Raw genomic sequence first — 49238 nt, forward strand, 5'->3', positions numbered from 1 at the left:
TCCTGCCCGGCTCAACGTCGAGTGATATCGCCTCTCGCGGCGATTACGATCCGCAAAAGCATGCGGTCATGACCTTTGACGAGCTGGAGCGGTGGTTGACCCTCGAGATTGTCGGACGCTATCACGCCGATATTCACCGTGCGCTGAAGATTCCGCCTCGTCTGGCTTGGGAGGATGCCGTTCTCGCACGGCATGAACGTTTGCGGCTCCCCTACGACGAACACCGTTTCGTCCTCGATTTCCTTCCCTTCGAGGAGCGCGCCATCCGCCGAGACGGATTGCATCTTTTCGGCCTTAAATATTGGGACGATGTCCTGAGCCCCTGGGCTGGTGCGCCGGACAAAATGCGGGTTCGCTACGATCCCCGGGATATTTCATGCGTGTTCGTCGATGGGCCGGACGGCGAAAGCTGGCCGGTTCGGTTTGCAAACCTCGGCCGACCACGGATCACGCTCGGGGAGCATCGACAGGCAGTTGCCGCCTTGAGAGCACGTGGACTTCAATCGGTCGATGAACACCTGATTTTCGAGACCATCGAAGCCCAGAGGCAGATCGTTGAAATGGCCGGCCGCCAGACACGCAGTATGCGTCGAGGAGTGGAGAGGCAGGCGCGAGCGTTGGCCGCCACCGAGCGACATACGATCGGAACGACGAATGATGACTATGAGAGCGAATTCCTCAATCTGTCCCCGCTGTCGGTAGAGGAGTGGTCATGACGGAATACCGCCATCTGCAGCCGATGTATCAACAGTATGCTGACATGGGGATCGAAGAACGGGTCGCCTGGATCCGGGCAGATCGTTGGTTGGAAACGGCCGATGCGAGGGCAGCGTTGGCGCGGCTTGAGGATTTGCTCTCCTATCCGCCGCGAGACCGAATGCCATGTCTGCTCCTCTACGGCGATACCGGGATGGGAAAGACCAAGATCATCCGAAAGTTTCTTCGCGATCACCAACCCACTTTCGATCGCGGGACGGGGGTGACGACCATGCCGGTCGTGGCAATGCAGATGCCTGCCGAACCTGTTGAGCGCGACGTCTATGGCGAGCTTCTCAATGCGATGAGCGCGCCTGGTCCGGGAGGAGATGCAACGTTCCGTCTGAAGAACACTTGCCGCACCTTGATGCGCAAGATGGGGGTGCGGATGCTGATCATCGATGAAATCCACGCCATGCTGACTGGGACCTATCGGCAGCAACGGATCTTCCTCAACGTCATCCGCTTTCTGGCAAATGACCTGAAAGTTCCGCTGATTTGCGCTGGCACGGATCTGGCCCGCCAGGCGTTGTTGACGGATCCGCAGCTTGCGGAGCGGTTCGAGGCCTTTCACCTCAAGCGCTGGTCCAATACGCAGCAGCTTGCTCAACTGCTCGCAAGCCTTGGGAGCATCCTCCCTTTGCGCGAGCCATCACAGCTTGGGACCGTAGCGGTGCGGCGCAAGGTGCTGGACATAACCGACGGCGTCACAGTCCGGATTTTTAGGCTTATCGAGACCGTTGCAGTTGAAGCGGTCCGGACTGGGGCGGAGGCAATCACAATAGACAGTTTCGACGGTGACAACCTCGTGCTGCCACTGGTCGCCATGGCACGGCGATCGGAACGCCGCCTACAGCGGCAGGCAAGCTGATGAGGCAGGTGCGGCTCCTTGCCGTCGCACCTCGTCCCTGTGACGACGAACTCCTCAGTTGTTGGCACTGGCGGGTCGCAAGCCACTATTCCACCTCGCCCTCACAAGTTGAAAGCTGGATATCCGGGTCGCCTCGTGGCCAAAACCAAGACTTCTTCGGCCGCGACTTCCATCCCAATCAAGCTGCAATTCGGCTTTGGGCACGCGCCTGTCGCATCCGTGAAGGCGATCTGGACCGACTTTCACTACGAGGCGCCCGCCGGCCCAAGACTTCTTTCGTGAGCGACCCAATGGACAGAGGCGTTTGTCCTTTGTGCCTTGATGAGGATGCCGAAGAGGGGAGGGACCACTATTGCCGGCGATGGTGGGCAGGCGTCGAAGCAGTGGTCTGTCCTCGACACGGAATCGGCCTCGAGAATAACTGTGCTCGGTGTTTTCGCAGCGGTTTGTTTCAGTTTCGGCAGAAACCCGCCGGTGTTGTCAGGCTGTTTTGCCGTTATTGTGGGGCAGTCGTCTCGGCGCGGGGTTTTCAGCGACGCGATCAAGCTGAGATAGCCAAGGTAGGTGAGGTGATCCGCGACGCTATCGCCAAAGGCGGACCGGAGCTTGATCTTGTCACCAAGGCAAGTCGCTTCTTCTGGGCGCGGACTTCTGACGGAGCCCCCTACATCACCGCGCTGGGTCTGCCGCTACCCTATGGCCGACGTCCGTCGGCATCCATAGGCATTGCGCCGCTGATGAGCCTCTCACCAGCATGGCGGGCAGTGACGATTGCGGCGATCACAGAACTGCTCTTCGGGCTAGTCGATGAAAGGCCACGACTTCCGTCTTCCGCTTGCAACGCCTTTGGACAATTCGAGCGCGGGCATACCGCCCCAGATCTCCAAGCCCCTCCACAAATGCAGATGACTTCAGCCGTGAAACTCCGCTCCGAAACCGAATACCGACAGCTCGCCCGCGGTATTGTCGAAAGCCAAGGCTGGAGTTCTCTGCCGCCGAAATCAGGCAGGGCGAGAAATCGCGCAATCGGGAAATTGATGCTACGTGCCCTCAATGACGGATGAGGCCGAACCGATGCGCCTCATCCAGCAAGTTGCGAACGGATGATGGCTGCCATTTGCGTCCCCCGCGCGCCGGTCGCTCTCCCATCTGATCAAGCTGGCTGGCAATGTCGCGCAGCGACAGGCCGGGATCGGCAATGGCAATCGCTGCGACAAGCTTCATGAGGTGATCTTCTGGCGCGCGGCGTGGAGAGCGGACCAGTAGCTCAGGCTCGGCCAACTTTTCGCGGACCATGCGATGCACGGCCCGACGTAGCCTTTCCACCGTCCAGTCATGGCCTCGGCGATTGAGGACCCGCACGACGTTGTCCCAGCTATGCTTTGGGCGAAGTTGCCGAACGGTCGGGAGCCAAGTCTGGGCAGTGGAAATCAGTTCGTCGAGATAGAGTTTTTCCCGGGCCTTCGACACCGCCTTGATGGCTTCCGGCCGCCGCTCACGAAGTCCAGGGTTCCCCGGTAGCTTGCCGCGGGCTTTGCCGCCTTGATGCCTGCCTTGGTTCGCTCGGCGATCAGCGCACGTTCGAGCTGCGCGACGGCACCAAGGACCTGCAGGGAAAACATGCCCTGTGGCGTGGACGTATCGATCGGATCGCGGATTGACCGAAAATGGACACCACGCTCTTCGAGATCTTCGATCACTTGCAGAAGGTGGCTCACAGACCGGGCAAGGCGATCCAGCCGGACGACGACCAGCACGTCGCCGGCGGTGAGGTCTCCGAGCAACCTTGTCAGAACTGGTCGCGCCCGCGATGCGCCGGATCCTTGCTCCTGAAAAATCCGCTCGCAGCCGGCTGCACGCAGCTCGTCCATCTGTGCGTCATGGACCTGATCGTCGGTCGAGACACGCGCATAGCCGATAAGACGTTTTGGGGCCAGCGGTGGATTGGCGACTTGCCGTTTTGCCATGGTTTTCTCGCGCGCTTTTCGAGTGCTTTGTACAAATAAGGAATGGGTAAGAAAATGAACAGTTGCAAGCGTGTTTTAAGGGCCAAATGCAGCCCCACCAGACTCAAAGAGCGACGTCGAACGGGCATCGGGTCGTAACCAGCGTCCAGCGCGCTCTGGTGGCCATCTGCGGCGGAGATGCCTGAAAACAAGGAGATCGGAGGAGGGGAGGGCCATCCAAGTTGGTTCACGCATAAAGACAATGGAGAATTCTGCGCTCATCGGCACGGGAGGGCTGCTGCGAGTGGCCTTCAGAGCAGCGACCGTTCCGCCGAACCGGGCCGAAATCTGCTCGAAAGGCCGGAAAACCAAGCGTTTCCGGTCATCCAAGGCGACCGACAGGCTGATTTGCGGCTTCAGATCAACAACCATCGATAAGGGTTACTTATCGATGGTAGACAATCCGTCTCGCAAACATACCCGGTGAGGAACTGTAACTTATAGATAGAGTTCCTTTAGCAAATCATTTACCATGATTTCAATGTCTTATGATTTTACGAAGTTGCCTCTGAACAGCTTGATGGGACCGGCTTTTGAAGCCGGCATCGCCCTGGCGCGCCTCGACGAGCGGATCTGTGGCTTTTGACTCCCGATTTCAATTGAAGCGCCAAGCTAAAAAACCGATTGCGTGGATTTCACCTAAGCAGTTCAAGAAGGCACTCAATTTGAAGGGAGCGATGAGCTACTCGGAGGGAGGTCGGCAGCATTGTCGGCAAGCGGATGCGCTTCAAGATCTGCGATCAGCGACTTCATTTCACCGATCTCCCGGACCTGAGCTTCGATGATCCCGTCAGCCAGTTTGCGGACCCGCGGATCTCTGATGTGCGCACGTTCGCTGGTCATGATGGCGATCGAATGATGGGGGATCATCGCCTTCATGTAGCTGACATCGTAGACGGTTTCCTGGCTGCGCACGAGCCAAAGGGATCCGGCAAAGACCAAAACGCTGACCGCGACAATGATAGCATTGGCGGTCTTGTTCTTATACATTGACCACATAAAGCCGATCATGATGATCGCCATGACCGCGCCCATCACGAGCGCCATCCACGCTCTCGTCTGACTGTAGGTGACGTGATCGAGGGCGTAGGTATTCAAGTACATTAGACCGAACATAATCACCGTCGAGGTGACGATCATCGCGGCAAAACGTCCATAGGACATGGCTGTTGTCGTTTGGCACTTGAAAGTAAGAATGCGGCCGTTTCTTTCTTGGTTGGCATTTAATCTGAGATTCCGTGGGCTGAGAATCTCAGATTAAGTGCAACTGCGAAGACCTCCGCGACTGGCGCCCGCAGTCCACCATCTCTTCTATAGCGTTGCCGAAGCGGGCTTTATTCTCACCCATCATATGGCCACGCAGCATGGAAAGCATCTCCGGCCCGGCTCGCTGGACGATGGCCACACCCGCTAAAAGAGCTGGCCGCAGGTGCAGCGGCAAAATCGGACTCGCTGGGGTCGGTAGTTCCCTAGTTTCCAACTTTAGAACGTCATCGAGATCAGGAATGATGACGCCGAGCACTCTGTAGCTTGACGGTTCGTAGCGATCGGGGAACGACTTTGGAACGCGCCGCATCAGCAGGAGGCGGGCAATCTCACTTGGCGATAACCAGTTTTGGATGCCGTGCTCGGCCTCGTCGTTAAGCATCCCTTCGCCTATCAGTGCAGCTTTGTGGTAGCCGCTGAAAGGAGAGGGGCGATCACTCCCGCCAATGGTTTGAACGCGACCTCCGCAAAGCGGGCAGGTGATCCGCCAGCCGAGAAATTGGCTTCGAAGAATGATGTTGGCCCCATCGACAATTCGGAGACAGCTGCTGCATGATTGCCGAGGCTCGCCGGCAATCAGCCGCCGCGACGATTGCGGAACATTCGTGAAAGTCATGCGGCGGACCGTGGCCGGATCGATCGAGAACATAGAGGCTATGCGGTCGACCTGATCTTCGGTGAGATCTAAATCGGCCGTGCGCAACGACAGCATCTCGGGAAGGCAATGCCGAAGCATGGCCAAGGGAGAGATGGCGTAAAATGCGGCGTGCCGAATGATCCACGACGACAGGAGTTCATCGGTGCAGGGAGCGAACCTTACCGGCAATTGCCGTGCGTATATCCCCGTCATGCGAAGGCTGCTTCGGCGTCAAATTCCGGTTCCCAGCTTTCAATGGCATCATCAGCAATGTGCTCTTTTCCGCTTTCGATTGCCTCGATAGCCAGGGAGTTGATCATGTGAAAGATGTTGGCGGTGATGCCCTCGGTGATCTGCAGTATCCGTCGCAGTGATTTTGCGCTTAACACAGATGGGTAACGCAATGGCGTGTTGCGCAGCATCAAGGCGACTAAGATTTCGAACTGCTCGTTTGCAGCCCAGCGGCTCAGCGTGAACTGTTCGAAGCGGCGCGCCAGTTGTACATCGCCACCAATGGCCTCACGGGCGTCATTGACCCCGAAGCAAACCAGCGAGATCTGAAGGCGGTTACTCAGGAAACGCAGCGTATTGAGCACGATGCGTTGCTCGCGATATGTTCCAGCGAGGATGTTATGCACCTCGTCGATCACCAGGACTTGCACGCCGATCGCTTCCATGATGCGCAGCGCAGCTTGTTCCATCTGTGCGATATCGGCACGCGGCCGCTGTGGTGCGCCGAGGAGGGTCAGAAGTTCGGCATAGAACCGTCTTTCGCCGGGCCGACTGGTCATTTCCATCGCGAGAACAGGCGTCGTCAGCCTGCCGGTGAGCGAATTGAAGCTTGGCGGATGCTGGTCACGGAAACGCTTCATGATCATTGTTTTGCCCATTCCGCTGTCGCCGTATATGGCGATGGAAGGCATTCGCGTCCCTCGCGGATGGTCTACCAAGACGTTGAGGCGATCGAGTACCTGCTTGGCACGCGGATAGACGAGCCAACGACGTGATCTTATCGCGCGGACGCGTTGCTTGTCCGCTTCACCGAGCAGTGTCGCGGCGTTTGCAGTCAGGTGGGAGGTTCCTGTGTTCATTCCCGCTCACTCCATGTCCTCATCAAAAGCCACAGGTTTGCTGGAGTCGACCCCACGAAGCGAGCCCCATCCGCCGTCATCCACCCTCGTTTTTGCGCTGCTTGGACGGCCGCGTCGCGCAGCCGCCGTCTTCTTGACGGCTGCGTCCACCAGTTTGCGCTGCTCGATCGCAGTGGCAACAATGGTGCGGGTGCTGACTTCCTGTCGTCCTTTCGCCAGCAGCGTACGGCGCGCCGCCAATGCTTCGTGCAGTGTCACCGAAGGCAAGGTAAGATCGGCATAGCGGGCTTCCACGAAGTTGCCCGACGGCCGCCGGACGAAGATACGAGACATATCCCTTGGGTCGTATTTGACGAGCAGTCGGCGCTTCGTCCCTCCGACGTCAGCAGTTAGGGCCGCCGACCAATAGCGCAGTCCAAAGAGATGAATTCCGGTTGGCCGCAGCGTGCGCTCCTGCTCGGGTAGGAACGTCAACCAGAAACGCATTCGATCTTGTGGTAGTCGAAGCGGAATCTGGTCCTCATGCTCGCGCCACACGGCAATTGGCGGACGGCCCAAGCTGCTGTGGATCGACTGATGGTAGGTGCCGACAATGTCGAGGGCGATGTATCGCTCAAGTTCCCGCAAAGTCAAAGCAGAATGCCGCTTCGAGTCGTACTCGCCAAGCTCCTGCGGATTGCTGAAAGTCGTGCCCGGCAGCAAGTGGAGTTTTCCCATCTGGGTGCCGATCAACCGTTCGATATGGCCACCGAAGCGCGGCTCTGCCGGCGGGCGCCATTCGATCGCGATGCCAGCATCCTCGCACCCTCGCTTGAATGCCCGGCTTCTAAAGTCGGCGCCGTTGTCGACATGCAAGGTCTCTGGTAGGCCGGCGACAGGCCATGGTTCGCCGATCTCGCGCTCCCGCAGCCATGCCGATTTGTCGAAGACGGAGTGCAGCAAACAGAGGCTGGTTGACAGCCGGGAGGGTGCATCCATCGTTAGGTAGAAGCCCGTCACCATACGACTGCAGACATCCATCGCCAGCGTCAGCCAGGGTCGGCCGATCGGTAGCCGGGTTTCCTCGTCAACGACGAAGACATCCGCCTTCGTATGGTCAACCTGAACTATCTGCAAGGGCCGGGAGGCGGCAAACACTCCCGGAACGGCTTTAGTGTCCTTCACGACGTCGCTTTCGCCCCGGCGTTTGGCACGCTTCTGCAGGTCGATGTCTTCGAGTCGAGCTTGGATTGTTCGGCGATGGGGCGGCCGGAGACCGGCTGACAGGCAGCTCGTTTGCACATCCCGGACCAGCTGCGAAACGCTTGGTCGGTTTCGTGTCAGATAGTATCGGCTGATCGTGTTGCGGATGATCTCTTCCCGCTTGTCGTCAAGAACCCGGTGCCCATCTGGTCGACCACGCCTGCGGTCCACCAGCGATATGACCGTCCCGCCAGCCCGAAACAGCTTGATCAGGCGGTACGCGGTTGCGCGGCTGATATCGAGCTCGTTCGCAAGCAGGGCCACATCTGCTGCCGTCATTTTGCCAGTCCGGTGTTTCAGGAATTCCCGAACCGCTTCTGCACGCCGGCAAGCTTCATCCCAAAGCGCTTCATCGACCTCGTCAGGAAATGGGGCACTCATTGCAGAAACACCGTCGATTATCTCGACTGCATGGTTCTCACATTAACTGCCAAATTCCAAGCGACATTCTCAAATTAAGTGCCCGTTCTCAAATTAAGTGCCGAAGCAACTTATTGAAATCGTTGCGACGCGAGTCTCATGTTTAAGTGCAAAACGACAACGCATTCGACAGTTGCGCGAGAACAGCCGATCCCGAGACGGCAGGCCTATCTGTCCGGGGACCGAATACCAGGTTCTGCATTTCGCCCATATGCACGATCGTTCCGTCCCGGTCGAGCGTCGTCGAAATCATGCAAGCGCCGCCAAAGACTCTTTCCCTGCCGAACGCAGCGTCCAGCAGATCCAGGTGCCGCATCCCGTTCAGAAGCGGAAGGATCACCGTGCCGGGGCCGACGGCAGGGGAGAAGGACGAGATCGCGCCTTCCAGGTCATAGGCCTTGCAGCTGAGGATCACCAGATCATACTGGCCATCGATCTCTGACGCGAGCATGAGTTTTGGATGCTCGATATGCAGGTCGCCGGTCGCGCTGCGAATCTTCAGTCCACTTTGGCGTAGGGCGTTGGCGCGGGCCTCGCGAACCAGAAATGTCACATCTCGCCCTGCCTGATGCAGTCGGCCACCGAAGTACCCGCCTATGCTACCGGCTCCAATGACAAGAATTCGCATGGTCGATCTCCTTGGGGCAATTTTTGGCGTGGCAAAACCCGATGATGGTTTTGAGTGTGGTGGTCAGAGGGCGTCGATCGCGCCGACCGCAAGATTATCGTCCCGCAGCCGCGATGCCCGGTCGGGTCCCATCTTCGCTTCGAACGCCGCCTGGGCCTCAAGCCAAAGCGGCACGGCTTGATCGAGCCGCGCTTTACCTTCTGCCGTAAGACTAAACACATGCGCACGTTCGCCGTCTGACTTTGCGCTCATGACCCAGCCTTCCGTCTGCATCGGCTTCAGGTTGCGCAGCAGCGTCGTACGCTCCATCACCATGATGTCTCCAAGCTCGGCAACGCGGATCTCGGGGTGATTGTCGATCACGCTGAGGATCGAGAACTGCGAGATCGTCAGCCCGGCGGGAGCGAGGTGCGCGTCGTATAGACGCGTGAGTTGCCGCGTTCCCCGTCGGAGCGCGAGATTGTGGCACGTATTGTAACCGCTAACGTCGTTCATGGGAGATTTATAACTGTGTATTTACACACAGTCAAACTTCACGTAGTTATCTCTGCCGCAGCAGCGAGCGAAAAAGCGATAACTGTGCATATACACATAAGGAGGAAGCAATGAGCGAAGCAGCCAGCGAAAGGCGTCATCCCTTTCTGGACGATCTGGCAGACGATGTCGTGCTGATCAGCAATGTCCTGCAGGGCGAGGTGAGGGGCAGCGACTCGGTCCTGGCGACGATCAAGACCGGATCGCAGATCTACGCTAGCCCGCCAACCTACCACAATCGCCTAAACGACGGCCGAACCCTGATCGAATACGACGCGGAGCTGGTTGGCGGTCGCAAGGTGCACGCGGTCGTCGTTGTCGACTGGAACGGCGACAACAAGGCATCGAGGGTGAATATCGGTTTTGCTCCGTTGGGAGGCGCGCTCGCCTTCGCCACGCGTCTTGGCGAGCTTCTCGCCGCAACTGGGCACGAACAGACACTCTAAAAAACTTGGAGGGCAAAAATTTTTGCCTCCTTAAACACGTCCGGCGGGGTCTTTAGATGAGACCAGAACTCAAGAGAAGACCAGGGATCACGTGATGGAAACTGTATTTGGAGTGACCGGCGCGAGCGGAAAGCTCGCCCGGATCGTGACGTCCGAATTGCGGAAGGCGAGTGTAAATATGCTCGTTCTCGGGACGCGTAACCCCGCATCGATTGCATTGGAGGCGTCCAACGGGAGCGAGGTTCGTCTCGTCGACTTCGACAAACCAGAGACGCTAGGACCCGGCCTTGCTGACATCGATCGCCTGCTGATTATCTCGACGGATCATTTGTCCGTCGATGGCGCTCGGCGTGAGCAGCATCGGCGGGCGCTGGCCGCAGCAAAGGCGGCGGGAGTGCAGCATATCGCCTACACCTCAATGCCGAACCCCGATGCCGGCTCCCCCATTCCCTTCGCAGCCGACCACAGGGCGATGGAGGCAGATCTTGAGGCGAGCGGCATAGACCACACGGTTTTGCGTGTGAGCTGGTATTTCGAAAACCTTCTGCGTCTCCTGCCGCATGTCGTCGCAAGCGGCGTCTGGTATTCGGCATCTGGCACCGGCCGCATTTCCTATCTTGCTCGCAGCGACGCCGGACGGGCTGCGGCCAGAGCGCTCCTTGCGGCCAAAGGCGGCATTGTGGACTTCACCGGTGCGGCTTTCCAGACGACAAGCGACATCGCCGCCATCGTATCCGAAGTGACGGGCCGGGCGATCGAAGTCGTTCCGGTCAGTCAGCATGAGATTTTCGCGAAATGGGCGTCAGTCGGGCTTCCCAAAGACTACATCGCCACCCTTGCGATGACCGACGCCAACCAGCGTGAAGGCCGCTTCTCCCCAGTCAGCAATGCCGTGCCCGATCTCATAGGGGAGAAGGCGACCGACTGGCGCACCTTCCTCAACGCCAATCTCGACCAACTCCTCTCGCGCGCCGCCGCCTGAGACCAAAAATATCCCAAAAGGAAATCAGATGTCTATCGTTGCTTCCATGGAGTGGCGCTACGCCACCAAGAAATTCGCCGAAGAGCGGCTTACGGACGCTGAGGTCGACGACCTCCTGGAGGCCGTGCGGCTCGCACCCTCGTCCTACGGTCTACAGCCGTACAAATTTATCGTCATCAAGGATCCCGCGCTTCGTGAGACACTCCGCGCTGCGGCCTTCAACCAGCCGCAGGTCGCCGATGCCTCGCATCTCCTAGTCATCGCATCCGAGACGGACGTGAATGAGCAGACCGTCGCCCGCTTTATTGACAATGCCGCAAAGGCGCGCTCCGTTGATCGTACGGCGCTCAAGCCACGCGAAGACTTCATCAACAACTACCTCGCCCCGTTTACCAAGGACATGCGCAGCGAGTGGGCGCAGAAGCAGGCCTATCTTGCGCTCGGCGTGTTTGTTGCCGCTGCCGCCGAAGCGAAGATCGACATGTGTCCAATGGAAGGACTCGACCGTCCCCGGATCGACGAAATCCTCGACCTTTCTTCCAAGAACCTCACGACCGTCGCCTTCGTGACGCTCGGCAAGCGCTCGTCCGAAGACCCGGCTGCGGCATTCGCCAAGGTGCGCAAGACGACGGAAGAGCTTTTTCCCACCGTCTGATTCAATCCTGCGATCCTGTGGAGCACCTTATGAAGTCCATCAGCCTTTTGAAATACGGTGATGCCGTGGAGGGCACCTCCTTCCTGGAAGTTCCAGAGCCGGGTAACCCTGGACCGGGAGAAGTGCTGGTCCAGGTCGACTTCGCTCCCGTCAACTTCAACGACCTTATGGTTCCCTGGGGCATTTACCCTTGGAAGCCAACGCCTCCCGCGGTTCTTGGCACTGAAGGGGCAGGGACGATCATCGGACTTGGTGACGATGTCGAACGGCTTTCGGTCGGGACCCGCGTCGTCTTGCCATTCGGTTCGCAGACCTGGCGCGAGCGTCTAGTCGTTCGTGCTGACGATCTGGTCACCGTGCCCGCAGTCATCCCCTCGGAGCAGGCATCCGTCCTGACCATCAACGGCGCGACGGCCTGGATGCTTCTCCACGATTTCGTCACTCTGAAGCCCGGAGACGGCGTTGTCTTCAGTGCTGCCACCTCAGGGGTCGCGCGATGGCTGATCGCAATTGCCAGGCATCGGGGTCTTCGCACGGTGGGTCTCGTTCGCCGTGCAAGCGACATCGAGATCGTCAAGGGCGCCGGCTGCGACTTTGTCTTCGGCGTCGATGATGATCTGGCTGCCGCTAAGGCCTCCATTGGAGATTTCGACATTCGTCTTGGCCTCGACGTCGTCGGCGGAGCCGTGGCCGGAAAGGTTGCGTCCTTCATCGACTTCAGGGGTCATCTCGTCACCTACGGCGCCATCAGCAAGGCGCCCATGGAGGTTCCCGTCTGGAACTACACGTTCAAGGAATTGACGACGCGCGGCTTCTTCGAAGGCTCGGACGACAACCTGAAGAAAATCGTGCCAGCCCTTCGACAGCTTCTGAGGATCGACGGGATCGGCGATGTCGAGCAGCCCTTCGCCGGGATCTATCGCCCGGAGGACGCAAAAGCGGCGATCAAACAGGCGACGCTCGGCCGGCGCGTGCTTCTCGACTTCAGATCCTGACCTGAATTGGCCGTGTTGGAAAGGAATGATCGATGACCGACAATGATCCGGTGATAGCGAGCTTCAAGCGATGGGTAGCAATGCCCGTCGTGACGGCCAGGTGTCCGGTGCGTGACGTGCTCGATCGTCTTGGGGAGAAATGGACGACGCTAATGATCATGGCGCTTGCCGATGGTCCAAAGCGGTTCAGTGAGCTCAGGAGAGCAGTACCCGACATCTCCAAAAGGTCGCTGACCTTGGCCCTTCGGAACCTCGAAGAGGACGGGATCATCACCCGGCACGTGTTTCCGACGAACCCGCCCGCCGTCGAATACCGGCTAGCCCCGTTAGGCGCGACCATGCTCGAGCCATTGGCCGGAATGATCGCCTGGGCCGAGCGGCATCATCCCGAAATACAGGCGGCGCGAGACCGTCGCCGAAAGGAGTTGGCTGCCGAGGTCTAGGCTTGGGGTAACACAGGCAAATAGCGTTGACCATGTCCGGGCAGCGACTGCAGACAGCAAACCGTAACTAAGTGTGCATACACACAAATAAAGAGGATCATCATGACTGGAAATCTTGAAGGTAAAACAGCAGTCATCACCGGTGGCGGCACGGGCATTGGTCTCGCCACGGCCAAGAAGCTGGCATCCGTAGGCGCGTTCGTGTTCATCACCGGTCGCCGCAAAACCGAACTCGACGCTGCCGTGGCTGCGATCGGTCCGAATTCGTTCGCTGTCCAGGCAGACGTCTCCAAGAATGAAGACCTTGATCGTCTCTATGAGACGGTGGCGAGCCAACGCGGCAAAATTGACATTCTTTTTGCCAATGCCGCCGTCGCTGAAGGAGCGCCTCTTGGCGCGATTACCGAAGAGCATTTCGACAAGCACTTTAACATCAACGTTCGCGGCCTGCTGTTCACGGTGCAGAAGGCGCTCCCGCTTCTTGTCGACGGCGGCTCGATCGTTCTGACCTCGTCGGTCTCGGCGTTCACCGCTGACCCGGGTCTCAGCGTCTACAGTGCGACCAAGGCAGCCATTCGGAGCCTCGCTCGCTGCTGGATCCTCGATCTCAAGGATCGAAAGATCCGGGTCAACACGATCAGCCCTGGCTCGACCGAGACGCCCGGACTTGCTGGACTTGCCGGCCCAGATGGCGACACGAAAGGCCTCTTCGAGTTTCTTGGCAGCCGCATTCCGCTCGGTCGCCTCGGCAGGCCGGAAGAAATCGCAAATGCCGTCGCCTTTCTCGCGTCCGATGCTGCGAGCTTCATCAATGGCGCCGATCTTCAGGTCGATGGCGGTGCTGAACAGATTTGATGATCTATATGGGGCGTGGCGATTGCGGCGCTCCATTCGCGAAGGAATGGGTATGATCGACGAACTTACACTTATGGCTGATGCCGACCGCCGCGCTGCAGACTACATCGCTTCGGTGGATCGACGTCGGGTGTTCCCGGATCAGGCGGCACTCGATGCCCTGTCGAAATTCTCCGAGGAACTGCCGGATGAGGGACGGCCTGCGGAGGAGGGGCTAGCACTTCTCGACGAGGTTGGTTCCCCGGCAACCGTCACGAGCAACGGCCCACGGTACTTCGGCTTTGTCGTCGGCGCTTCGCTTCCGGCGGCGGCAGCAGCCGATCGCCTGCTCGGCGCCTGGGATCAGGGAGCGACCTTGTTTGCCACGTCTCCGGTCTCGGCCACGGTCGAGGAAGTCGCGGCAAAGTGGGTGCTCGACATACTTGACCTGCCAAGAGACAGCGCGGTCGGCTTCGGAACGTCGGCCACGGCATGCGGCATTACCTGTCTGGCAGCGGCACGCCGCTCTCTTCTGAAGAAGCATGGATGGGATCTTGATGAGGACGGCCTGATCGGCGGCCCGCCGATAAAAGTCGTCGTCTCAGCGAAAATCCACATCGTTGTGTTGAAGGCACTCAGGATCCTCGGGTTCGGAAAGAAAGACATCCTGCTTGCGCCGATCGACGACTTCGGTCGGGTCGACCCGGACAGACTTCCTCAGATCGACGACAGGACCATCGTCTGTCTGCAGGCGGGCGAGGTCAACACCGGTGAATTCGACCCGTTCACGCAGATCATTCCGATCGCCAAGGCGGCAGGAGCCTGGGTTCACGTGGACGGCGCGTTTGGTCTGTGGGCGAGGGCGTCCGAGAAGCATCGCTACCTGACGGGCGGTATTGAACTCGCCGATAGCTGGACGACGGATGGTCACAAGTGGCTGAACACGCCCTATGATTCTGCGATGGCGATCTGCCGAGATCCCGATGCGCTCGCGGAAGCCATGAACAGCGATGCCGTCTATGCCTCGGGCTCCAAAAAGGCGCAGAAGAACCTGACCTTGGAATTCTCCCGCAAGGCGCGCGGTGTTCTGATCTGGGCGGCATTGCGTTCGCTTGGACGTAAGGGCGTTGCTGAGCTTGTCGAACGGCATCTGTCTCAGGCCAAGCGCCTTGCGACAGAGCTGGAAGCGGCCGGCTTCACCATTCTCAATCGCGTTGTCCTCAACCAGGTCCTTGTCAGAGCCGACGATGACGAGACGACCGCCTGGATCAGGGCCGAAGTCGAAAAGTCGGGTGAGGCATGGTTCGGCGCATCGACATGGGATGGCAAGGCTGCCTTCCGGCTTAGCGTTTCGTCCTGGCGGACGACAGACGATGACATCACCCGGCTTATCGCGCTTCTGTCGAGGTTGCGTGAGGAGGCAAAGGCGAGATCTAGATGAGGAATATGGAAGTCGAAGTTGCTTACCCATCGTGGTAGGATCTGGTGCCTGAATCGCTGGACCATTGCTCGCTTCTCTGCACGCGACCTGGATTTCATCACCGTGCCCAGCAGTTGCTGGTGGTTGTGACCTGCACGTCAACGAGCTCTGCCTGGAAATCGACCCGCTTGTTGCCCGACGCAGTGACGAGCACCGCTCCACATACGTTGGATTGGATTTCAGAGCTTTGCCGCCAGTGTTTTCACCGCTTCTGCTTCCGCTTCCGTCAACTGAGACAAGTAGTTCTGCACGATCGCTACCTGTTTTGGTCGCGCCGAGGCGAGCAGAGCGCTCCCCGCTTCCCGAAGGACCACTTCGGCCTCCCTGCCGTTTCTCCGCCGCTCGATCAAACCGCGCTCCTGCATCCGTGTGAGCTGGTGCGATAGCCGGCTCTTGTCCCATCCGAGCGATTTCAACAGCTCGCTTTGGGACAATACCAGTCCTTGCTCACCCAGCTCTTCGATACGAGACAGAACAGAAAAATCAGCCCCACTGACGCCGGGTCCAATCTCGCCTCTCATCACGCTGGCTGTTGTCGCGGAGATCTTCTTCAGCGCCTGCCATAGCGCAAGTTCATCCTTATTCAGATGCGAACGCGGCTGATATTGCTCGTTCCTATCGATACCTTGGGACATCTGCTCGCTCTGCGCTTTGCCTGAATAAATCCGCATAGTGTTTTTCGGCAGCGACGAACGCTTCGGCTTCGGTGAACCCAAAACCGATCCTCTGCCGTCCGGCAACCAGTCCACTGAAGACCGTATCACAAAACGCATCAAGAGGAGCGCCATGCGGATCGGCGCCACCGAGATGCGTCTGTACGGCCGGCGGGATGATTTCCACGACTTGGCAGGACGTCTTGGCCAGCGCCTCCCGAAGAATCATCGTGTAACTGTGGATAGCGGCCTTGCACGCGCTGTAGGTAGGGGCGAAGACCTGGGGAACGAATGCGCCTCCCGAGCTGACATTCGCGATCATTGACGGCATGCGGTGGGAAAGAAGCCGGGGGATCAGCAAATGGTTGAGGTGGATCGGGCCTGCCAGCAATATATCGATCTCCGTTTGTCGCTCGGCCCAAGGCGCATCATCTGCAGCGAGGCCGACCCGCCTCTGAATGCCAGCGTTGTTTATGACGACATTCAAGTTCGGCAGGAGTTCCGAAACACGCGCTGCCAGTGCAATACGATCGATTTCGCTCCCTATGTCGCTGGCGACGACAGTAAGACGATCACTTGTAATACCCGGCCTGGAATGCTTACGGCCCGTTACCACGACCCGTGCTCCGGCGCCTAAGAACCGCTCTGCGAGGCCGAGGCCTATCCCGCTCGTCCCGCCGGTGATCAGAACTTCACTTTCCCGGAAATCGAATGACATCGAAAACCTCCAATGGTTGACATGTCAACCGTAGTGGAGCTAACGTTGATATGTCAACTGATTGAACAAAAGAGCTTTCCACGATGCTCCAGACAATGAGCTTATTTGTGATGTTGACGGCGCTCTACAGCATCTACGCTGGCGCGCGCTCCAACATCAGCGTCTGTCGGGCGAGCGATCTGGCACCTGCTCAGGCGATGATGGGCTCCGTCTTTGGTTGCATGGCCGTCTTCATCGGCGTGCTGCTTATCCTTTGCGCCCGCGACCTCCAGAACCGAGGATCGATAGTGATGTGGGAGGGCGTTCTGAGATTGGTTGCCGGAAGCATCATGATGTACTTCACGACGAGAGATACGTCAGGGACGATGTCTCGCTCGCGGCCGCTCTTCGACCTTATCGTAGGGCTGGTATACGTGGTCGCACTGCCGATAGCGCTCGAACGATCACCGCTTTATCTCCTTCTGGACCGGCTGAGGTAGTTTCCTCGGCGCACTCGCGTTGTAAAACCTGAGCTGCCCTTCCGAAAACAATCGCTACGACGACGCTGCTTTGTGTATGGGGGCCACAGCAGCTGCCTGTCGACACGACGTTACCCGAAATCATGGAAGGAGCCTCGCCTCGATGCCATCGGTCGTTAGCATCGGCTCGCGAATTGGTGACCGAACCATGCTCTGCCAAGAACGCCGAAGTGGTGACCAGTGCCACGAGGAGCTTTCCGATTCTCTCCAACCCGGCGCCAACCCGCACCTGTTTTGCTTTCTGACCGAAGGACTACATCGGTTATAGGCGCCCGATCTGGCGCACAAAGCCAGTTAGGCTGGGCCGTCTGCCGCTAGGAAGAAGTTAGTTTGTATGCCCGAACGTGCTCAATGAGCGCGCGCAGCTTGGGCGCCATATTCCGTCGGTTGGGGAAGTAAAGGAAGAACCCTGGAAATGGCGGCAGATACTCGTCCAACGCCGTGATCAACTCGCCGCGATCGATATATAAACGAAACGTCTCTTCCAGCGCGAACGTGATACCGCCGCCAGCGAGCGCGGTCCGGACCATCAGATGCAGATCGTTGGTGGTGATTTGTGGCTCGACGGCAACGTCAAAACCTATGCCATCCTCCTCGAACTCCCATCGATAAGGCGCGGCACTCGGAGACGGACGCCAGCCTATACAGCGATGATGCATGAGTTCCCGAGGATGGCGGGGCGTTCCATTTACCTCGAAATATTCTGGCGTCGCGACGACCACTTCTCTTTCTTCTTTGGTCAGGGGAACAGCGACCATGTCCTGCTCGATCACCTCACCGAGCCGGACCCCCGCATCGAATCCGGCTGCGACGATATCAAAGACATCGTCCGTCACCGTCACATCGATCGTGATGCCAGGATGGGTTTTTGCGAAGGACGCGATCAGTGGGCCAGACAGGAACTGCTCGGCGATTGATGTGACCGCGATCCGCAGCAAGCCACTCGGTCTGGTGTCACCCGCCACATTCTCAAACGCGGATCTGACCTCGGCCATTGGTTGGGACAGTGTTTCGCGGAAGCGGTCGCCTGCTTCGGTGAGCCGCACGCTACGGGTCGTGCGGCTGACGAGCGCGATGCCGCAGATATCCTCAAGCCGGCGTATTCCCTGGCTTACGGCGGAGCGTGTGACGCCCAGTCGTTCGGCCGCGGCCCTGAAATTGCCCTCTTCGGCGACAGCCAGAAACACCGGCACAAGGTTCAGGTCGATTGTCATTGTCGCCTCCTGCTAACCAATATCGTTAGCGAAAAGGGAATACAAGCGACAATCGGTTTTGTCTACCTTCTACCCGTGGCCGACAGTCGCATCCCGCACAGCACGGCAGGCAATAACAACGATCACCGAAGGAGATATCCAAATGACGAACATCAAGATCACGCTCGCAGCAGCATTGGCGCTCGGAATTTGCGCCCGACCTGTCGCTGCGCAGGATAGTGCGTGCCCCCGGGAAGGCGCCGAAGCTCCTCTCGCACTTCATGCTGACTGGATCATGAAGGGCTGGGAGCGTCATGAAGGGGATGGCAAATTCGTGTTCGCAGAAAAGCTGAACAAGTACTACGACCTGGAGGACACGAAAGGCGTTTTCTACGATAATTTCGCGCCTGGAAGCACACAGCTCTTTGACAACGCGGCTCGCTACGGGGCCAACTGGGAGGCGTTGCAGAATGCCGCCCGATCCGTCCGCCACGGATTGACCGGGGGCCATGACGCAATCGTCGGCGGCACAGTTGCTTCGACGACTCTTGGCTTCGTTGGCCGTATCGATCGCCTTGATGGCAAGGTGATCGCTTTTGACGGCCGCTCGCAGCTGGGCTGGGAATGCACTGGTGGCAAATGGAAGATCCGGCACGAATTGAACTACGCCTCGGTCGTCGAACCAGAGACCATTCAGTCTTTCCTGGGCAAGACGGAGGCGGCACAATGACCACCGCAACGCCTTCACACCCTTATGTCGGCATGTGGGAGACCGCAGACGGCCGCATCCGTCATCAGTTGCTTCCGAACGGCCGCTACGACGAGGCGCGTGGCCGACGCGAAAGTGCCTATCAAGGACGATACGAGGTGTCGGGAGATCACATCGAGTACTGGGACGACACCGGCTTTACTGCCGACGGCGATTTCGTCGATGGCGTCCTCTACCACGCGGGCATGGTTCTCTATCGCAAGCCGTAGTCTGGAACCACGCTGGAATACCCAATGCCGGCGTGGTCCAATTCTCTCGCTTGATAGGAATATCTGCGTCCGTGACAACCAGTTCAAAAGGAAGCGATGATCATGACCAATATCGAAGAGCAGCTCGACAATTTGGCTTCGCCAGACGACAGGCAAAAACACCGTCGTGGTCTTGCCATTCTCAAGCAGATCGGTGGCGAGAATTTCGGAGGGCCGGTAAGTCAGCTGGCGCGCTTTTCAGAGGATCTGGCGCGGTTCACCATTCAATACGCCTATAGCGATGTGCTATCGCGCGATGGCCTTGATCTGCGAACCCGACAGATTGTGACCGCCGCCACGTTACTGGCCCACGGATCGGCGCAGTCACAGCTTTCTTTTCACCTCAACGGATTACTGAACGCCGGTGGAACTGCCGAGGATATCGTTGACCTGCTATTTATTTCCGCGGGGCTGATCGGGTTTCCGACGGCGATCAACGCCGTTCCCATCGTCCGCGATATTCTCGTCGGCCGGGTCGAAACCAATAATGCCACCGAGGCTCAGTCACAACCTGTTGTCCCGCAGATATCCTCCGACCGTCTCGCTATCCTCGACCGAATTGCCCCCGACTTCTTGAAATGGCGCGAACAGGTCGTCGACCAAGAGATTTTCTGCTCTGTGCGTCTGGAGCCGAAGCTTGCCCATCTCGCGTCCGCTGCAATGCTTGCAGCGAGGGGGAAGGTGGGGACAAGCTTCGATGCCCATATCGTGTCAGCGCTTGCTGCAGGCGCAACCCACAGCGAAATAGTCGAAATGGTTATTCAACTGAGCGTCTATTCCGGGTTCCCCGCAGCCCTAAACGCTGCCGGCAGAGCAAGGGATATCTTCGCGGCTTCCGAACGACCACAATCGAATACTCGGAAAAGGGTTGATATCGTCAAAGATGACGACGAGCGCTTTACAAGAGGTGCGGCAACACTGGCCGCAACATCAGGAGGGTCCGGCGCTGGTGTGGTGGACAGTTTCAGGGATGTTGCCCCTGGTTTGGGAAGACTGATCGTTGCCCATTGCTACGGTGACGTCTTTTGCCGCGCGGCGCTTCACCCCAAGGGAAGAGAGCTCAGTGCCATCTCTGCTCTCGCCGCTCAAGGTACCATCGCGGCAGAGAAGCCGCTTAGCGTGCATATCGATGCCGCTCTGAATCTTGGGGCCGACCCAGAAGAGATTATCGAAACCCTGTTCAATATCATCCCCTATGCCGGCTATCCATTGATCGAAAAAGCGCTGTTGATTGCCCATCAGCGGATCTCTCTATTCAACGAAAAACGGGCTGCTGACAGCGCTTCATGATCATTGAGGATCGCTTAGGTGCTCCGTCCGAAAGATGCGGTCGACTTTATTCCCAGCCGTTTGGCGATGCGGCTACCCGGCCCGCAGATCTTGCCTCAGGCGCCAAACATTCGCTTGTGGAGGACCCTGCAATCTCGTTGGGGTGTCATGACACCGTTCTTCGATTGTCCCGGGCGACGCTTGCGCAAACAAACCAACTATGGAGTGGATCATGTTCAGCGGTGCAGCGGTCACGTTCATTCGAGCACTACGGGGGAAGGGCGCTACTTTGCGCCTGCTTCTTGAAAACAACGTTTCCACAGGCGTGGCGAATAGCAGGATAATCCCGGAAATACTGACATGTGCGGTAGACCCGGATTTCATCTGCCTCAAAGAGGCAGAAGAGACTGGTATTATTTGGCTGTCAGACGAAACAAAATGGTGCATTGCATCATTGATGGTGGTTGTGGGCGGAGATGTGAACCGAGACATGTTTCATTGACGCCTGAGGCAATTCACGCAGCTTTGTTCGTTTTGTAGAGAGGGCCCGCATTGGCAGACATTGAACCGGTCCATCAAAACACTTTACCCCCAATCCCGGCCGTAACCGGACAAACCATTTACCCATCGGCCCTCTTGCCTGAACTGGATGAGATTGCTGCAAAGCCCGAGCGAACGTCCCCGCTCGGGCTTGAACGGTACATAGCGGGTCGCACGCTTATCAGTGGCGACAGTCCGGCTTGGAATGACATGTTTGTGAAGGTCTATTCCCGTCTCAATAAGCAGGAGCCCTTCCTCGTTCCTGCCGTCGCCGAACCACTGATCGTCTGGGTGATGTCGGGCGAGGCAGTGGTTGAGGAGCGTGACCTTGATGGAGAATGGGTAGCCAACACTGTCACTGTCGGAGATTTCTTTCTGACCCGCTCCCCTACTCCCTACGAGATGCGCTGGCGCGCGATCGGAGAAGCCTCATTCCAGGTGATGCATCTTTATCTTTCCGTACCGCTTTTCGAACGCGTCGCCTACGACGTGCTGGGCTGCGCCGCCCCTCCTGTGCTACGCGACATTTCCGGAGGCAAGGACACGCAGCTGTCGCACCTTCTTGCATTGATCCATCAGGAACTGACGTCTGAAGGGAAGGGGAGCCAGCTGTTCGTCCAGGGTCTCGCCCAGAGCCTCGCCGTACATCTGATCCGGAACTACGCCGCGAGTGAAGCTCCCGACGATCGCCAGAATGCGCTTCCCGGCTTCAGGCTTCGCCGGGCAGTCGCATATCTTGAAGAAAATCTAGCCGAGCCGTTCAATCTCGCACAGCTTGCCGAAACGGTGGGTATGAGTGAATTCCATTTCAGTCGCTTGTTCAAGAAGGCGACAGGGCTCTCGCCCTCGCGCTATTTTATCCGTCAGCGCATAGCTAAGGCACAGCTCCTCCTGCAGGAGACCGATACGAGCATCATCGAGATCGGCATGTCGGTTGGCTATTCGAGCCCCAGCCACTTCGCCCAGGTTTTCCGACGCGAAACCGGTCTGCCGCCGAGCCACTATCGGCGAGGCTAAATTTTCTCGACCTGTCGTGATTTCGAGCAAGATCGCGACAGGTCGAGCAAGGGCCCAAGAGAAGGTCGGAGGCGGAAGGCATAATTTCATCCTTGTCAAAACGAAATGCCCACCGCGGTGGTGGGCTTCAGACAAGGAATGAAGACAATGACCAAACTCAACGGAAAGATCGCCCTGGTCACTGGCGCATCGAGCGGCATTGGCGCTGCGACCGCTGCAAAGCTTGCTGAAGCCGGCGCGAAGGTCGGTATCGCTGCACGCCGTACGGACAAACTCGAAGATCTCAAGAAGCAGATCGAAGCAAAAGGCGGCGAGGCTCTTGTCATCGAAATGGATGTCGTCGATACGGCTTCGGTTGAAGCGGGCGCCAAAAAGCTTATCGGCGCATACGGTTCGATCGACATCCTCGTCAACAATGCCGGCCTGATGCCGCTCTCCGATATCGACCAGTTCAAGGTCGACGAGTGGCAGCGGATGGTAGATGTGAACGTGAAGGGTCTGCTCAACACGACGGCCGCCGTTTTGCCCCAGATGATCAAGCAGCATTCGGGCCATGTCTTCAACATGTCCTCGATCGCTGGCCGCAAGGTCTTCAAAGGTCTGTCTGTCTACTGCGCGACGAAACACGCGGTAACGGCGTTCTCTGATGGCCTGCGTATGGAAGTCGGCCAGAAACACGGCATCCGCGTGACCTGCATCCAGCCGGGCGCCGTCGCCACCGAGCTCTACGACCACATCACCGATCCGGGCTACCGCAAGCAGATGGACGAGCTGGCGAGCCAGATGACCTTCCTCCAGGGCGAGGATATCGGCGACACCATCGTCTTCGCCGCCCAGGCCCCGGCTCATGTGGACGTCGCCGAGCTGTTCGTCCTGCCAGTAGAACAGGGTTGGTAACAGACCGACCCTGAAGGGTCCCTGCCTCGATGCAGGGACCTCTCAAGGGAGATTGTCATGAAGGAATTACCCGCATCTCAAGCTTATCGCGTTCTGGAACCTGGCCCGATCGTCATGGTCTCCACGAGCGATAACGGCAAGCCCAATGTGATGACAATGGGCTTCCATATGATGATCCAGCATGACCCGCCGCTGATCGGGTGTGTCATCGGGCCGTGGGATCACAGCTATCAGGCTCTCCGAAAAACCGGAGAATGTGTCATCGCTGTTCCCGGTCTTGATCTCGCCGAGACCGTTGTCGACGTCGGGAACTGCTCGGGCGATCGGGTAGATAAATTCCAGAGGTACGGCCTCAAGACGCGACCTGCCAAGGACGCGGCAGCACCGCTCTTGTCCGACTGCCTGGCGAACATAGAATGCCGGGTCGTCGATACAAGACTTTCGGATCCCTACAACCTCTTCATCCTTGAGGCGACGAGGATCTGGATCAACGAGGCCCGAAAAGAGCGTCGAATGATGCACCATCGCGGGGACGGCACGTTCACCGTCGATGGCGGCACACTCGATCTCAAAGACCGCATGGTCAAGTGGCGCCATCTCCCCTGACTGCGCCATGACCCCCAGAAGCTACGAACTCAACAGGAAAGGAAAAGACCTATGTCTGCTTATCTTATCGTCGATCTCGACATCCGCGACATGAAGTCCATCGAAGATTATCGGTCCAAGGCATTGCCGCTCGTCGCCAAAGCCGGGGGCAAGCTGATCGCAATCGATGAGAGCCCTCTCGAGTTGGAAGGCTGGACCGCCACCAACATGCTCATCATCGAATTTCCGGACAAGAATGCGATCCGCCAGCTCTTCGCATCCCCCGAATACGCGCCCTTGGCCGCACAGCGGCAGGCTGCGGCCGCATCGCGCATCATTGCGATCAACGGCGTCTGAAAAGAGCAAGATCACGACAGCTCCCGCAAAAGCACGGCAGATCTTTTCCAGGCATGCCGCCATTATGCGGGTGTTGCCCCAACCCAAGAGGAGACCTGAAATGGCCGATCTCACCAACGTGGCCTACTTCACTGCGAAGCCGGGCCGCTCAGAAGATCTGGGTAACGAACTGCTTCAGCTCGTCTCGCCGTCCCGAAACGAGGAAGGCTGCCTACGCTACGAGATCCACCAGTCCAATGACGTTCCCGACGTGTGGATGGTGCTCGAAGACTGGCGGCACACCTCCGACTTCAAACTGCATATGAGCACACCTTACGTCGAAGCCTTCATGGCAAAGGTCCCGGACCTGTGCGTCGAAGATGTGGAGATCTGGGGCTACCGGCAACGGTCCCCGCAGGCGTGAAACAGAAAGGAGTATATGAAATGAGCACGCAAAACCCTAAAGTCTGGCTCGTCACCGGATGCTCTACAGGCTTCGGTCGCTACATCGCGGAACATCTGCTGGAAGCCGGTGAAAAGGTCGTAGTGACGGCTCGCAAGACTGACAAAATTGCGGATCTTGAGCAGAAGGGCGATGCCCTGATCCTCCCGCTCGACGTCATCCATCGGAATCAGTGCAAAAAGGTTGTTGACGCTGCAGAAGCGCACTTCGGCCGGATCGACGTCTTGATCAACAATGCCGGGATCGGTTTCTTTGGCGCTATTGAGGAAACGGCCGAAGCCGACGCCCGTCGACTGTTCGATGTCAATTTCTTCGGTACTGCCAACACCATCCATTCGGTGCTTCCGCATATGCGAGCCCGCCGCAGTGGTACGGTAGTCAATCTGACATCAATCGGCGGCCTGGTTGGCTATACCGGCGTGGGCTACTACTGCGCGACTAAATTTGCCGTGGAAGGCCTGTCGGATACGCTCCGAAAAGAGGTCGCCCCACTCGGGATCAACGTCATGACCGTCGAGCCAAGCGCATTCCGCACGGAGTGGGCAGGCTCGTCGAACGAGGTCTCCGCGTCCATTGATGATTACGACGCGACAGCGGGCGAGGCACGTCGTGCTTACCACGCCTCGGTCGGAAAGCAGGCCGGTGACCCCGCGCGTGCGGCGAAGGCGATCCGGGAAGCCGTGCTGGCTGAACAGCCTCCGCACCATCTTCCGCTCGGCAATGATGCCGTGGACGCAGCCCTGAAGAAAGCTGACGATCTCAAAGCAAACGTCCTCGCCTGGGAAGCTTTGTCTCGTTCCGCCGACTTCCCGACAAACTGAACCAATCCAGTCAGACCCAACACGAAACCAACACTGCCGCGGCCTTCGCCACGGAGAATGAAGGAGTGTGTCATGTCAAAGCGATTTGATGGAAAAGTAGCAATCGTAACGGGCGGTGGTTCCGGTATCGGCGCCGCCATTGCCAACCGACTTCTTGAGGAAGGAGCGTCCGTGATGATCTCCGGCAGAACCGAGAAGCGGTTGTCGGACGTTGCCTCGAAGATGCCGGCCGACCGCAGTGGCATCTTTGTCGCAAATGTTTCATCCCGGCCGGACTGCGACGCCCTTGTGGCAGCGACGGTCGAACGGTTCGGCCGCATCGACACAGTCGTCAATGCCGCCGGCATGAATCTTGTCGGCACCATCGAGGAGACGAGCGATCAGGATTGGGACGAGTGCATTGCCTCGGACCTTTCCGGCGTCTTCTATATGAGCCGTGCCTCGGTTCCGCATCTGAAGGAGACTAAGGGTTCGATCGTGAACATCGGCTCCGTCTCATCCCTTGGTGGCGGCTGGAGCCATGCCGCCTATAATGCTGCAAAAGGTGGGGTTGCGAATTTGACCCGCTCAGCAGCCTGTGACCTCGGCAAGTTCGGTGTCAGAGCCAATACAGTAGCGCCCGGGCTGACTGTCACGGGGATGGTAGATGCTATCATGGATGACGACGCGCTTCTCGATAAGGCGTGGGACCGGATCCCGTTGCGACGGGCAGGCCAACCTGAAGAGATCGCCTCAGCGGTCGCATTTCTTGCCAGTGATGAAGCTGCCTGGATCACCGGAATTGTCTTGCCTGTCGATGGGGGCCAGACCTGCACCGATGGCGGCCCGGAATGGGGTAAGTAAGAACGCGAGAAGCCCGGACAATGGTCCGGGCTTTTCCTGTAATCGGGAGGTTCAATTAACGGCGGGCGTCGAGGCTGTAACGGCCCGCGCCGAACGCGACGACCTGCAACAGACCGCCGGCCATTGCGATGTTCTTGAAGAAGTGGATGAACTGGTTCAGGTCGCTGAGGTTGTTGTGGAACGTCAGTGCCGTGGCAACGCTGAACATGGCAAGGATCAGGGCGACGATGCGGGTCTGGAAGCCGAGGATCAGCGCAATGCTGCCCAGGAGTTCAGTCACGACGGCTGCGCCGTAGGACAGCGGCGGGAAGGGCAGGCCGACCATATTGATATAACCGATTGTCCCAGCTGGATCAGAGATCTTGCTGATACCGGACAGAAGGAAGATTGCCGACAGCAGGACACGGCCGGTAAGAGGCGTGACGCCGTTGATGAGGACCGACTGGGAAAGAGTTTCAACGCGCTGAGCGATTGCATCGGAATAAGACATGGACGTTCTCCTTAAGTTTGGGGCGTAGCCACCGCGGCTGCGTCGTGAGGAGAAATTGCCATCATGCGAGCGAACGAGAAAGTGGGATAATATCGCCGATTATCGTCGATAAAATCGAATGATGGAGGTAAAGAAAAACCCGCGCTTGTGAGTGCGCGGGTCCGACTGGAGGGTCGAGAAATCAGATAACGGAGAGCAGCCCTCCATCCACGAGGAGCGCGGTACCAGACACATAGCTCGACAGGTCCGAGCCAAGGAAGGCGACAGCATCTCCGACTTCTGCCGGTTTGCCAAGCCGGCGAAGCGGCGTCCTCTGGCGAAAGCCCTCGGAGGCCTGTGCGATGCCGGGGCTGGTGCGAAGAAGCTCCGTGTCGATGGTGCCGGGTGCGACTGCATTGACGCGGATACCGTCGGGGCCAAGAGCGTCGGCCAATGATTTGGCCATCAGCACAACGCCGCCCTTGCTGGTCGAGTAGGCGACGGTGATGCCGGCGCCAGAGATCCCGCCCATGCTTGCCATGAGGACAATGCTGCCCTGCTTGTTGCGTGCTTTCATCTGACGCGCAGCTGCCTGCGCTCCAAATAGCGGGCCATCGAGATTGACAGACATCAGGCGGCGGTAATCGTCTTCCGGAACCTCCGCCCCGTCTGTCCTCAGTGTAATGCCTGCATTCGCCACCATGACATCGACGCCGCCAAATTCCTCAGCAGCTGCCACCAAGGCGTCGTTGTCAGCCTTGCGGCTGACGTCTGCCTTGACGAACATCGACTGGGCTCCGAGCTTTCGGATCTCCAAAGCAGTAGGTTCGCCGCCTTCCCGGGGTGCCTCGACAACGTCAGAGACGATAACTGCTTTGGCGCCGTGTTCGGCGGCACGGATGGCGATCGCACGGCCAATGCCGCTTGATGCGCCGGTTACGATGACGACTTTGCCATCGAGAATGTTGGTTTTGGTCATGAGATTCGTCCTTAAACTTCAGGGATTTTCGGCGCCAAAGGAGGCAGGGCGTCTAGCTGCTGCAGAAGGTAGTAGAGATTGGCAACACCCCAATGCTCGGCGATCTTGCCGTCGCGAATGCGCATGGCGTCGACCGTCTCGAACTTGATCTTGCGACCGGTTGGCTCGATCCCCAGAACCACGCCCTGATGGGTACCGTGGTAGGTCTTGAAGGTGGTGACGATATCGCCATCGACGGCCTGCCAGTGGATCTCGGCGTGGAAGTCGGGGAAAGCGCCGCGCAAGGCGTGATAGAGACGACGGGCGCCTTCCTTGTCGGGCGTTCCTCCCGGCTGCGGCGTGTGGTCCAGGAAGTCGTCGGCGAAAAGCTCGTCGAAAAGTTCGAAGTCTCCGCCGGACTGGACTTCGAGTGTGTTGCGGCGGACGACTGCTTTCAATGCTTCATACGAGGTTTCAGGATGGTCTGACATGGGATGATCCTTTCGAGGTTCGTTGTCAGAGTTCAAATCCACCGATCGTCATGCCGCCATCGACGGTCAGCATGTGTCCGGTGACATAGGAGGCGGCGTCGGAGGCAAGCCAGATTGCCGCGGCTGCGATTTCCTCCGGCCTGCCGCCGCGCTTGGCAGGAATGGCGTTTTGAGCGAGTGCGGCAAAGGCGGAGTTTTGTTGGCTGTTTGCCACAACCATTGGCGTTTCAGTCCAGCCGGGCGCAATCGCGTTGACGCGGATGCCGTGCGCCGCATTTTCCATCGCGACAACCCGGGTCAGCCCTTGCACGCCATGCTTTGAAGCAGCGTAGGCACTCATGCCTCCTGGTCCCGTCAAGGCAGCGACCGAAGCTGTGTTTACGATCGAGCCACCGCCACTGCGCTTGATCAACGGGATCTGGTACTTCATCCCGAGAAAAACACTCTGCAGATTGACGGCGATCACCCCTTGAAAATCCTCAAGAGCATAGTCTTCGATGCGCTTCGCAGGGCCGGTTATACCCGCATTGTTGAAGGCCGCATCGAGACGGCCGGATGTAGAGCCAATCTCCTCGATCCATCCGACGACCTGGAGCTCGCTTGCTACGTCAAGGTCGGTTGTGAACACCCTGCCATCTTCGGCTCGGATGAGCTCTGCAGTTTGGATAAGCGCGGCGGCATCGCGATCAGCCAGATGTACTGTTGCGCCGTCGCGAGCGAGCCCAAGTGCTATCGCCCGACCGATCCCAGAGCCTGCACCGGTGACCGCGACGACCTTGTTTGAGAAAAGCGAGGACATGACTTCTCCTTGCCAGCCGATCGCAATCGGCTGGTCTGGTTGGAGCTGAATTTTAAGATTGATTTAGGCGGGTTTAGTTGCGGGCAGCGACAAGAGCAGCTGCAGTGCGGGCGACGATCTCGCCCTGATGGAAGGCACCGGCGAGATCGATCTGCGAAGGCTGGCGCGACCCGTCGCCACCGGCAACTGTCGTTGCCCCGTAAGGAGCGCCGCCGACAATTTCTTCACTGCTCATCTGTCCCTGATGGCTGTAGGGGAGGCCGACGATGATCATGCCGAAGTGCATGAGGTTGGTGATGATCGAGAACAGGGTGGTCTCCTGCCCGCCGTGCTGGGTGCCGGTCGATGCGAACGCTGCGCCCACCTTGCCGTTCAGAGCGCCACGAGCCCACAGGCCACCGGCCTGGTCGAGGAACGCCGCCATCTGCGACGACATCCGGCCGAAGCGGGTGCCGGTACCGACGATGATTGCATCATAATCCGCCAGTTCGGCCACTGTCGCAATGGGGGCTTCCTGGTTGATCTTGAAGTGAGCCTTTTCGGCGATTTCGAGCGGAACAGTTTCCGGGACATGCTTGATTGTTACTTCGGCGCCGGCGCTTCTTGCGCCTTCTGCGATCGAGCCTGCCATCGTCTCGATGTGGCCGTAGGACGAGTAGTAGAGGACGAGTACCTTGGTCATTTGCTTTGCTCCATTGGGATGGCTGAATTCGATGGAGACAACATCTGCTTTTTCACCATTCGATAAAAGCTGCATAATTTGATCTGTTACGTTCGATTTTATCGACCTGTCACGTTGTCAAAAAATCCATGTTGCCTTTGTCTCGATTCTCTATATCTTATAACTTATAAGTTAGGGAACAACGGGAGTATATCCGTGACAGTGTTAAATATTTATGGCGGCCATCCAACGATGGGCCGCGACGATGACCCATTGTCTGAAGCCAGGGTGGAGCTTTTGCGCGAACGCGCCCAGTTCGTCCGGCTTGAGACGATTCGGCTGATCTCGATCGCCAAGGTAGGTCACTACACCTCGGTGTTTTCGTGCGCCGAGATATTCGCGGCGCTCTACTATGACGTGATGAACATCAGAAAGGGCGAGCCCGCCTGGCCGGACCGTGACCGGTTTCTGATGGGGAAGGGTCATGCCGCTGTCGGATTGTTCCCTATCCTCGCCGACCTCGGCTTCTTCGATCCGAGCTGGCTGGACACCTATACCCGTCTTGGAAGCCCGCTTGGCGATCACCCTGACATGACGAAGGTGCCGGGCGTGGACTTCAGTTCCGGTTCGATCGGTCATGCCCTCTCAAACGGCGTCGGAATGCTTCTCGGCGCGCGCTTCCAGAAGCGGGACTTCAACGCGTTCGTACTTCTAGGGGACGGTGAAATGCAGGAGGGCCAGGTCTGGGAGGCCGCGCTTTCCGCTTCCAGTCACGGCCTCTCCAACCTCGTCGCTATCGTCGACCGAAACGGTTACCAGCTCGATGGAAAAGTTGACGATGTCCTCGCCGTGGAACCGCTGGACGAGAAGTGGCGGGCTTTTGGATGGGAGGTCCACACCGTCGACGGGCACGACGTCCATGCCCTCACGACGCTTCTCCGGCAGGTGAAGGCGGACACCGGGCGGACCAGGCCCTGCTGCATCATAGCGCAGACGGTGAAGGGCAAGGGCATCGATTACATGGAGACCGAGCCCGGTTGGCACCTCGGGTATCTCGGCGCGGAAGACGAAGACAACGCCCGCGAAACCATTCTCAACACGGTGATTTCCTAATGAACCAGCTGATTTCCAAGGACTCGTGGCAATACCGCGAACTGAACCGTCGCGCACCGTCGCTGCCGACGCTGTCGAACGCGCTGATCGAGCTGGCAGAAGCCGGCCATCCGGTAATGGCCGGAACAGCCGACCTCCAGTACTCGAATGGCCTGAACGAGTTCGCCAGGCGTTTTCCCGAGAGGTTCGTGCAGTTCGGCATCTCCGAGCAGAACATGGTCTCGGCAGCCGCCGGAATGGCGACGACCGGAGTCATTCCCTACGTTGCCACGTTCGCCTCGTTCCTGGCTCTTCTCTGCTGCGAGCAAATCCGGATGGACGTCGCCTACTGCAAGCAGCCTGTCCGTCTCATCGGTCACCACACAGGCATCTCGCTTGGGTTCTATGGCACGTCCCATCACGCGACCGAAGACATCGCGATCACCAGGAGCATCGCCAATCTCGCTGTCGTTTCCACGGCGGACGGACCCGCACTGGCGGCCGCCCTCAAGGCGACGGTCGATTACCCTCTTCCGATTTACTTCCGTATCCACCGCGGTCACGATCCTGTCGTGTACGAAAACGGCGTGGACTTCCAGCTCGGGAAGGCCGTGGTTCACGGGATCGGCGACGACGTCACCATTATCGCCGCGGGCTACCCGGTCCACGGTGCGAAAAAGGCGATGGAGGAGCTCAGCGCCGCCGGTCATTCCGTGGGCCTGATCGACATGCACTCGATCAAGCCTCTGGACGAGGAAGCCATCATAGAGGCATCGGCGCGCTCGAAAATCATCCTCACTGTCGAAGAACACAACATCCTCGGCGGTCTGGGTGGCGCTGTTGCCGAGGTTCTCGCAGAGAAGGGGAAAGGGGCCCGCCTCGTACGTCACGGCATCCGGGACGAGTACAGCCTGATCGCTCCGCCCACGCACCTCTACAGGCACTACCGCCTCGACGCCGACGGGATCCGCGCGGTGGTTCTCGAAAACATCGGGGGAGCGGCTTGATGGCAAGCAACAACGAGCTGATCGCAAGCCGCGCCGAGGCGGTTATACCCGGCGGTCTTCTCAGCCCCAGCCGACGCCTCGGATCGCCGATCGCGTTTGCCAGGGCCGATGGCCCGTACCTGTACGATGCCGATGGCACCCGATACACCGACTACCACTGCGCCTTCGGTGCAAACGTTCTCGGGCACAGAAATCCCGCGATCTCCCGGGCCATTGCTAGAGTCGGCGAGAGCCTTGATCTGGTCGGGGCCGGAGTTCTCGAACTTGAGGTCGAGGTCGCCGAGCTCCTCGTGAAGGCCATTCCATGCGCCGACCAGGTCGCCTTCTGCAGCAGCGGATCGGAAGCCACGTATCACGCCCTGCGCCTGGCCCGCGCCTATACCGGGCGCAAGCAGATCATCAAGTTCCAGGGCGGCTACCACGGCTGGCATGACTACGTCGCAATGAACGGGCAGTCCAGCCGGCAGATGATCGACGCTTTCGACCCCATGTCCGACGGTATCCTGTACGACGCGGCACGTTACACCAAGATACTTCCCTACAACGACGCCACGGCGGTGGAGGAATACATCCGGGCCAATCCGGGCGAGGTGGCCGCTGTCATCATCGAGCCGATCGCGCACAACATGGGAGCGGTCGTCGCTCAGAACCAGTTCCTGCGCGATCTGAGGAGGATCACCTCCGAAAACGGCGTGATCCTGATCTTCGACGAGGTGATCACCGGGTTCCGGCACGCTCTCGGCGGATACCAGTCGATCGTCGGCATCACGCCCGACCTCGCCACCTTCGGCAAGGCTGCCACCAGCGGCTATCCGATCGGGTTGGTTGCCGGCCGGCGGGACATCATGGAACGCGTGGGCCGGACCGGCGAGGGAGCGGTCTTCATGGGAGGTACCTTCAACGGCACCCCTTCCTCTATGGCCGCCGTCAAGGCCACCGTCCAGGAGTTGTCGAAGCCGGGCGTCTACGACCGCCTTTTCGACTTCGGCAGCTATCTCCGCAAGCAGATCGACGAAATCATCGCGCGGCACGGCATCAGGGCCCAGACCGCGGGCTTCGGTTCCGTCTGGCTCGTGTACTTCTTCGAGGGCGAGTTCAAGGAGTATGCCGACCTCCTACGGAACGACAACGAGCTCGACATGCGGTTCCGCCGGGCCCTGATCACGGGCCGGCAGATTTTCCAGCCCCTCCAGCTCAAGCGCCTCTACCTGTCGCTCAGTCACGATCAAACGGTGTTGGACGACACCCTCGAGCTCATCGACGCCACCATGGCTGATCTTGCGAGGTCAGCCGCCGCATAACGACAAAACCTTATCTCAAAAAAAGGGGAACCAATGAGAAACCGGTTTATAACATTGATGGCCACGGTCGCTTGCCTCGCGGCGGCGACACCGACACTCGCCCGCGATCTCACGGTCGTTGGCTTCGGCGGCGCAACTCAGGAGGCTATGCGCGAGACGCTCTTCAAGCCTTACGAAAAGAAGTCCGGCGCGCCTCTTCTCGAGGAGTCGTACACGGGAGGCATCGCCAAGGTGAAGGCGATGGTGGAGACCGGCACGACGACGTGGGACGTCGTGCAGATGGACGAGAACGAGATGATCCTGGCGTGCGACCAGGGCCTTCTCGAGACGTTCGACTGGAAGAGCCTGCCGAATTCAGCAGACATCATCGGTCCGGCCAAGTCGGACTGCGGGGTGGGGGCCTTTGTCTGGTCGAAAATCCTCGCATATGACGGGGACAAGACCACCGGCGTCACATCCTGGGCGGACTTCTGGGACGTCAAGAAGTGGCCGGGCAAGCGCGGACTGCGCAAACAGGCTCGCATGACGATCGAGATCGCGCTGCTCGCCGAAGGGGTGAAGCCTGAGGAACTGTACAAGGTCCTGGCGACGAAGGAAGGGCAGGACAGGGCATTCGCCAAGCTCGATCAGTTGAAGCCTAACATCCAGTGGTGGGAGAGCGGCGCGCAGCCGATGGAATGGCTCGCCTCGGGCGAGGTCACGATGACTTCCGCCTACAACGGCCGCGTCATCGCCGCCAACCAGCAGGGCAAGCATTTCAGGATGTCCTGGACCAACCAGCTTTACGCGATGGACTTCTGGGCCATCCCCAAGGGCGGGAACAGTGACAAGGCTTTCGACCTTGTCGCGTATATGACCAGCCCAGAGCCCCAGAAAGCATTTGCGGAAAAGATGGTCTACGGCGTCACCAACGCGAGGGCGACGTCCAGCATTTCCGCAGATATCGCACCGCAGCTGCCGACAGCCGAAAAGAACATGGCCGGTGCGCTCGCGTTGAGCACGCCGTTCTGGGTGGATCACGAAGAGGAGCTGCAGCAGCGGTTCAATAGGTGGGTGGCACAATGAGGAGGAGAGGTCTCATGCACTATCGCGATTTCATTGGGGCGCTGGTTTTGCTCGCCGGCCTTGGCGTCTCGTCGATGAGCCTGGCCGAACCCGGCAAGCTGACCGTTGTGGGAGCGGGCGGCGTTCTCCAGGACGCGGAGCGGAAGGCGTTTTTCGAGCCCTTCGCCAAGTCGTCCGGCATCGCAGTCACCGAGGATTCCTATTCGGGCCAGATGGCGAAGGTCCGTGCTATGGTCGCTAGCGGCAGCGTCTCCTGGGACGTCATGCAGGTCGAGCAGAACACTTTGCTTTCCGGGTGCGCGGAAGGGCTGTTCGAGGAGCTCGACTGGAGCAAGATCGCCAACAGGGACGACTTCATTCCCGAAGCCTACAGTGACTGCGGCGTGGGAGCTTTCGTGTGGTCGATGGTACCCAGCTATGACAGGTCCAAAACCGCCGACGGGCCGCAGAACTGGGCGGATTTCTGGGACATGAAGAAGTGGCCCGGGAAGAGGGGTTTTCGCCAGACAGCCAAGATGACGCTCGAAATCGCCCTTCTGGCCGACGGGGTGTCTCCGGGTGAGGTCTACAAGGTCCTCGCGACGAAAGCCGGACAGGACCGCGCATTCGCGAAGCTCGACCGGATCAAGGGCGACATCATCTGGTGGACGTCCGGGGCCGAATCCCTGGAACGTCTCGCGGCGGGTGACGTGGTCGCCACCGCGACATTTAACGGCCGCGTGACCGCCGCCAACGCTTCCGGCAAGAACTTCGCCCTCATCTGGGATGGCCAGGTCTACGGTATCGACTACTGGGGCATCGTGAAGGGAAGCTCGAACCGCGAGAACGCGCAGAAGTTCATCGCCTTCGCAGCTTCGGACGCGGCCCAGTCTGCATTCCCGCAGTATATCGCGTATGGGGTGACCAACAAGAAAGCCATACAGAGCATCAAGCCGGAACTGGCAAAAGACCTCCCGACGACGGAGGAAAACCTTAAGTCCGCAGTCGGGCTGAACACCGAGTTCTGGGCGGATAACGGCGAGGCCCTAGAGGCGAGGTTCGCGACATGGCGGGCTCAGTGATCTCCGGCATCATGGTACGGCAGCCTTCGGAGGCTGCCGCCGGCCGGCCGGAGCGCGCTTCCGCGCTGGCGGCCGGGTTCCGCGCCGATCGAAGACGGCAGACAATGATCTCCCTTGCCTTGATCGGACCTCTTGTCGCCTTCATCGTATTCGCATTCGTCCTCCCGCTTGGCACAATGCTCTTCTATGCGGTCAGCAACCCCGAGGTCCGCGGCGCTCTTCCCCGAACGCTGGAGGCCCTGCGGGCATGGGACGGGCAATCCGATCCGCCTTCGTCGGCCTTCGACGCGCTCGTGGCGGACATACGGTCCGACGTTCAGCCGAATGTCCTGGCGGAAGCGGGCCGTCGGTTGAACTACGAGATCACCGGGTTCCGTAGCCTCCTGGCGAAGACGGTGAGAAACGCCAAAAGCGCCGAGATAACCTCCGGCCGGGAATACCTGGTCGGCGTCGACGATCAATGGAAGGATCCCTCCTACTGGCGAGCGATCCAGCGCAATGGCTCACCGCTGACTGCCTTCTACCTGCTGTCGGCGGTCGACCTCAGGCCGGGAGACGACGGAGGTATCAAACTCGCCCCTCCGGAGGAGCGGCTGTTTCTTTCCACCCTCGCACGCACGCTGACCATAAGTGGATTCGTCACGGTCATCTGCGTCCTGCTGGCGTACCCGATCGCGAATGCCGTCGTGGCCGTGGGCGGGCGCTTCTCCGCCATCATGCTGGCCTGTGTCCTGCTGCCCTTCTGGACCTCGCTTCTGGTGCGGACGAGCGCGTGGATCGTGATCCTACAGAAAGAGGGAATAGTGAACCGCGCGCTGCAGGCGGCGGGACTGACCAACGCGCCGCTTGAGCTCGTGTTCAACAGGACCGGGCTTTACATAGCGATGGTACACATCCTGCTGCCGTTCATGGTCCTGCCGCTCGTGAGCGTTATGAAAGGCATTCCACCGTCATTCGTGCGCGCATCATCCTCCCTCGGCGCTGGCCCCGTCACCACGTTTCTGCGGGTCTACCTCCCGTTGACGCTGCCGGGCGTGGGAGCAGGATGTCTCCTGACGTTCATCATCGCGGCCGGATATTACGTAACGCCGACGCTCGTCGGCGGCGCGTCGGACCAGATGCTCAGCTACTTCGTGGCGTTCTACGCCAACACCACCATCAACTGGGGCATGTCCGCGGCTCTTGGAGTCTTGCTTCTGAGCTGTATCCTCGCCCTTTACATCATCGTCGGCAAGATCGTGGGCATCGGCCGTATCGTGGGAATGGAGTGAGCCGTGCCTTCAAGCATCCGACGCCTGCAGATAGCGTTCTGCATCCTGGCCATGGTCTTCCTGATCGGTCCGACGCTGGCCATCATTCCGATCTCCTTCAGCTCTGCCAATTTCCTGTCATATCCACTGCCCGGGTTTTCGCTGCAGTGGTATTACAAGATACTCCAGCCACAGCCCTGGATGTCGGCGTTGATGAACAGCCTTCTCATCGGGGCAGGAGCGACCGTCGTTGCCAGTGCCCTTGGGACGATCGCGGCTCTCGGCCTGTCGAGAGGATATCTGCCTGCCAGATCGACGATCCTCGCGGTCGTTATCTCTCCGATGATCGTTCCGGTGGTCATCAGCGGGGTTGGGATGTACTTCTTCTTTGCCAAGCTCGGCCTGGTGGCGTCCTTCCTCGGCCTCGTTCTGGCTCACGCGGTTCTGGCGGTTCCCTTCGTCGTGATCACGGTTACGGCGACCCTCAAGAACTTCGACACGAACCTCGTACGCGCAGCGGCCAGTCTGGGGGCGACCCCCTTCCACGCGTTCCGGACCGTCACGCTTCCGCTGATCGCGCCTGGCGTCATATCGGGAGCGCTCTTCGCCTTTGTGTTCTCCTTCGACGAGGTGGTCGTGGCGCTGTTCATCAGCGGTCCAGGCCAGCGGACGCTGCCCCGCCAGATGTTCGACGGCCTCAGAGATAACATCGACCCCTCTATCCTCGCGATGTCGACTCTGCTCGTCATCGTTTCGGCTGCCCTTATGGGTTTCGGGGCATTCGTTCAACACCGCGCGGCCGCCAACAAGTCCCCGGTCGACTAATGGGAGTATTTCAGGAATGATCATCGTTACAGGTTCTACACACGGTATCGGCCGGGCTTGCGTGGAAGTACTGGCCGCAGCCGGTAAACAGGTCCTCGCCACAGGTAGGGATCACGCCGCGGGAGAGGCACTGGCCGCCGCTAATCCGGGTGTTATCTTCATTCCGGGCGACGTAAGCCGGGAAAGCGACTGCGAGCTCGTCGTGCATAAGGCGTTGGAGCTGGGGGGCGGAAGGCTTTCCGGCCTCGTCAACAACGCGGGCATGTCCAGGCGCATTTCGTTCGCGGAGGCCAGCCAGTCGGACTGGGACGAGGTGCTCGCAGTAAACGCCCGCAGCGCTTTCCTTTTTACGAGGCATGCTCTCGAGGGGCTGCGGAAGGGGCGCGGGTCTGTCGTCAACATCGCCAGCATCGCGGGCAAGACCGGAGAGGAGGGGCTCGCTGTCTACTGCGCCTCCAAGGCGGCCGTGATCGGCATGACCGAGGCGCTGGCACTCGAATTCGGGGAGGAAGTCCGGTTCAACGCCGTCTGCCCCGGTCAGATCGCCACACGCATGATGGATAAGATCATGGCGGACCCGCTGCGCAAAAAACAGCTTGAACTTCGAATACCCGCCAACCGCTTCGGCACTCCCGAAGAGGTCGCAGATGTCGTCGCATGGCTGCTCTCCGAGCAGTCGACGTATGTGAACGGAACAGTGATCACAGTCGATGGCGGCGAGACGGCGGGCTTGCGCACGCCGCGTGTTGCCGAAGTTGCAAACTAAAGTCCAAGTTGACGGGGGCTACGCTAGCTCGCGTTCTTCAAAATACCGCAGGAAGCTTGTGGACGCTCGCGCAATATCGTTTTCGATCGCCGCCCGAGCCCTCTTCTTGTCTTTTAACCGGAGAGCGTCCAGGAGGTGCTCATGCTCTTCCGCGCCAACGTAATCGTGCGGGATTTCGCGATAATACACGTTCAAGATGGGGCCCATCGACACCCACATTGTCTCAATTTGGGCGATGAGCATCGGCATTTTAGAAAGGCGATAGACGCCGAAATGGAAAGACCTGTTCGCCGATCTTGCAGCCTCAAAGTCATCAGATTTCTCGCTCGCGACAAAAGCGTCGTGGGAGTTTTTTAGCTGCTGGATATCTGCCGCTGACACATTCTCTGTTGCCAGTTCAGCAGCGAGTCCCTCAAGAGCAGTGCGTATGACTTTTATTTGGACATAGCGGTCCCGACTAAGTTCAGGGACGATGACAAATCGACCCGAACGAAGTTCAAATGCCTGCTCACTAACCAGACGCAGGCACGCCTCGCGCACCGGGGTGACACTGGTGCCGAGCTTCTCCGCGAGCTCTTGCATCAAAAGCCGTTCGCCAGGAGCAAAACTCCCTACAATCAGACCCTCACGAAGCTTCGCGTAGATCCTTGCCGACAGGCTCCCCATCTCCCCTGGCTGCATGTCTATCACACTCATCGTCTTAGCCCCTAATCCTACTCTCGCGGTCCTGGCCGGACGCTTCGTTTAATCACTTATATCTTATACCGGCGCGATGCACTCCAGATGACGAATTTTATCCAAAAGCGATAACAACGGTTGCCAAATTCATCTGATAACTTATAAGTTATAAAATGCAAGAACACATTGGAGGCTGTCGTGCTTAATTCGCTCAGGTCACGCGATATGGCGTACCACTTTCACTCGCAGACCAATCCCCGTCGCCAAGAAGCTGACGGCCCGCTGATGATATCCAGGGGAGAGGGATGTTACGTTCTCGACGAACTCGGGAACCGCTACCTTGAGGGTATGGGAGGGCTGTGGTGCGCATCGCTCGGCTTCGAGAATGACCGTCTGGCGGAGCTGGCGGCGGCCCAGATGAAGAAGCTCGCCACCTACCACACCTTCAACCACCGCTCCAACGACCCGTGCGCGGACGTTGTCGAGCAGATCGCGGAACTATCCCCGATCCCGGGCAGCAGGGTGTTCCTGGTCAATTCCGGCTCGGAGGCCAATGACACGATGGTCAAGCTCGCCTGGTACTACAACATCGCGCGCGGGAAGCCGTCCAAACGAAAAATCATCAGCCGCAAGGGCGCTTTCCACGGTAGCACCGTGATGGGGGCGGCTCTGGGTGGCCTGCCGCATATGCATGAGAGCTTCAACCTTCCTAGCCTCAACGTCGTCTACGCGGGAAAGCCCCATTTCTACAAGAACGCTCTGCCCGACGAAACAGAGGAGGCTTATTGCAACCGGCTGATAGACGATCTCGAGACGCTGATCGCTTCCGAAGGTGCCGACACCATCGCCGCGATGATCGCCGAGCCGATCATGGGCGCGGGCGGCGTCGTCTCTCCTCCGGCGGATTACTTCCCCCGTGTCCGCGAAGTTCTGACCCGGAACGACATCCTGCTACTCTCCGACGAAGTCGTCTGCGGCTTCGGCCGTAGCGGAAACTGGTTCGGATGCGAGACGTTCGGGTTCGTTCCGGACATGATGTCCATCGCCAAGGGGCTCTCGTCCGGTTACATGCCGATCGCCGCTGCCGTGATCGGCGATCACGTCTACCAGGCCATAGCCGACGAAGCGGACCGTATCGGCGTCTTCGGTCACGGCTTCACGTATTCGGGACACCCGGTGACCGCGGCCGTGGCTGCCGAAGTCCTCCGCATATACCGCGAGATGGATATCCCCGCCCGCGCCCGCGAACTCGGCGGCCACCTGTTCGGCAAGCTCGAAGCAACGATCGCGGATCACCCCATGGTCGGCGAAATCCGGGGCGCGGGTTTTCTCGCGGGAATCGAACTGGTTGCGGACAGGTCCACGAGAACCCCTTTCGATCCCGCCCTGAAGGTGGGAGCGCTCGTCGAACGGCGCTGCCGCGCACACAGTGTCATGATCCGCAACATGGGGGACGTGATCTCCGTCTGCCCGCCGTTCGTCATGACGAAGTCCCAGGTCGGGGAACTGGTCGATGGAATCGCTGCGGCTCTCGACGACGCTTCGGCCGAACTGGGTAAGTGAGCGATGGCCATGGACGAATTCGCAGACCTCGATTTGACTGCCCAGGCCGCATTGGTCAAATCCGGAGATGTTACCGCGTCGGAACTCCTTGAGGCGGCCATACGCCGCGCGGAGCTAGTGAACCCGAAGGTGAACGCCATCATCAGGCCACTCCACGAAGAGGCGCGGGCCGAGGCGGGAAACGCCTCTCCGGACACCGCCTTCGCCGGAGCGCCCTTTCTTGTAAAAGACCTCTACTGCCACATGGCGGGTATACCCACCTCGGGCGCATCGGAAATCACCAAAGACTTCATACCGCAGCATGACAGCGAACTGATGCGCAGATACCGCAACGCGGGCCTCAGTACGTTCGGGAAAACGAACCTCTGCGAGTTCGGCACGCTGGGGACCACTGAGCCCAGGTTGTTCGGTGCCACGCTCAACCCATGGGACACGTCCCGTTCGAGCGGAGGTTCGAGCGGCGGAGCAGGGGCAGCCGTGGCTGCAGGGATCGTCCCGGCCGCTCACGGTGGCGACGGTGCGGGATCGATCCGTATCCCCGCTTCGTGCTGCGGCCTGTTCGGCCTCAAGCCCTCAAGGGGAAGAATAAGCCTCGGCCCGGACCTCGGTGACAGCACCGGCGGCATCGTGAACGAGCACGTCCTTTCGAGAACCGTGCGCGACAGCGCCGCCTTGCTCGACGCGACACGGGGTGCGATGGCTGGGGACCCGTACACGGCTCCCCCTCCGGAGATCGACTACGTGCAGGCACTCCAGTCCTCCCCCCGCAGACTGAGGATCGCTCTCACGACGGAGTCCCTGCTCGGCACCCATGTCGATCCTGACTGTATCGCCGCAACGGTCTCGACGGCCAGGCTCTGCGAGAGCCTTGGGCACGAGGTGGTCGAAGCCCGCCCGCACCTGGATGCCGAGACCTATAGGACCTACTACAAGCGCTTCTGGGCGATGACTGCTACACGCGCAATCACCGCTCTTGCCCGTAGCAGGAACGTTCCTGCCGAGACACTTGCCGGGAAAGTGGAGACTTTCAACCAGTACCTGTTCGCGGTTGGATCAAGGATCACGGCGGCGGACTACCTCGTGGACCTGAACTGGTTCCACGGTGTAGGCCGGACCGTCGCGAGCTTCCTCGGCGATTTCGACATCTGGCTGACGCCCACCCTGGGGTCGCCCCCACCCGTTCTAGGGCACTTCGACGCCGACACGCATGGTGGCGAGGAGGTGATGGAGCGCTTTCTCCAGTTCCTCGCGTTCACCACCTTCGCGAACATGGCGGGTCTACCCTCCATGAGCGTCCCGCTTGCCTGGACGGCCGGAGGACTGCCCGTGGGAACACAGTTTACCGGACGCTTCAACGATGAGGAAACGCTTTTCCGGCTCGCCGCGCAGCTCGAGGAAGCTCGGCCCTGGTCGGGCAAGCGACCTCCCATCTTCGCAACGGCATAAGCGCAACGGCACAAAAAGGGGAACCGCTATGTCATCAGCAAGTTACGTCGAATTCATAAACGTCGACAAGAGCTACGACGGCCGCAATCTGGTTGTGGACAACCTCAACCTTTCGATCGCTCAGGGTGAGTTCCTGACGATGCTCGGGCCTTCGGGGTCGGGCAAGACCACAAGTCTCATGATGCTCGCTGGGTTCGAGGCTCCGAGCGGCGGACACATCCGCATCGCCGGCCGCTCGCTTGAGTCCGTGCCACCGCATCGCAGGAACATCGGCATGGTGTTCCAGAATTACGCACTGTTTCCGCACATGACCGTCGCGGAGAACCTGGAGTACCCGTTGCGGGTACGCAAGATGCCGAAGGCCGAGCGGACCGAGCGGGTGCGGCGGGTTCTCGACGTGGTACAGATGGCGGCGCTTGGCGAGCGGAAGCCCGCGCAGCTTTCCGGCGGACAGCAGCAGCGCATCGCCCTCGCGCGTGCCATCGTGTTCGAGCCTGACGTGGTCCTGATGGACGAGCCTCTCGGGGCTCTGGACAAGAACCTCCGCGAGCATCTGCAGCTCGAGATCAAGCACCTACACGAACGCCTTGGCATAACCGTGGTTTATGTAACGCACGACCAGTCGGAGGCATTGACGATGTCGGACCGGGTCGCCGTGTTCAACGCAGGGAAGATCGAACAGCTGGCTCCGCCGGCCGAGTTGTACGAACGCCCCGCGACCTCTTTCGTCTCGGGTTTCATCGGCGAAAACAACCGTATCGTCGGCGAGATATCCGGGCGTGCCGGAGAAGACTATGCAGTCGAGACAGACACGGGTCACCGGATGTACGTCCGCAGCAGCCTTTCATTCAAGGAGCGGCAAAGGGTCCTCGTATCCGTACGTCCGGAGCGGGTGAAGCTCGATCCGGCTGAAGCATGCCCCAACACGTTTGGCGGTACGGTCGAGGAGGTCATCTACCTCGGAGACCACAAGCGGGTTCATGTCAGACTCAACGAGACATCGACGGTCGTCGCCAAGGTGCCGAACGTCGGGGCGAATATCGACATCAGGCCGTCCCAGTCACTTTCCCTCGGCTGGAACAGCGATGACGCCGTGCTGATCCCGGCCTAATTTCAGGACAATTAACGATGACCATCTTTCGAGACCTCGGGCTCCGGGAGCCGGAACTGCTGCGTGACCGCGCCTTCGTGGCGGGAACATGGGTCGAATCCCCCTCCGATGGACGCATCACAGTGAACGATCCATTCGACGGTAGCGAGATCGCTGACCTGCCGAGCCTCGGGGTTGATGCCGTGCGTCTCGCCATCGACGTGGCGCACCGGGAACAGAAGGCGTGGGCTGCCCGACCGGCGAGGGAACGGGCGACCGTGCTGAAGAAGTGGTTCGACCTGATCGTGGAAAATTGCGATGACCTGGCGCTCATATTGACGCGGGAGCAGGGGAAGCCGTTGAGCGAAGCGAGGGGGGAAATCCTCGCCAACGCCAACTACATCGAGTGGTTTGCCGAGGAAGCCAAGCGGGTTGACGGCGATGTCATAGCGGCTCCGCTTTCGGAACAGCGCCACCTCGTCCTCAAGCAGCCTGTGGGTACCTGTGCGGCGATCACTCCCTGGAATTTCCCGAACGGAATGATCACCAGGAAAGCCGGTCCCGCCTTCGCCGCGGGTTGTAGCATGGTACTCAAGCCGGCGTCGCAGACGCCTTTGTCCGCGCTTGCCCTCGCATACCTCGCCCAGAAGGCGGGCATCCCCGACGGCCTCTTCTCGGTTGTCACCGGGCCCGCCAGAGCCATTGGGGAGGAGTTCTGCTCCAACCCCAAGATCGCGAAGATCAGCTTCACGGGATCGACCGAGGTAGGCCGATGGTTGATGGAGCGGGGAGCGGCACAGATCAAGCGGCTCTCGCTCGAACTGGGCGGCAACGCTCCTTTCATCGTATTCGATGACGCGGATGTAGACATCGCCGTCGAGGGCGCTATCGCCTCGAAGTTCCGCAATGCCGGCCAGACATGTGTCTGCGCCAACAGGCTGTACGTGCAGGAAGGAATCCTGCCGGCCTTTTCCGCGGCCCTCGCGAAGCGTGTGAGTGAGTTCAGGCTGGGTAACGGTAGCGACCCGGGCACCAGGCAGGGGCCTCTTATCGACGGCAAAGCGGTCGCGAAAATCGAAGAGCACATAGAGGACGCCTTGTCGAAGGGGGCGGTGGTGCTCACGGGCGGGCGCAGAAGCGAACTCGGGGGGAACTTCTTCGAGCCGACGGTCATGACGGGAGTCACGCAGCAGATGAAGGTCGCCAAGGAAGAGACCTTCGCGCCGCTTGCGCCCCTGATTTCCTTCAGCTCAGAAAGTGAGGTCGTCGCCATGGCCAACGACACGGAATACGGACTTGCCTCGTATTTTTTCACGAAGGACTACGCGCGCGTCTGGCGGATGGCGGAGGCCCTCGAGGCGGGTATGGTCGGCGTCAACACGGGCCTGATCGGTAGCGAGGCAGCCCCCTTCGGCGGCGTCAAGCAATCGGGACTTGGGCGGGAAGGGTCCAAGTACGGCATCTCCGAGTACCTTGAGATCAAGTACGTCTGCCTGGCAGGGATCGGACCGGCGGCTTGAGATGAAAGTGGTGTATTCGGAAGCTCATCGGGCCCATGTTGCGGGTGACGTGGTCGAGAACGGCGTCCTGCGCGCCAGCCGCGACGTTCCGGAACGTCTGGACGCGCTCCTCCGCGCTGCGGAGCGAGCAGGTTGCCACATCGTGGCGGCGTCCGATCACGGGCTTGATCCAATCTCCGCTGTCCATTCGGACGCTTATCTGGAGTTCCTATCTACCGCCTTTAGCGAGTGGAAAAACAGCGGTTTACCTGGACGGGTGTTCCCCTCGATGTTCCCGGCGGGAAGCGCGACCTACCGAGCTGACTGGTCCGTTGTCGCAAAGGCCGGATTTCATCTGCGGGACCAGATCACTCCGGTGGGCGAGGGTACGTGGCTTGCCGCTTATTGGGCAGCTCAGACTGCCGTCACTGCAGCGTATCTCGTGGCGGAGGGCGAGCACCGGGTCTACGCGCTTTGCCGTCCATCGGGTCATCACGCCGGGCGAGACTATGGAGGAGGCGCAACATACTTGAACAACGCCGCGATTGCCGCGCGGCGACTTGCCTCGGGGGGAAGCCTTACGACCGCGTCCAGTAGTGGCGCAGGCACGTCGCTGACAGCGATGCCGCGCTGCGGGGCTTCGTTGCGCAGTCCTCCGGGTACCGCAGCACTGACGACGTCGGCAATGGCGCCCGGATCCAGGTCGAGCCTCAGACAAAGATACGGCTTTTCGTGGGAGGCCTCCAGGATCTGTCCCGCGATTGGCAGATCAACGCTGACAATGAGAAACTTCATCGGCTCGTAGAGATAGACCTGATCTGCCAGTGTCGTCTGCTTTCGGCCCTGAGCAACGAAACAAACTGCCGGCTTGTGGAGGATTGGAACAGCCTCCGTAGGGGTCACGGAGCGGAGGATATGAACCCGCGGGACGACTGTTTCCGCCACGCCGTCTTTACGGCAATTATCGGCGAGGATACGCGCGAGACGTTCGATCATAAATCTTCTCAGGATGCATATGATGTGGAAACTGAGATAGCCGCGAAACTCGCGGCCATCAATCTCTTCAGTCGAGCTCCCAGGAGTACCGTCGTTCTTGTTGCCTTTTGCGTGCCCGAACGTACGAAGAGGCTGCGGGGGATGATGCGTCTGTACCCGGCCGGGCGGTGTTGGTCAGTATTTCGGTACGGGACCGGCCCGAAGCCGCAAGATGCTCATCAGGAAGGCGTTCGATGTCGTTTTTCATCCCCTTCGTGCGGCAGGACCGGATCATGTTGGCAAGGAATTCCATGTGTCGCTCCTCTGGTTTGTTCGATGGTCGTTGATCTCACAAATCCCGGGGGATGCGATATCATGATGACCCTGCGAAATTGCACGATCCTACTAAGCTGAGCAGAAGCGGCTTTCCGACCGGTTCAATCCTTCAGCAGGTTAAGAGCGACGAGCGGCTGCCCGAAATGCTGCAGCGAGCCAGAGGCCTTGAAGCTTCCAAGGTCAGAGGGTGCAAACCCCAGACGCGTGATAAGATCAGAGACCTTTTTGCTGGCGTCAGGAAAATTGCCCGACAGAAAGAGAACGCGCTTTCCGCTTGGTTTGACGGGATCGGCCGCAAGCACCGCGGCAGGCAGGGTATTGAAGGCCTTGACGAGCTCGGCGCCGGGGAAGAGATCGGCGACGATTTCCGACGACAGTCGGCCACCGAGGTCGCGGGGCTTGAAAGCGGGAAAATCAATGGCGTTCGTGGCGTCAACGATCGTGCGGCCGTCCCACGCAGCCTTTCTCCTAGCAATTTGGGGGACGGCGTCATAGGGGACAGCCAAAATAAGCACATCGGACTGAAGAGCATCGTCGAGCTCTACTGCCTTAATAGTGGTACCGGACTTGTCAGTGATGGACTGAAGCGAGGCTGGCCCGCGTGTATTGGCGATAACTGCGTCGACGCCAGCGGCATTAAACCGCTCGGCAAGTGCAGAGCCGATCGCCCCAGATCCGATGATTGCATAGGTGGTCATACTAGTTCTCCTTGTTTGAACGATTTTCAGTTGAAATTGTCGGGGAGGGGAATGAATTCATCGTCGCCTGGCACACCGGGAAACTGCCGTTCGCGCCACAAATCGGCGGCATGACGGATGCGATCCTGATCAGTGGCAACGAAATTCCAGCGGATAAACCGCCTTTCTGGAAGCGGTTCGCCGCCGAAGGCGAGAAAGCGGGCGGGCTCGCTTGCCCTCACAACGATTTCTGCGCCCGGTTTGAAGACGATAAGACGATCCGGGCCGTGCGTGCCTACTTGCCCCACGATCTCAATGGCGCCACCAACGACAAAAATGGCTCGTTCGATATGCTCGCCATCAATCCTATAACGAGCTCCAGCCTCAAGCTGGATTTCTGCGGAAAAAAGGTCGGAATACGTGGTGGCGGGGGAGCGCCGGCCATGAAGGCTGCCTGCGAGAAGCTTCATGTTGATGCCCTCGCCATTTACTGTCGGTAGTTCGCGAGCGCCGATATGCTGAAAATGAGGCGCAGCCTCTTCAGACCGCTTGGGAAGGGCGATCCAGCTCTGCAGTCCTGAAAGCCGTCCGCCGTCTTTGCGGATGTGCTCGGGAGTGCGCTCCGAATGGACAATTCCAGCGCCGGCGACCATAAGATTGACCTCGCCGGGGCTGATGGACTGCACGTAGCGCTCGCTATCACGGTGCAAAAGTTCGCCCTCTAGCAGGTAGGTGAGTGTCGAGAGACCGATATGGGGGTGAGGGCGGGTGTCGATACCTGCACCCGCATCGAACCGCACCGGGCCGAAGCTGTCCAGGAAGATGAACGGTCCAACCATCTGCCGCATGGCCGCAGGTAAGGCGCGTCTGACGGAGAACCCTCCGAGGTCCCGGGTCGATGGAAGAATGACCTGCTCAATATCAGCGTTCGACAAATAAGACATTGTCTGCTCCGGCGGTTGAATTTCGTTGAGATGAAGCTATTCCCACTGGACGTTTCGGAAAACTCAGATAATTTCGGCTGAAAGGATCGAGGAATTCGAAATGTCAGATCCCGGCCAGCCGACGCTGGATCAGCTCAAAGTGTTCATTACTGTTGTGGAAACAGGCAGCTTTGCCGCAGCGTCTCGCAAGCTCAATCGAGCGACATCGGTCATCAGCTATACGATTGCCAATCTCGAGGCGCAGCTGGGCGTCACGCTCTTCGATCGGCTATCGACAAAGAAACCGCAGCTGACGCTGGAGGGCAGGACCGTGCTTGCCGAGGCAAAAAGCGTTGCTCACGGTATCGATAATCTTCGAGCAAAGGTTAAGAGCATGCTCCGCGGGGTAGAGCCCGAGGTTCACTTGGCGCTCGATGTCATGCTGCCGGCGGCGCGGGTCATGGACACGCTCAAAGCATTTCGGAATGAATTCCCGAGCGTCTCGCTTCGGCTTTATGTCGAGGCATTGGGTGCGGTGACGCAGCTCGTGCTCAACCGAACCGCATCGGTAGGCGTCAGCGGCCCTCTTGATGTGGAGATTGCCGGGTTGGAACGTATCGGTGTTGGTTTTGTCAAGCTAATCCCCGTCGCTTCACCGGATCATCCGTTAGCTGGCGGATCTCATCCACCGGGCGCGGCGCGAGGACATATCCAATTGGTTCTGACCGACAGATCGCCTCTTACCCAAGGGCATGAGTTTGCCGTCGTCGGGAACCATACGTGGCGCCTCGCTGACCTTGGCGCCAAGCACATGCTGCTAAAAGAAGGCATTGGCTGGGGCAACATGCCCGAACCTATGGTAAGAGACGATATTGAAGCAGGGCGTCTGGTGCAGCTTGATCTTCCTGACTGCAAGGGCGGCCCTTACCGCCTCCAGGCTGTTTACCGAACGGACACACCTCCAGGACCGGCCGCCCGCTTTTTGATCGACCATTTCCAAAGCCAAGATGTCGATGATCCGATTGCGGCTGGTTAGACTTTTGGGAAGCGCGCGAGCGGCAAGTCTTGGTATGTCTATGGAGTACAGATCACCACCGTATCGCCGAGGCAATGCAAATGTTGCCGTCAACTAAGCGGCGTTTCCGCTTGGCTATCGTACGTTGTAAGGCGCTTAGCAGATCGGTCTCATGGGTCGAAGATTCGTACCCTTTCAAGAGCGCCAGATGTGGAACAACGGGCCTCGGGTTCTGCTCCCATCAAGGCGACCAAGCCTCTAATCGGACTCGGCTGATTTCATAATGGCGTAAGGATCGGCGCCGATCGCTCTACTCACCTTCACGAATTCTGCTGGATCAAGCCGCCGTTCGCCAAGCTCAAATTTCGAAACGAAAGTTTGCCGTTGGCCGATCCGCTGGCCTAGCTCGGCCTGGGTGACGTTTGCGGCTTTTCTGGCCGAAACGAGGGCGTCGATCATCCGCCCATAAACGATTGCGTGAAAAGAAGACAAGTTAGATCGCCAGTTGAAGAAAAAACCAGCGACCTCAATAAACCCGCTTTCGGGATACCCCAAAATAGGGTATAAATCGAAGGTAGAGAGGGAGAGGTCATGGAACTACGCCAGCTATCCTACTTCGTTGCGGTGGCAGAGGAGCTGCATTTCGGCAGAGCCGCAGCCAAGGTGAGTATCACCCAGCCTGGCCTGTCGGATGCAATCCTGGCACTGGAGAAGGAACTCGGCGTGCAGCTCTTCATCCGCTCGACCAGACGGGTGGAACTGACAAGGGCAGGGGCAGCCTTCTATGAGCGGTCGGTCAGGATCCTGAGTGAGGTCGACCTGTCGAGGGAGATCGCCCGCTCGGTCGGCGGAAGGTCGGCGCGCAGGATTGCGATCGGCACCGTCTATCCGGCCACGATCGGCGTGCTGCCGTCCTTCCTGTCGCGTATCGGCCGCAAATATCCTGACATCCGCATGCATATCGAAAGCGGCACTACCGATGACATCATCCGCCATATCGAGGCAGGTCGCATCAATCTCGGCTTCATCCGGCCGGTGGAGAATATCGGCTCGCTTCGCTTCTTCTCGATTGCCCATGAGCGCTACCTGCTGGCGGTGGCCAAGGAGAGCCCGCTGTCATTGAAGAGCGAGATCG

55 protein-coding genes and 2 pseudogenes (1 of these 57 only partly in view) are annotated in these 49238 nt (G+C 59.2%); 37 read left to right on the forward strand and 20 right to left on the reverse strand.

The window, feature by feature from the left end; all coding sequences use genetic code 11:
• The 3 genes in view from JNB85_RS19645 to JNB85_RS31245 are tightly spaced (each overlapping or abutting the next) and all read left to right on the forward strand, a layout consistent with a single transcriptional unit that may run on beyond the window.
• Nucleotides 1-716: the 3' portion of a Mu transposase C-terminal domain-containing protein gene (locus JNB85_RS19645; protein WP_220335976.1), read on the forward strand. 922 nt of this gene lie to the left of the window's left edge; 716 of the gene's 1638 nt are visible here — the last part of the coding sequence; its start codon lies beyond the left edge, outside the window; it ends in the stop codon at nt 714-716.
• A complete protein-coding gene (locus JNB85_RS19650) occupies nt 713-1627 on the forward strand; it encodes a TniB family NTP-binding protein (RefSeq protein WP_220336038.1) in 915 nt (304 codons plus the stop codon). Before JNB85_RS19645 ends, JNB85_RS19650 begins: the two co-directional genes overlap by 4 nt.
• Nucleotides 1627-2691 carry a TniQ family protein gene (locus JNB85_RS31245; RefSeq protein WP_220335977.1) on the forward strand — a complete coding sequence of 355 codons (1065 nt, stop codon included), beginning with the start codon at nt 1627-1629 and terminating at the stop codon, nt 2689-2691. Before JNB85_RS19650 ends, JNB85_RS31245 begins: the two co-directional genes overlap by 1 nt.
• On the opposite strand, the pseudogene JNB85_RS19660 reads toward JNB85_RS31245, so the two are convergent.
• The 7 genes and pseudogenes from JNB85_RS19660 to JNB85_RS19690 form a co-directional block, all read right to left on the reverse strand.
• Nucleotides 2678-3594: pseudogene (locus tag JNB85_RS19660) on the reverse strand (recombinase family protein). The gene JNB85_RS31245 and the pseudogene JNB85_RS19660 overlap by 14 nt on opposite strands.
• A 699-nt stretch (nt 3595-4293) precedes the next feature.
• Nucleotides 4294-4797, reverse strand: a complete 504-nt coding sequence (locus JNB85_RS19665; protein WP_220335978.1) for a DUF305 domain-containing protein — start codon at nt 4795-4797, stop codon at nt 4294-4296.
• 88 nt (nt 4798-4885) lie between these two features.
• The gene (locus tag JNB85_RS19670) at nt 4886-5749 is read right to left on the reverse strand and encodes a TniQ family protein (protein ID WP_220335979.1); all 864 of its coding nucleotides are present in this window, start codon (nt 5747-5749) and stop codon (nt 4886-4888) included.
• Nucleotides 5746-6627 (reverse strand): TniB family NTP-binding protein, encoded by an 882-nt coding sequence (locus tag JNB85_RS19675; protein WP_220335980.1) that lies wholly within the window; start codon nt 6625-6627, stop codon nt 5746-5748. The genes JNB85_RS19670 and JNB85_RS19675 overlap by 4 nt, the downstream gene beginning before the upstream one ends.
• Nucleotides 6628-6633: 6 nt before the next feature.
• Nucleotides 6634-8148, reverse strand: coding sequence for a Mu transposase C-terminal domain-containing protein (locus JNB85_RS19680; RefSeq protein ID WP_262928188.1), 1515 nt, complete (start codon nt 8146-8148; stop codon nt 6634-6636).
• A 244-nt stretch (nt 8149-8392) separates the two neighbouring features.
• The gene (locus JNB85_RS19685; protein WP_220335982.1) at nt 8393-8917 is read right to left on the reverse strand and encodes a 2-dehydropantoate 2-reductase N-terminal domain-containing protein; all 525 of its coding nucleotides are present in this window, start codon (nt 8915-8917) and stop codon (nt 8393-8395) included.
• A 63-nt stretch (nt 8918-8980) separates the two neighbouring features.
• Nucleotides 8981-9412: a MarR family winged helix-turn-helix transcriptional regulator gene (locus JNB85_RS19690; RefSeq protein WP_220335983.1), complete on the reverse strand. Its 432-nt coding sequence runs from the start codon at nt 9410-9412 to the stop codon at nt 8981-8983.
• Between the two features lie 110 nt (nt 9413-9522).
• Here JNB85_RS19690 and JNB85_RS19695 point away from each other — a divergent pair, with 110 nt between their 5' ends.
• From JNB85_RS19695 to JNB85_RS19725, 7 genes are all read left to right on the forward strand, one after another.
• The gene (locus JNB85_RS19695; RefSeq protein WP_220335984.1) at nt 9523-9897 is read left to right on the forward strand and encodes a hypothetical protein; all 375 of its coding nucleotides are present in this window, start codon (nt 9523-9525) and stop codon (nt 9895-9897) included.
• A 94-nt stretch (nt 9898-9991) separates the two neighbouring features.
• Nucleotides 9992-10879: an NAD(P)H-binding protein gene (locus JNB85_RS19700; protein WP_220335985.1), complete on the forward strand. Its 888-nt coding sequence runs from the start codon at nt 9992-9994 to the stop codon at nt 10877-10879.
• Nucleotides 10880-10907: 28 nt separating this feature from the next.
• Complete coding sequence (locus tag JNB85_RS19705) at nt 10908-11534, forward strand: NAD(P)H-dependent oxidoreductase (protein WP_220335986.1); 627 nt, start codon at nt 10908-10910, stop codon at nt 11532-11534.
• 29 nt (nt 11535-11563) lie between these two features.
• Nucleotides 11564-12529, forward strand: a complete 966-nt coding sequence (locus tag JNB85_RS19710) for an MDR family NADPH-dependent oxidoreductase (RefSeq protein ID WP_220335987.1) — start codon at nt 11564-11566, stop codon at nt 12527-12529.
• 80 nt (nt 12530-12609) lie between these two features.
• On the forward strand, nt 12610-12972 hold the full coding sequence (locus JNB85_RS19715; RefSeq protein WP_223216556.1) for a winged helix-turn-helix transcriptional regulator: 363 nt from the start codon (nt 12610-12612) through the stop codon (nt 12970-12972).
• Nucleotides 12973-13074: 102 nt separating this feature from the next.
• Entirely contained in the window at nt 13075-13827 is a 753-nt protein-coding gene (locus JNB85_RS19720; protein WP_220335989.1) for an SDR family NAD(P)-dependent oxidoreductase, read from the forward strand.
• 52 nt (nt 13828-13879) lie between these two features.
• Nucleotides 13880-15247 (forward strand): pyridoxal phosphate-dependent decarboxylase family protein, encoded by a 1368-nt coding sequence (locus JNB85_RS19725; RefSeq protein ID WP_220335990.1) that lies wholly within the window; start codon nt 13880-13882, stop codon nt 15245-15247.
• Nucleotides 15248-15465: 218 nt separating this feature from the next.
• On the opposite strand, the gene JNB85_RS19730 is transcribed toward JNB85_RS19725, so the two are convergent.
• On the reverse strand, nt 15466-15921 hold the full coding sequence (locus tag JNB85_RS19730; RefSeq protein WP_220335991.1) for a MarR family winged helix-turn-helix transcriptional regulator: 456 nt from the start codon (nt 15919-15921) through the stop codon (nt 15466-15468).
• Nucleotides 15902-16657 (reverse strand): SDR family oxidoreductase, encoded by a 756-nt coding sequence (locus JNB85_RS19735; RefSeq protein ID WP_220335992.1) that lies wholly within the window; start codon nt 16655-16657, stop codon nt 15902-15904. Before JNB85_RS19735 ends, JNB85_RS19730 begins: the two co-directional genes overlap by 20 nt.
• Nucleotides 16658-16752: 95 nt before the next feature.
• Here JNB85_RS19735 and JNB85_RS19740 point away from each other — a divergent pair, with 95 nt between their 5' ends.
• A complete protein-coding gene (locus JNB85_RS19740; protein WP_220335993.1) occupies nt 16753-17136 on the forward strand; it encodes a hypothetical protein in 384 nt (127 codons plus the stop codon).
• Between the two features lie 353 nt (nt 17137-17489).
• Here the strand turns inward: JNB85_RS19740 and JNB85_RS19745 are convergent, their stop codons facing one another.
• Nucleotides 17490-18389 carry a LysR family transcriptional regulator gene (locus JNB85_RS19745; protein ID WP_220335994.1) on the reverse strand — a complete coding sequence of 300 codons (900 nt, stop codon included), beginning with the start codon at nt 18387-18389 and terminating at the stop codon, nt 17490-17492.
• Between the two features lie 142 nt (nt 18390-18531).
• Between JNB85_RS19745 and JNB85_RS19750 the strand changes: the two genes are divergently transcribed.
• From JNB85_RS19750 to budC, 11 genes are all read left to right on the forward strand, one after another.
• Nucleotides 18532-19098 carry an invasion associated locus B family protein gene (locus JNB85_RS19750; RefSeq protein WP_220335995.1) on the forward strand — a complete coding sequence of 189 codons (567 nt, stop codon included), beginning with the start codon at nt 18532-18534 and terminating at the stop codon, nt 19096-19098.
• Nucleotides 19095-19346 (forward strand): Atu4866 domain-containing protein, encoded by a 252-nt coding sequence (locus JNB85_RS19755; RefSeq protein WP_220335996.1) that lies wholly within the window; start codon nt 19095-19097, stop codon nt 19344-19346. The genes JNB85_RS19750 and JNB85_RS19755 overlap by 4 nt, the downstream gene beginning before the upstream one ends.
• Nucleotides 19347-19448: 102 nt before the next feature.
• Nucleotides 19449-20675 (forward strand): carboxymuconolactone decarboxylase family protein, encoded by a 1227-nt coding sequence (locus tag JNB85_RS19760; protein ID WP_223216539.1) that lies wholly within the window; start codon nt 19449-19451, stop codon nt 20673-20675.
• A 211-nt stretch (nt 20676-20886) separates the two neighbouring features.
• On the forward strand, nt 20887-21156 hold the full coding sequence (locus JNB85_RS19765) for a hypothetical protein (RefSeq protein ID WP_223216540.1): 270 nt from the start codon (nt 20887-20889) through the stop codon (nt 21154-21156).
• Nucleotides 21157-21206: 50 nt separating this feature from the next.
• The gene (locus JNB85_RS19770; protein WP_220335999.1) at nt 21207-22211 is read left to right on the forward strand and encodes a helix-turn-helix domain-containing protein; all 1005 of its coding nucleotides are present in this window, start codon (nt 21207-21209) and stop codon (nt 22209-22211) included.
• Between the two features lie 147 nt (nt 22212-22358).
• Nucleotides 22359-23108 (forward strand): SDR family oxidoreductase, encoded by a 750-nt coding sequence (locus JNB85_RS19775; protein WP_220336000.1) that lies wholly within the window; start codon nt 22359-22361, stop codon nt 23106-23108.
• 57 nt (nt 23109-23165) lie between these two features.
• Nucleotides 23166-23714, forward strand: a complete 549-nt coding sequence (locus tag JNB85_RS19780) for a flavin reductase family protein (protein ID WP_220336001.1) — start codon at nt 23166-23168, stop codon at nt 23712-23714.
• A gap of 51 nt (nt 23715-23765) precedes the next feature.
• Entirely contained in the window at nt 23766-24050 is a 285-nt protein-coding gene (locus JNB85_RS19785) for a DUF1330 domain-containing protein (protein WP_220336002.1), read from the forward strand.
• 100 nt (nt 24051-24150) lie between these two features.
• A complete protein-coding gene (locus tag JNB85_RS19790) occupies nt 24151-24453 on the forward strand; it encodes a putative quinol monooxygenase (protein WP_220336003.1) in 303 nt (100 codons plus the stop codon).
• Between the two features lie 20 nt (nt 24454-24473).
• Nucleotides 24474-25313 carry an oxidoreductase gene (locus JNB85_RS19795; protein ID WP_220336004.1) on the forward strand — a complete coding sequence of 280 codons (840 nt, stop codon included), beginning with the start codon at nt 24474-24476 and terminating at the stop codon, nt 25311-25313.
• A gap of 72 nt (nt 25314-25385) precedes the next feature.
• Nucleotides 25386-26156 (forward strand): meso-2,3-butanediol dehydrogenase, encoded by a 771-nt coding sequence (budC, locus tag JNB85_RS19800; protein ID WP_220336005.1) that lies wholly within the window; start codon nt 25386-25388, stop codon nt 26154-26156.
• 55 nt (nt 26157-26211) lie between these two features.
• On the opposite strand, the gene JNB85_RS19805 is transcribed toward budC, so the two are convergent.
• From JNB85_RS19805 to wrbA, 5 genes are all read right to left on the reverse strand, one after another.
• Nucleotides 26212-26646: a DoxX family protein gene (locus JNB85_RS19805; protein ID WP_220336006.1), complete on the reverse strand. Its 435-nt coding sequence runs from the start codon at nt 26644-26646 to the stop codon at nt 26212-26214.
• 181 nt (nt 26647-26827) lie between these two features.
• Nucleotides 26828-27604, reverse strand: coding sequence for an SDR family oxidoreductase (locus JNB85_RS19810; protein ID WP_220336007.1), 777 nt, complete (start codon nt 27602-27604; stop codon nt 26828-26830).
• 11 nt (nt 27605-27615) lie between these two features.
• A complete protein-coding gene (locus JNB85_RS19815; protein ID WP_220336008.1) occupies nt 27616-28074 on the reverse strand; it encodes an ester cyclase in 459 nt (152 codons plus the stop codon).
• A gap of 25 nt (nt 28075-28099) precedes the next feature.
• Nucleotides 28100-28873 carry an SDR family NAD(P)-dependent oxidoreductase gene (locus JNB85_RS19820; RefSeq protein ID WP_220336009.1) on the reverse strand — a complete coding sequence of 258 codons (774 nt, stop codon included), beginning with the start codon at nt 28871-28873 and terminating at the stop codon, nt 28100-28102.
• A gap of 73 nt (nt 28874-28946) precedes the next feature.
• On the reverse strand, nt 28947-29555 hold the full coding sequence (wrbA, locus tag JNB85_RS19825; protein ID WP_220336010.1) for an NAD(P)H:quinone oxidoreductase: 609 nt from the start codon (nt 29553-29555) through the stop codon (nt 28947-28949).
• Between the two features lie 231 nt (nt 29556-29786).
• Here wrbA and JNB85_RS19830 point away from each other — a divergent pair, with 231 nt between their 5' ends.
• The 8 genes from JNB85_RS19830 to JNB85_RS19865 are packed head-to-tail and all read left to right on the forward strand — an operon-like array spanning nt 29787 to nt 37901.
• Nucleotides 29787-30647 (forward strand): transketolase, encoded by an 861-nt coding sequence (locus JNB85_RS19830; protein WP_220336039.1) that lies wholly within the window; start codon nt 29787-29789, stop codon nt 30645-30647.
• Nucleotides 30647-31633, forward strand: coding sequence for a transketolase family protein (locus JNB85_RS19835; RefSeq protein WP_220336011.1), 987 nt, complete (start codon nt 30647-30649; stop codon nt 31631-31633). The genes JNB85_RS19830 and JNB85_RS19835 overlap by 1 nt, the downstream gene beginning before the upstream one ends.
• Entirely contained in the window at nt 31633-32934 is a 1302-nt protein-coding gene (locus JNB85_RS19840) for an aspartate aminotransferase family protein (RefSeq protein ID WP_220336012.1), read from the forward strand. The genes JNB85_RS19835 and JNB85_RS19840 overlap by 1 nt, the downstream gene beginning before the upstream one ends.
• A 33-nt stretch (nt 32935-32967) precedes the next feature.
• The gene (locus JNB85_RS19845; protein WP_220336013.1) at nt 32968-33999 is read left to right on the forward strand and encodes an ABC transporter substrate-binding protein; all 1032 of its coding nucleotides are present in this window, start codon (nt 32968-32970) and stop codon (nt 33997-33999) included.
• A 14-nt stretch (nt 34000-34013) separates the two neighbouring features.
• Nucleotides 34014-35060, forward strand: coding sequence for an ABC transporter substrate-binding protein (locus JNB85_RS19850; RefSeq protein ID WP_220336014.1), 1047 nt, complete (start codon nt 34014-34016; stop codon nt 35058-35060).
• Entirely contained in the window at nt 35045-36331 is a 1287-nt protein-coding gene (locus JNB85_RS19855; RefSeq protein WP_220336015.1) for an ABC transporter permease, read from the forward strand. The genes JNB85_RS19850 and JNB85_RS19855 overlap by 16 nt, the downstream gene beginning before the upstream one ends.
• A gap of 3 nt (nt 36332-36334) precedes the next feature.
• Nucleotides 36335-37135, forward strand: coding sequence for an ABC transporter permease (locus JNB85_RS19860; RefSeq protein WP_220336016.1), 801 nt, complete (start codon nt 36335-36337; stop codon nt 37133-37135).
• Nucleotides 37136-37151: 16 nt separating this feature from the next.
• Entirely contained in the window at nt 37152-37901 is a 750-nt protein-coding gene (locus JNB85_RS19865; protein WP_220336017.1) for an SDR family NAD(P)-dependent oxidoreductase, read from the forward strand.
• An 18-nt stretch (nt 37902-37919) separates the two neighbouring features.
• Here the strand turns inward: JNB85_RS19865 and JNB85_RS19870 are convergent, their stop codons facing one another.
• On the reverse strand, nt 37920-38597 hold the full coding sequence (locus tag JNB85_RS19870) for a GntR family transcriptional regulator (RefSeq protein WP_220336018.1): 678 nt from the start codon (nt 38595-38597) through the stop codon (nt 37920-37922).
• A gap of 180 nt (nt 38598-38777) precedes the next feature.
• On the opposite strand from JNB85_RS19870, the gene JNB85_RS19875 reads away from it, so the two are divergent.
• The 5 genes and pseudogenes from JNB85_RS19875 to JNB85_RS19895 all read left to right on the forward strand — a co-directional run.
• On the forward strand, nt 38778-40142 hold the full coding sequence (locus JNB85_RS19875; RefSeq protein WP_220336019.1) for an aminotransferase: 1365 nt from the start codon (nt 38778-38780) through the stop codon (nt 40140-40142).
• 9 nt (nt 40143-40151) lie between these two features.
• A complete protein-coding gene (locus tag JNB85_RS19880) occupies nt 40152-41588 on the forward strand; it encodes an amidase (protein ID WP_220336020.1) in 1437 nt (478 codons plus the stop codon).
• Between the two features lie 28 nt (nt 41589-41616).
• A complete protein-coding gene (locus JNB85_RS19885) occupies nt 41617-42699 on the forward strand; it encodes an ABC transporter ATP-binding protein (protein WP_220336021.1) in 1083 nt (360 codons plus the stop codon).
• Nucleotides 42700-42716: 17 nt separating this feature from the next.
• Nucleotides 42717-44198: an NAD-dependent succinate-semialdehyde dehydrogenase gene (locus JNB85_RS19890; RefSeq protein ID WP_223216542.1), complete on the forward strand. Its 1482-nt coding sequence runs from the start codon at nt 42717-42719 to the stop codon at nt 44196-44198.
• A gap of 1 nt (nt 44199) precedes the next feature.
• Nucleotides 44200-44685 (forward strand): annotated as a pseudogene (locus JNB85_RS19895) (arginase family protein); the annotation flags it as partial.
• On the opposite strand, the gene JNB85_RS19900 reads toward JNB85_RS19895, so the two are convergent.
• The 3 genes from JNB85_RS19900 to JNB85_RS19910 all read right to left on the reverse strand — a co-directional run bounded on the left by JNB85_RS19900 (nt 44685) and on the right by JNB85_RS19910 (nt 47109).
• Nucleotides 44685-45173 carry an AraC family transcriptional regulator gene (locus tag JNB85_RS19900; protein WP_223216543.1) on the reverse strand — a complete coding sequence of 163 codons (489 nt, stop codon included), beginning with the start codon at nt 45171-45173 and terminating at the stop codon, nt 44685-44687. The pseudogene JNB85_RS19895 and the gene JNB85_RS19900 overlap by 1 nt on opposite strands.
• 416 nt (nt 45174-45589) lie before the next feature.
• On the reverse strand, nt 45590-46210 hold the full coding sequence (locus JNB85_RS19905) for an NADPH-dependent F420 reductase (RefSeq protein WP_338050338.1): 621 nt from the start codon (nt 46208-46210) through the stop codon (nt 45590-45592).
• 2 nt (nt 46211-46212) lie between these two features.
• Complete coding sequence (locus tag JNB85_RS19910; protein WP_220336023.1) at nt 46213-47109, reverse strand: pirin family protein; 897 nt, start codon at nt 47107-47109, stop codon at nt 46213-46215.
• Nucleotides 47110-47209: 100 nt separating this feature from the next.
• On the opposite strand from JNB85_RS19910, the gene JNB85_RS19915 reads away from it, so the two are divergent.
• Entirely contained in the window at nt 47210-48124 is a 915-nt protein-coding gene (locus JNB85_RS19915; RefSeq protein ID WP_135856626.1) for a LysR family transcriptional regulator, read from the forward strand.
• A 237-nt stretch (nt 48125-48361) separates the two neighbouring features.
• On the opposite strand, the gene JNB85_RS19920 is transcribed toward JNB85_RS19915, so the two are convergent.
• Entirely contained in the window at nt 48362-48658 is a 297-nt protein-coding gene (locus tag JNB85_RS19920; RefSeq protein WP_220336024.1) for a helix-turn-helix domain-containing protein, read from the reverse strand.
• Nucleotides 48659-48694: 36 nt separating this feature from the next.
• On the opposite strand from JNB85_RS19920, the gene JNB85_RS19925 reads away from it, so the two are divergent.
• Nucleotides 48695-49238, forward strand: a 544-nt coding sequence (locus JNB85_RS19925) for a LysR family transcriptional regulator (RefSeq protein WP_220336025.1), incomplete at its 3' end; no start/stop codon positions are given.

The organism is Rhizobium mesosinicum (genome assembly GCF_019511345.1).
Classification (GTDB): Bacteria; Pseudomonadota; Alphaproteobacteria; order Rhizobiales; family Rhizobiaceae; genus Rhizobium; species Rhizobium mesosinicum.

Coding starts and splice junctions, on each gene's coding strand:
- JNB85_RS19650 (WP_220336038.1), top strand. CDS start 713: ATGACGGAATACCGCCATCTGCAGCCGATGTATCAACAGTATGCTGAC.
- JNB85_RS31245 (WP_220335977.1), top strand. CDS start 1,627: ATGAGGCAGGTGCGGCTCCTTGCCGTCGCACCTCGTCCCTGTGACGAC.
- JNB85_RS19665 (WP_220335978.1), bottom strand. CDS start 4,797: ATGTCCTATGGACGTTTTGCCGCGATGATCGTCACCTCGACGGTGATT.
- JNB85_RS19670 (WP_220335979.1), bottom strand. CDS start 5,749: ATGACGGGGATATACGCACGGCAATTGCCGGTAAGGTTCGCTCCCTGC.
- JNB85_RS19675 (WP_220335980.1), bottom strand. CDS start 6,627: ATGAACACAGGAACCTCCCACCTGACTGCAAACGCCGCGACACTGCTC.
- JNB85_RS19680 (WP_262928188.1), bottom strand. CDS start 8,148: ATGACGGCAGCAGATGTGGCCCTGCTTGCGAACGAGCTCGATATCAGC.
- JNB85_RS19685 (WP_220335982.1), bottom strand. CDS start 8,917: ATGCGAATTCTTGTCATTGGAGCCGGTAGCATAGGCGGGTACTTCGGT.
- JNB85_RS19690 (WP_220335983.1), bottom strand. CDS start 9,412: ATGAACGACGTTAGCGGTTACAATACGTGCCACAATCTCGCGCTCCGA.
- JNB85_RS19695 (WP_220335984.1), top strand. CDS start 9,523: ATGAGCGAAGCAGCCAGCGAAAGGCGTCATCCCTTTCTGGACGATCTG.
- JNB85_RS19700 (WP_220335985.1), top strand. CDS start 9,992: ATGGAAACTGTATTTGGAGTGACCGGCGCGAGCGGAAAGCTCGCCCGG.
- JNB85_RS19705 (WP_220335986.1), top strand. CDS start 10,908: ATGTCTATCGTTGCTTCCATGGAGTGGCGCTACGCCACCAAGAAATTC.
- JNB85_RS19710 (WP_220335987.1), top strand. CDS start 11,564: ATGAAGTCCATCAGCCTTTTGAAATACGGTGATGCCGTGGAGGGCACC.
- JNB85_RS19715 (WP_223216556.1), top strand. CDS start 12,610: ATGCCCGTCGTGACGGCCAGGTGTCCGGTGCGTGACGTGCTCGATCGT.
- JNB85_RS19720 (WP_220335989.1), top strand. CDS start 13,075: ATGACTGGAAATCTTGAAGGTAAAACAGCAGTCATCACCGGTGGCGGC.
- JNB85_RS19725 (WP_220335990.1), top strand. CDS start 13,880: ATGATCGACGAACTTACACTTATGGCTGATGCCGACCGCCGCGCTGCA.
- JNB85_RS19730 (WP_220335991.1), bottom strand. CDS start 15,921: ATGTCCCAAGGTATCGATAGGAACGAGCAATATCAGCCGCGTTCGCAT.
- JNB85_RS19735 (WP_220335992.1), bottom strand. CDS start 16,657: ATGTCATTCGATTTCCGGGAAAGTGAAGTTCTGATCACCGGCGGGACG.
- JNB85_RS19740 (WP_220335993.1), top strand. CDS start 16,753: ATGAGCTTATTTGTGATGTTGACGGCGCTCTACAGCATCTACGCTGGC.
- JNB85_RS19745 (WP_220335994.1), bottom strand. CDS start 18,389: ATGACAATCGACCTGAACCTTGTGCCGGTGTTTCTGGCTGTCGCCGAA.
- JNB85_RS19750 (WP_220335995.1), top strand. CDS start 18,532: ATGACGAACATCAAGATCACGCTCGCAGCAGCATTGGCGCTCGGAATT.
- JNB85_RS19755 (WP_220335996.1), top strand. CDS start 19,095: ATGACCACCGCAACGCCTTCACACCCTTATGTCGGCATGTGGGAGACC.
- JNB85_RS19760 (WP_223216539.1), top strand. CDS start 19,449: ATGACCAATATCGAAGAGCAGCTCGACAATTTGGCTTCGCCAGACGAC.
- JNB85_RS19765 (WP_223216540.1), top strand. CDS start 20,887: ATGTTCAGCGGTGCAGCGGTCACGTTCATTCGAGCACTACGGGGGAAG.
- JNB85_RS19775 (WP_220336000.1), top strand. CDS start 22,359: ATGACCAAACTCAACGGAAAGATCGCCCTGGTCACTGGCGCATCGAGC.
- JNB85_RS19780 (WP_220336001.1), top strand. CDS start 23,166: ATGAAGGAATTACCCGCATCTCAAGCTTATCGCGTTCTGGAACCTGGC.
- JNB85_RS19785 (WP_220336002.1), top strand. CDS start 23,766: ATGTCTGCTTATCTTATCGTCGATCTCGACATCCGCGACATGAAGTCC.
- JNB85_RS19790 (WP_220336003.1), top strand. CDS start 24,151: ATGGCCGATCTCACCAACGTGGCCTACTTCACTGCGAAGCCGGGCCGC.
- JNB85_RS19795 (WP_220336004.1), top strand. CDS start 24,474: ATGAGCACGCAAAACCCTAAAGTCTGGCTCGTCACCGGATGCTCTACA.
- budC (WP_220336005.1), top strand. CDS start 25,386: ATGTCAAAGCGATTTGATGGAAAAGTAGCAATCGTAACGGGCGGTGGT.
- JNB85_RS19805 (WP_220336006.1), bottom strand. CDS start 26,646: ATGTCTTATTCCGATGCAATCGCTCAGCGCGTTGAAACTCTTTCCCAG.
- JNB85_RS19810 (WP_220336007.1), bottom strand. CDS start 27,604: ATGACCAAAACCAACATTCTCGATGGCAAAGTCGTCATCGTAACCGGC.
- JNB85_RS19815 (WP_220336008.1), bottom strand. CDS start 28,074: ATGTCAGACCATCCTGAAACCTCGTATGAAGCATTGAAAGCAGTCGTC.
- JNB85_RS19820 (WP_220336009.1), bottom strand. CDS start 28,873: ATGTCCTCGCTTTTCTCAAACAAGGTCGTCGCGGTCACCGGTGCAGGC.
- wrbA (WP_220336010.1), bottom strand. CDS start 29,555: ATGACCAAGGTACTCGTCCTCTACTACTCGTCCTACGGCCACATCGAG.
- JNB85_RS19830 (WP_220336039.1), top strand. CDS start 29,787: ATGGGCCGCGACGATGACCCATTGTCTGAAGCCAGGGTGGAGCTTTTG.
- JNB85_RS19835 (WP_220336011.1), top strand. CDS start 30,647: ATGAACCAGCTGATTTCCAAGGACTCGTGGCAATACCGCGAACTGAAC.
- JNB85_RS19840 (WP_220336012.1), top strand. CDS start 31,633: ATGGCAAGCAACAACGAGCTGATCGCAAGCCGCGCCGAGGCGGTTATA.
- JNB85_RS19845 (WP_220336013.1), top strand. CDS start 32,968: ATGAGAAACCGGTTTATAACATTGATGGCCACGGTCGCTTGCCTCGCG.
- JNB85_RS19850 (WP_220336014.1), top strand. CDS start 34,014: ATGCACTATCGCGATTTCATTGGGGCGCTGGTTTTGCTCGCCGGCCTT.
- JNB85_RS19855 (WP_220336015.1), top strand. CDS start 35,045: ATGGCGGGCTCAGTGATCTCCGGCATCATGGTACGGCAGCCTTCGGAG.
- JNB85_RS19865 (WP_220336017.1), top strand. CDS start 37,152: ATGATCATCGTTACAGGTTCTACACACGGTATCGGCCGGGCTTGCGTG.
- JNB85_RS19870 (WP_220336018.1), bottom strand. CDS start 38,597: ATGAGTGTGATAGACATGCAGCCAGGGGAGATGGGGAGCCTGTCGGCA.
- JNB85_RS19880 (WP_220336020.1), top strand. CDS start 40,152: ATGGACGAATTCGCAGACCTCGATTTGACTGCCCAGGCCGCATTGGTC.
- JNB85_RS19885 (WP_220336021.1), top strand. CDS start 41,617: ATGTCATCAGCAAGTTACGTCGAATTCATAAACGTCGACAAGAGCTAC.
- JNB85_RS19890 (WP_223216542.1), top strand. CDS start 42,717: ATGACCATCTTTCGAGACCTCGGGCTCCGGGAGCCGGAACTGCTGCGT.
- JNB85_RS19900 (WP_223216543.1), bottom strand. CDS start 45,173: ATGATCGAACGTCTCGCGCGTATCCTCGCCGATAATTGCCGTAAAGAC.
- JNB85_RS19910 (WP_220336023.1), bottom strand. CDS start 47,109: ATGTCTTATTTGTCGAACGCTGATATTGAGCAGGTCATTCTTCCATCG.
- JNB85_RS19915 (WP_135856626.1), top strand. CDS start 47,210: ATGTCAGATCCCGGCCAGCCGACGCTGGATCAGCTCAAAGTGTTCATT.